This is a genomic window from Acidobacteriota bacterium (assembly GCA_018001935.1).
Taxonomy (GTDB): domain Bacteria; phylum Acidobacteriota; class JAAYUB01; order JAAYUB01; family JAAYUB01; genus JAGNHB01.
Genome location: JAGNHB010000012.1, coordinates 1 through 57,671 on the forward strand (window position 1 = coordinate 1; position 57,671 = coordinate 57,671).

Here is a 57,671-nt window from a genome sequence, read left to right on the forward strand (position 1 = left end):
CACCCGACTTCTGTCAAAGGCTGCGGGGGCACAGGTCCAAAGAGAGTTCTTTGCGAAACGGGAGTGCGGTGGTGCTCCCCGCAGCCACTTGCTTCCTCGTCCTGATTACAATGTACAGGAGTGCGGCGCGCAGGCCGCCGGAGCGCCGCTTTTCAACAAGCCCCAGGAGCAAGGCGCGCAGGCCGCCGGAGCGCCGTCGGGGGGGCGCGTCACAATCCCGGGGAGCAATGTCGCCAGACGGATGCACCGCTCCCGGAGCGCCGGGTCTTCGCCGACCGGCCATAGCCCCGCGCCGCTCCGACGGCCTGCGCGGCGCATGCTCCCCCGAGCCCGTCGCGGGCGTCCAGGACAGGAGATCAGCCGGGCACTGTCTCAGACCGTCTTCATTCGAACCGGACCGAAACCTCCACCGGCCTGTCGTCGAGACCGGTGTACCGCACGGTGGCGGTCAGTCCCGGGGCCGGCGTCAGGAGGGGGGAGTAGGAGCCCAGCGACAGGATCTCCCCCGCCCGGAGTTTCCGCCCCTCCGCCCGGAGCGACGCCGCCAGCCACAGGACGGCGTTGAGGGGGTTGCCCAGGATGTCGGACCCGGTGCCGAGCGCCAGCCGCTTCCCCGTTCCGTCCAGGGCCTCGACCCGCATCGCCGCCAGGCGGTCCGCCGACGCCTGCGTCGGGGGAAGACGGACGGGCGGGCCCAGGACGCCCAGCCGCGCCGCCGCGTTGATGGCGCACAGCGACGGCCCGTCCAGTTTCACCTGCGGCTCGAACACCAGGTCGGGCAGCTCGATGAAGGGCCGGAACGCCTGGATCCCCGCCAGGGCCTCCAGCGGCGTCCGGGCGGCCATGAGCTTTTCCGCGTCCCCGACCACCGCCACGAGGTCGGCCTCCCAGACCGGATGCGAACCGAAGGCCGCCGGGACCTTCGCCCCGCCGGACAGGATCATCCGTGCGTAGAGCGTGCCGCGCACGGGCTGGTCCCAGCCGAAGCGCCGCTGGATCGCCGGGTTGGTCAGAGCCGCCTTGTAGCCTGCAACGGGGCCCAGGTCACGGTCGATGAGGGCCGTGTACGCCTCCCGGACCCTCACCGCCTCGTCCATGCTCATCCCCGCGGCGAAGCCCGGCGCGGGGCGCTGCGCCAGCCAGGCCGCCGCCAGCGCCTCGACGGCACTTTTCGGGGGCCCCTCGGCCAGCACCGCCGCGGAAACACACAGGCACAGTCCGAGGAAGACCCGTCGTCGCATCTCGCTCCTCCCTTCATCGAAACCGGATGGGCCGGCGACCCCGGGCCGGGAAATGTCCCCGCAGGGGGACCGGCCCGCACCGGCCGGGATCTCGGCGGCTCGCCGCCGCGCCAGGGCTCACATCCCCCCGGCGAAGATGACGTGGTTCAGCGTCAGCCAGGACGGGTCCACCGAGCCCGGGGACATGTTCCCCGCGTAGCCCCGCTCGTTCACGAACCACACGGACATGTCGCCGGTGGACAGGCGGCGCCAGAAGACGTCGCTCCGGCCGTCGCGGTCGAAGTCGCCGATCCCGGCCACCTGCCAGTCGGGGTCGGAGATCCCGCCGACGAACGCCGCCCCCTTGACCCCCGACGCGTTCATGAACCAGAGGGAGAGCATGCCGCTGGCGTCGTTGCGCCAGAAGATGTCGGCCCTGTGGTCGCCGTCCGCGTCCCCCAGGCCCACGATCTCCCAGGCGGGGTCCACCGTCCCGGGGGACATGTCGCCCGCGAACCCGTACTGGTTGACGAACCAGATGGACATCGTCCCCGTGGAGGACTGCCGCCAGAGGATGTCATTCTTCGCGTCGCCGTCGAAGTCCGCCACGCCCATCACCTTCCAGTCGATGCTGCCGATCCCGCCGACGAAGCCGGTGCCCCGGAGGCCCGACTCGTTCATGAACCACAGGGACATCATCCCGCTGGTGTCGTTGCGCCAGAAGACATCCGCCTTGCGGTCGCCGTCCGCGTCGGCCAGGCCCACGATCTTCCAGGACGGGTCCACGACCCCGGGGGACATGTCGTTCACGTAGCCAAACTCGTCCACGAACCACACGGACAGGGTCCCGGTGGGAACGTGCTTCCAGAGGAGGTCGGCGCGCCGGTCGCCGTTGATGTCCCCGACGCCGGCCACCTGCCAGTCGGGGTCCGAGATCCCGCCCAGGAAAAGCATGTCCGTCAGGCCCAGCGCCGACATGGTCCAGGCGGAGAGCGTGCCCGAGGCGTCGTTGCGCCAGAGGATGTCCGTGACCCCGTCGTAGTTGAAGTCCACCGCCGCGGCCTCGAGGGTCCGCACCAGGCGGAAGCCGTGGCTGGGGGCCCGGACGGCGGGGTCGTTGCTGTGTCGGAAGGCGGAGCGGCAGGCGTAGGCGTGGGCGTCCCAGGCGCCCCCGCGAAGCACCCGGAAGGAGCCGGTCTCGGGGCCGTGATAATCCGTGGCGAAGTCCGTCGGGTAGTCCGCCGCGTAGCGGTCCCAGCACCACTCCCAGAGGTTCCCGTGGACGTCCTTGAGGCCCCACGGGTTCGGCGCCGCCGTCCCCGCGGCCCGGGCCGCCGTCGGCGCGTTGGCCAAAAACCATGCCGCCGTTTCCAGTTCGGGGTAGAGCCCCGGGGTCTCCGAGGGGCAGTTGTCGGCCGTGTAGGCCGGCTCGTCGATCCAGAAGGGCCCCGTGGTCCCCGCCCGGCAGGCGTGCTCCCACTCGCCTTCCGAGGGCAGGCGGTAGCCGTTGGCGTTCCAGTCGCAGCAGCAGGGCCCCGCCGCGTAGTTCGAGGCGTCCAGGGGCGTCGTGAAGGCGGCGTCGGCGTAGTAGCACCGCCGGTAGCCGTTCTGCACGGACAGCAGGTTCGCGAAGAGCAGGGACTCGTGGAAGGTGGCCCGGTTCACCGGGTGGCCCATCCCCGGGCTCACGGCGGTGCTGGAGGGGTCGGCGGGAAGGGTCGGCTGGACGGCCTTCAGGTCCGACCACATCCGGCGGGACACCTCCGTCTCCATGGCCGCGAACGCCAGGGTGAGGGTGTGGGTGAACGGCGTCTCGTTCGTCCCCCGGCAGACCTCTTCCGGCGGGGAGCCCTGGACGACGAAACCCGCCGGGACGAAACACATCTGCCCGACCACGGGGTCCGGGCCCACCTGCGGCGGGTCGATGGTGCGCACCAGGCGGAAACCGTGGCTGGGGGCCTGGCTGGCGGGGTCGTTGCTGTGCCGGAAAGCGGAGCGGCAGGCGAAGGCGTGGGCGTCCCAGGCGCCGCCCCGCAGCACCCGGAACGTGCCTTCCACCGGCCCGTAGTAGTCCGACGCGGACCCCTCGGGGTACGCGTCGGTGTACCGGTCCCAGCACCATTCCCAGACGTTGCCGTGCACGTCCCGCAGGTTCCAGGGGTTCTCCCCGGCGGTCCCCACCGCCCGGGTTGCGGTCGGCGCGTTGGCCAGGAACCACGCCGCGGTCTCCAGGGCGGCGTACAGGCCCGGCGTTTCCGAGGGGCAGTTGGCGGCGGTGTAGTTGGCTTCGGCGACCCAGAAGGGCGTGGACGTCCCCGCGCGGCAGGCGTACTCCCACTCCCCCTCCGTCGGCAGCCGGTACCCGTTCGCCCACCAGTTGCAGTAGACGGTCTCCGCCGTGTAGTTGGCGGCGTCGATGGGCGTCGTGCAGGACTCGTCCGCGTAGTAGCACGGCGTCAGCCCGTGGTTCACCGACAGGAGGTTCGCGAAGAGGATGGCCTCCCAGTACGTGACCCGGTTCACCGGGTTGGACATCCCGGGGCTGACGGTGGTGTTCGACGGGTCGTCCGGCAAGGTCGCCCGGGCGGCCTTCAGCTCCGCCCACATCTGCCGCGAGACCTCGGTTTCCATGACGGCGATGTCCTTCGTCAGGCTGTGCGCGAAGGGGGTCTCGTTCGACACCCGGCAGGGTTCGTCCCCGGGAGAGCCCTGGGTGAAGATCCCGGCCGGGACGTAGTACAGGGCCCCCACGATGGGGTCCACGCCCCAGACCGTCCCCGGGACGATCCCCAGGGGGGTCCAGCCGGCCCCATCGTACCGGTACAGCCGGCCCTTTTCCGTATTGAAGACCAGGGTGCCTTCCGCCGGGCTCTTCAGGGCGGCCATCCCGGCAAGGGACAACCGTGGGGGGCGCACCCCGGGAAGCCCGGGGCGCACCGCGGCCACGGAAGCCGCCGCGCCGGGGTCGCACCCGACGGACCCCCGGTTCCCGGACGGCCCGGCCGGAGCCGGGACCCCCAGGGCCAGCGTCGCGACCAGCACCTTCAACAACGGTTTCACGCTCATGCGACACCTCCTTTCCACCGGGAAAATGCGGGTCGGGGCGACTCGCCCTGAAGGGCCCCGTCTGCCGGGATGCCCCGACGCCGTCTCCGCCGGAACGCGTTGCCGGCCTCCCCCCACCTTTCCCAAAATCGTCAGGCGAAGGGATTTTCCCCCCTCGCGCGGGGGATGTCAACCGCAATCACGGCGGACGCAGGTCGGGACGGGGGTGAGCGGAATCTCTGGCGACGGGGCCGCGATGGTGGTACAATGGCCGCAGAATATCCCGGGGGATGGGCGTTGAGAACCGAGCACGACCGAAGGCCACCGACTTCCGCCGTTGCATGCCGGCCGCCGGCCCGAAACCCGGACCCCCGGAAGACGATCCCCTAAACCCGGCCGGAGACACACCGTGAAACCATCGACCCTTCGACTGATCGGCTTCAACACCGCCAGCGCCACCGCCATCTTCATGGTGAACCTGGACACCACCGTGGTGAACATCATCCTGCCCACGCTGGCCGACCACTTCGACGTGGACATGACGCGGATCTCCCTGGTGAACGTGGCCTACCTGCTCTCCCTGACCGCCTTCCTGCTGGTGTTCGGCCGCCTGTCCGACCGCTGGGGGCCGGAGAAGATCTTCATCCCCGGCTACGTCCTCTTCACGGTGGGGTCCGCGCTGTGCGCCCTGTCCCGGGGGATCTGGGACCTCTCCGCCTACCGCTTCGTCCAGGGGGTCGGCGGCTCCATGATCTTCGCCACATCCGCCGTCATCATCGTCAAGTACATCCCCGCGGAGATGCGGGGTCGGGCGTACGGCGTCAACGGCCTCTTCGCCGGGATCGGGTTCGCCCTGGGGTCGCCCGTCGGGGGCTACCTCTGCTCCTTCGGCTGGCAGTGGGTTTTCCTGGTGAACATCCCCATCGGCCTGGTCGGCATCTTCCTGTGCCTCCGTTTCCTCGACGACCGGACCCACGTCCGCAGCCGGGAGACGTTCGACACGGGCGGCGCCGTTCTCAGTTTCTTCGCGCTGATCCTGCTGATCGCCGCCTTCCAGGCCGGGGGAAAGTTCTCCTGGACCTCGCCCGGGGTCCTGGGCTGCTTCGCCGTTTCCGGTCTCCTGTGGGTCGCCTTTCTCGTCGTGGAATCGCGGGTTTCAAACCCTCTGGTCCCTCTTTCCCTTTTTCGGAACCTCCCGCTGTCCGCCGCCCTGATCGCCAATTTCGTCTACCTCCTCCTCCTCTATGGCATCAGCTTCATCTTCCCCTTTTACTTCAAGTACATCCAGAAGCTCACCGACGCACAGACCGGCCACTGCATGGCCCTGTTCCCCCTCGTCTCCATCGTGATCAGCCCCGTCACGGGGTTCCTCTGCGACAAGATCGGCCCCCGGGTCCTGTGCATCTTCTCCATGGCCGTCTTCGTGGCCTCCACCGTGCTCTTCCTCCGGTACGACGCCGCGACGCCGACGACCTACCTGGTGGTGACCCTGCTCCTGTTCGGCCTGGCCATGGCGCTTTTCTGCACGGCCATCCTGACCCTCATCATGACCCACGCGGCGCCGGGCCGGGCGGGGGTCCTCTCGTCGGTCAAGGCCGTCATCCCCAACCTGGGCGGCCTGCTGGGCGTTTCAATGTTTTCCATCGTCTTCACCCACCACCTTCTGTCGGAGGGCGAAGGTCTGGTGGAGACGGCGTCCCTGACGACGCTGATGACGGGTTTCCGGCAGACCATGGTCCTGGCGCTGGCGGTGGCCGTGGCCGGCTTGCTGGCTTCCCTGGTCGCCCGTCCCCGGGAGAACGCGCCGGCGCCGCCCGACGAGGCGCGGTCCCTGCAGTTGTGACGATCCCGGGGAGAGCGGGGGGAGCGGGAATGCGAGGAGTTCCCGCGCTAGAGGGGGGGGTGCTGCGGCTCAATGGGGTTTTCCCGCGCAAGCTGAAGCTTGCGCCACGACTTGATGGGTTTTAGCGCGCAAGCTGAAGCTTGCGCCACGGCTTGAGGGGATTTTCGCGCGCAAGCTGAAGCTTGCGCCACCAATTATGGCGTGACCAACGCGGAGATTTCGGGAGGCGACATGACGACACCGGCGACACGGTTTTCACTCAGCCACGCGGAGAAGCGGATCTACCTGACGGAGCGCCTTCACCCCGGTTCCACCATGTGGAACCTGCCCTACCTGGTCCGTTTCCACGAGAACGTGGAGGAAGACCTCCTGGTGGAAGCCATCCGCCGGGTCGTCCGGGCCAACCCGGGGCTGCGCCTCCGTTTCACCGAGGTGGACGGCGAGATCCGGCAGTACGTGTCGGACGACGGGGAGATCGCCGTGGAGCGGCTGAACCTCGGCGCCGGGGGGGAGACGGACCTGCAGGCCTGGGTCGACCGGGCGATCCGGACGCCCTTCGCCTTCTTCGACCGGCCGTTGTACCGCTTCGCCCTCCTTCGCCTGGCGAACGGCCAGCACGCCTTCTATTACTGCCTCCACCACATCGTCGCCGACGGGGGCTCCTGCGCCCTCGTCGTGGAGCAGGTAATGGCCGCTTACCGCGCCCTCCGGGCGGGACAGCCCGACCCGGCCGAACCCCGCCCTTCCTTCCTGGACGTCCTCGACGCCGAGCGGGCGTACCTGGCCTCGCCGCAGTGCGCGGAGGACGGGGCTTACTGGCACGGCCTCTTCCCGGACCTTCCCGACCCCATCGACCTGACGGGGCGCCCCGAGACCGACAACCTGGAGATCCGGCGCGTCCGGCACGAGTTCTCCGGTCGGCTGACGGAGAAGATCCACGCCTTCTGCGCCGACCGGCAGACCTCCCCCTTCCGCCTGGTCCTGGCCGCCCTGGCGGCCGTCCTGGGCCGGGAGACCCAGCACGACGACCTGGCCGTCGGCACGGCCACCCTGAACCGCTACCCGGAGGCGATGGAAAAAGCCGTCGGCATGTTCGTCAGTTCCGTCCCCATCCGCCTTCGCCCCGCCCCGGAAGCCGGCATCGACGACCTGCTGGGCCAGGTGCGGGAGGCCTTCCACGGGATCCGCCGGCACGACCGGTACCCCTACGACCGTTTCATCTCCGAAATCCGGGACCGGCTCGGCGAGTCGCCCAACCTGATGGACGTCACGCTGGTGCAGTACATGCGCGCGGACCTGGGCGAGCACACCCAGATCGAGTTCCTGTGCCCGTCCAACTCGCTCAACACCCTGACGATCTACCTGGACTACGGCGTCCGCGGCGTCCGGAACCAGCCCGTCCGGATCATGGCCGACTTCCGGGCCGACCGGCTCACCCGGGAACGCACCCTCGCCCTGCTGGAACACCTGGAAACCCTGCTGTCCGACGCCATGGACCGCCCGGGGGAGAAACTCCACCGCCTGCAGCTGCTCTCCGGGATGGAACGGCACCGGGTCCTCGCGGAGTTCAACAGCGCCCGGCAGGCCTACCCGGAAAACGCCACCGTCCACGAGCTGATCGAGCGGCAGGTGCTCCGGACGCCGAACCAGACCGCCCTGGTCTACCGGAACCAGCGCATGACCTACGCGGAACTCAACCGCTCCGCCAACCGCCTGGCCCGGGCCCTCCAGGCCCGGGGGGCCTGTCAAGGCGGTTTCGTGGGGATCCTGGCCGAACGCTCCATCGAGATCATCGTGGCCCAGCTGGCGACGCTGAAATCCGGGGCGGCCGTCATGCCCATCGACGCCAAGTACCCCGCCGACCGGGTCCGCTTCATGCTGGAGGACAGCCAGGCCCCGGTCCTTCTCACCCAGCAGGCCTTCCTGGGCCGGCTGGACATCCCCCCGGGGACGGCGGCCCTGGACCTCGACGACCCCGCCCTCTTCCAGGGCGACGACACCGACCTGCCGGTCGCGGCGGCCGCCGACGACCTTTTCGCCCTGATCTACACCTCGGGTTCCACCGGGACGCCGAAGGGCGTCATGCTGGAACACCGCTCCATGGTCAACTTCATCACCTGGTTTGCCGAGGTCGCCGGGATCACGGAAACCGACCAGGTCTCCAAGCACACCAGCTTCAGCTTCGACGTGTCCAACGCGGAGATCTACCCCGCCCTGATCCGCGGCGCCACCCTGCACATCATCCCCGACGACATCCGCCTCTCCCTGAACCACCTGAACGACTACTTCGAGAAGAACCGGATCGGCATCGCCTTCTTCACCACCCAGCTCGGCGAGCAGTTCATGGACCTCATCGACAACCGGTCGCTGCGGCTCCTCCACGTGGCGGGCGAGAAACTCCGCATCTACCGGAAGCGGGGCTACCAGCTCCTCAACGGCTACGGCCCCACCGAGTGCTCCGTCTACACCACCTTCTTCCCGGTCGACCGGGACTACGAGAACATCCCCATCGGCAAGCCGCTCCCCAACTACCGCGTCTTCATCCTGGACCGGCACGGGAACCCCCAGCCCGTGGGGGCGCCGGGCGAACTCTGCGTGGGCGGCGTGGCCCTGGCCCGGGGCTACCTGAACCGGCCGGAGAAGACGGCGGAGGTCTTCGTCGACAACCCGGTCCTGCCCGGACAAAGGATGTACCGGACCGGCGACCTGGCCTGCTGGCTCCCCGACGGCAACATCCAGTACCTGGGCCGCATGGACCGACAGGTGAAGCTGCGCGGCTTCCGCATCGAGCTGGGGGAGGTCGAGCAGGCCTTCCTGGCCCAGCCGGGGATCCGGGAAGCCGCCGTGGTGGACCGGAAGGACGCCAACGGGCGCATCTTCCTCTGCGCCTATGTCACCGCCCCGACCCGGCTGGACCTGGAGGCGCTGCGCCGCGAACTGGGCAAGACCCTCCCGGAGTTCATGATCCCGGCCCGCTTCATGCAGCTCGACGCCATGCCCATCAACCCGAACGGCAAGATCGACCGGAAACGGCTGCCCGAGCCGGAGCCGGAGGACCGGGGCCGCTCGGAGTTCAAGCCGCCCCGGACGCCGATGGAGAAGGCCCTCGCCCGGCTCTGGCAGGAGGTCCTCCACCTGGAGTCGGTGGGCGTCCACGACGAGTTCTTCCACATCGGCGGGGACTCGCTCAAGGCGGTCCTGCTCCAGGTCCGGGTCGAGAAGGAACTGGAGGCCGACCTGTCGCTCCAGGACCTGTTCCGGCGCCCGGTGCTCGGCGACCTGGCGGCGTTCCTGGAGGGGTGTGCCCGGAAGGCCCAGGCGGCCGTCACCCCGGCGCCCGCCCAGCCCTTCTACCCCGCCACCCCCGCCCAGAAGCAGCTGTACATCCTCAGCCGGCTGAACGGGATCGACATCACCTACAACATCCCCCTCGTGGTCAGGCTGGAGGGCCGGCTCGACCGGAAACGCCTGGCCGACGCCTTCGAGGCCCTGGTGGACCGCCACGAGCCCCTCCGGACCTCCTTCGACCTCGTCGACGGGCACCCCGTCCAGATCGTCCACCCCAAGGCCCGCCTGAAACTGCTTTTCCAGGAAGCCGCCGAAAGCGAACTCGAATCCGTCATCCGGGGCTTCGTCCGGCCGTTCCAGCTGGAGAAGGCGCCCCTGCTGCGGGTCCTGCTGGTCTGCACCGGGCCGGAGCGCCACGTCCTGCTCTGCGACGTCCACCACATCGTCTTCGACGGCATCTCCATCGGGCCCTTCCTGAACGACCTGGCCGGGCTTTACGGGGGCCGTGCGTTGGCGGAGCCCCCGTTCCAGTTCAAGGATTACGTGGTCTGGCGGGAGTCGGCGGCCCAGGCGGAGCGCCTCCGCGGGAAGGAGGCTTACTGGCTGGAGACCTTCCGCAACCCGCCGGTCCTGGAGTTCCCTACCGACCGGCCGCGGAAGCAGGGCGCCGATTTCGCGGGCGGCGCCTGCGATTTCGTCATGGACCCGCTCCTGGCCGGACGGGTCAAGACGCTGGCCCGGAAGAACCAGGCGACCCTGCACCATGTCCTCCTCGCCGCCCTCCAGGTCCTGGTCTCCCGGTACACGGGCGAAGACGACGTCGTGGTCGGGACCAGCATGGGCGGGCGGACCGTCCCCGGCACGGAGGACCTCGTCGGCATGTTCGTGAACACCCTGCCGGTCCGGACCCAGCCCCGGGACGAGGTTTCCTTCCGGGCCCTCCTGGGGGAGGTCCGGGAGACCATGCTCTCCATCTACGCCAACCAGGACGTGTCCATCGACCGCGTCTACGAGCAACTGAACATCAACCGGGGGCCGGGGCGCCACCCCCTCTTCGACATCAACCTGGTGCTGCAGAACATGGAACAGCCCCGTTTCGAGGCGGGCGGCCTGCGATGCGACGTCGCCCTGCACGAGACGGGCACCGCCAAGTTCGACATCAGCCTGACGGCCACGGAGTGCGCCAAAACCATCCGCTTCCACATGGAGTATCGGCGGAACCTCTTCGATCCCGACACCATGGACCGCCTGGCCAAGCACTTTCTCCGCATCCTGGAGGAGGCGGCCGACGACCCGGACCGGCGGGTCCGGGACATCGAGATGCTCTACCCGGAGGAGAAGCGGTTCCTCCTGGAAGACCTCAACGACACCGCCGCCCCGCCGCCGCCGTTCGGGACCGTCTGCGAGGCCATCGCGGGGCACGCCCGGCGCGACCCGGACCACGTGGCCGTCGTGGACGGGCGGTCCCGGATGAGCTACGGGGAGCTGAACCGCCGGGCCGACCGGCTGGCCGTCCGCCTCCAGGCGGACGGCGTCGGCCGGGACGTCATCTGCGCCGTGGCCACCGACCGCTCCGCCGAGGCCGTCGTGGGCATGCTCGCCATTCTGAAGGCCGGCGGCGCCTACGTGGGCGTCGACCCCGCCTACCCGGCCGACCGGATCCAGTTCATCCTGGAGGACACGGGCGCCCCCGTCGTGCTGGGCCGCCGGGAGACCCTCGAGCGCATCCCCGGCCCCTGCCGGCGGCTCGCCGTGGACGACGAGACGCTCCTCGAGGGGCCCGACGTCGCCCCCGAAGCGAAAACGGAGCCGTCCGACCTGGCCTACGTCATCTTCACCTCGGGGTCCACCGGGATGCCCAAGGGCGTCATGATCGAGCACCGCTCCATGTGCAACTTCATCCACTGGTACGCGAGCGAGCACCGCATCGACCCCGCCGGGCGCTGCGCCGAGTTCGCCGCCTTCAGCTTCGACGTCTCGGTGGTCCAGGTCTTCGCCCCGCTGGTGTCCGGCGCCGAGCTGCACATCATCCCGGAGGAGCTGCGCCTCTCCCCGCCCGAGCTGAACCGCTACTTCGAGGCCCAGGGCATCACCCACGCCCACTTCCCCACCCAGTTCGCGGAGCAGTTCATGCACATGGTGGACAACCACTCCCTGAGGCGCCTGGTGGTGGGCGGCGACGCCCTCAAGAACTACAAGCTGGGGCGCTTCACCCTGGTCAACGAGTACGGCCCGTCGGAGACCACCATGGCCTCCACCAGCACGGTGGTGGACCGCCTGCTGGAACGCGTGTCCATCGGCAAGCCGGTGGCCAACACCCGGGTCTACATCCTGAGCCGCAACGGGAGGCTCCAGCCCGTCGGCGTCCCCGGCGAGCTGTGCATCGCCGGGGCGGGGGTCTCCCGCGGGTACCTGCACCGGCCCGAGCTGACGGCCGAAAAATTCGTTGCCGACCCCTTCGTCCCGGGGGAGCGGATGTACCGGACCGGGGACCTCGCCCGGGTGATGCCCGACGGCAACCTGGACTTCATCGGGCGCCTGGACTTCCAGGTCAAGATCCGGGGCTACCGCGTCGAGCTGGGGGAGATCGAGAAGCGCCTCGCCGCCGGTGCGGGGATCCGGGAGTGCGTCGTGGCCGCGAAGCAGGACCCCGGCGGCGGGAAGTTCCTCTGCGCCTACTACACGGCCGACGAGACGATCCCGCCCGAGAGCCTCAAGGCCCTCCTGTCGAAGGAGCTGCCGGAATACATGGTGCCCGCGTACTTCGTCCGCCTGGAGAAGCTGCCGCTGAACCGCAACGGGAAGGTGGAGCGCAAGGCCCTCCCGGACGTGGAGCTGACCGCGGTGGGCGACCACCAGGGCCCCGGCCCCCGGACCCCCGCGGAGCGCCTGGTCTTCGCCGCCTGGGAAAAGGTCTTCGGCTTCTCCGGCATCGGCGTCTTCGACAATTTCTTCCAGATCGGCGGCGACTCCCTCAAGGTCATCGCCCTCATGGCCGAGCTGCAGAGCCGCTTCGACGTCAACGCCGGCGACCTCTTCACCCACCAGACCATCGCGGAACAGGCGCAGAACCTGAAAGAGCTGACCGGGAGCGTGGGGGCGCGGCTGGCCCGGCTCCGGGAGGTGCTGGCCGCCCCGGACCTGTCCGCCGACCCCGCCATCCAGGCGGGGCTGGCCCTCTACCGGGAACGGATCCGGGAACTCGCGTCACTGGACCTGCAGACGCGTCGGGAGTACGCGCACGTCCTGCTGACCGGCGCCACCGGGACCCTGGGCGTCTACCTGCTCCGGGACCTCCTGCTGACGACCGCCGCGCGGGTGACCGCCCTCGTTCGCGGCCCCTCCGACCCCGAGGCGAGGGAGCGCCTGGCAGCCAGGATGGTGCGCGCCTTCGGCCCGGCCATCCGGGAAGCGCTGGACACCCGGCTGACCGTCCTGGCCGGGGACCTCCCCGCGGAGCGCCTGGGCCTGGCCGGGAACGTCTATCAGCGCCTGGCCGGCGAGGCGGACGCCGTCCTCCACGCCGCCGCCGACACCCGTCACCTCGGCGAGTACGCCGAGTTCCAGCGGGCCAACGTCCTCTCCACCCGGAACCTGATCCGGTTCGCCCGGGACGGCCGGCCCAAGGACCTCCACCACGTCTCCACCACCTCGGTCAGCATGGGGACTTACGCGGACCGGGACGCCGTCCTCTTCACCGAGTTCGACGCCGACCTCGGCCAGCGGACCGACCACGTCTACATCCGCTCCAAGCAGGAAGCGGAGAAAGCCGTCCTGGCGGCCCGTTCGGAGGGCCTCAGCGCCAGCATCTACCGGGCCGGCAACATCACCTTCGACTCCGGGACCGGGGCCCTCCAGGAGAACGTCGACGAGAACGCCTTCTTCCAGCAGGTGAAGGCCTACCTCATGCTCGGCGCCGTGCCGGACCGCTTCGACGAGCGCAACCTCTCCTTCGTCGACCAGACCAGCCGGGCGATCCTGGCCCTGTTCGACCGGCCGGCCCTCGCCAACCGGACGTTCCACATCGAGAACCCCCACCACGCGAAGCTGTCGGAGGTGCTGACCGCGGAAGCCCTGGGGCTCAACCTGCGGCGGCTCCCCCTGGAAACCTTCATCGACCTCGTGGTGGAACACTGCGAGCACAAGGGGTTCAGGGAACCGATCGAGCGGCTGCTGCTTCACCTCGGTTGGCTGGACCTGCTGTCGAAGGGCCCGGCCACGCCGGTCCTGCGCCCCACGGAGCTGACCGAGGCCGTCCTGGCCCGGGTTGGGTTCCATTGGCCGCGGGTGGAACCGGGCGGGATGGCCCGCATGATCCGGCACGCCTTACGGGAGCGGATCGGGTTCCTGGGCGGCGTGCCGGCCTTCACCACGCTGGACGGGGAGATCCTGGCGAAGCTGGCGGCCCGCCTTCGGCCGGAGCACGGGGCCGACGACACGGAGATCCTCTGGGAGGGCGAACCCAACACGCGGGTCTTCATCCTCGCCGACGGAAACGTGGAAATCAGCAAGCGGTCGCACGACGGCTGGATCGGGACGATGTACGTCGCCGGTCCCGGGGCGCTGCTGGGCCTGGAAAACCTGCCCGGGAACGGGAGCGCCCGCCGGACGGCGGAACCCGTGGGCGAGGCCTTCCTGCTGAGCCTGGAGGTGGACGACCTGCGCCGCCTGATCCGGGAGCACCCGGAGATCACCCTGGGACTGTTGCGGGAACTGAGCGGCACCATCGACCGCCTGGAGACGCTCAACCTCGCCATGGCGTGACGGCCGCCGCCGCGGGGGGGCGCTCTCCCCCCGCGGACAGCGGGTTTTTTCCTGTTGCCTTCCCGGGTGACGATTGGTTGACGGGTTCGCAAAAAGTCGGAAAACGAGCGGGAACGGGTGTGCAAGACGCTTGTTTGAGCCATCACCCGGAGGGTGAGGGTACTCGTTGCGGGACCGTCATCGGTTGACTTTCGGCGCGGTAAGGGGATACCTTCCGGCTATGAACACGGACCCGATGGAAAACGATGGCCTTCCCACCTCCGTGATCGAGGCGATCCGGTTGATGCTGCGGGCCGGGCGGCCGGTGACGGTCCGGATCGCCGGGACCAGCATGGCGCCGCTCATCCGCGAGGGCGACCGGGCCGTGGTGGTCCCGCTGGAAGGGCGCGCCCCGCGGCGGGGCGACCCCGTCCTGTTCTTTTCGGGGGCGATCCTGGTGGTTCACCGGGCCCTGCGGGTGAGGCGGCGGGCCGGGGAGTGGGTCGTGCTCCAGAAGGGGGACGCGGTGTCCACCGGCGGGTGGGTCCCCCTGTCCCGGGTTCTGGGCCGGGTGGCGGCGGTCCTGCGGCCCGACGGGTCGTGCCTCGACCTGGAACGCCGGGCGTCCCGATGGCGCGCCCGGGTGGCGGCGCTGGCGGACCGGGCCTGGCTCCGCCTCACCCGGCGCCCCGACGGCAGGCTCCGCGCGGGCCTCGGCCGTGTCCCGGGCCCCGTGCGCCACAAGGTCCAGCGCGGCGTGGGCTGGGGCCTCCGTACCCTCTACGGTCACCCCCCCCGCCCGAAACGCTAGTTCGTACGCGTCGTCCCGACGCGGCCCCCCCCGGTTCGTACGCGTCGTCCCGACGCGGATCCCCCCGGTTCGTACGCGTCGTCCCGACGCGGCCCCCCCCGGTTCGTACGCGTCGTCCCGACGCGGATCCCCCCGCCCCTTCTCTCCCCCCCGAAGCCGGTCAACCCGTCCCGTTCCCCCGCTTCCCCACCATTTTGCTTGAAAAGCCCCGCCCGTTTGGGTAATCTCGGTGCTCACCCGCGGAATCCCCCGCGGGCCGTGACGGGCGCCGCAACGGGGCCCCGGAGGGGGCGCCGGATCCCAACCGGAGGAGAGAGAACACCATGACCGACATCCGCATCCACGAGGTCGGCCTGCGGGACGGCCTGCAGATCGAGAAGCAGACGGTGCCCCTGGAGCGCAAGATCGCCTGGGCGGACGGCCTGGCCCGGGCCGGGATCGACATCGTCCAGCTCGGGTCCTTCGTCAACCCCGAGAAGGTGCCCACCATGGCCGACACCGACGCCTTCTTCCGGCACTACCTGCAGCCGGGGAACCGGCCGGCCGGCGTGGTCCTCTCCGGCCTGGTGCTCAACGAGCGCGGACTCGACCGGGGCATGGAGTGCGGCGTCGACCTGTTCTGCATGGGCGTCTCCGCCAGCGAGACCCACTCCCGCAAGAACACCGGCAAGGGCACCGACGAGGCCCTGGACGCCATCCTCGCCATGGCCCGCAAGGCCCTGGACGCCGGGAAGCGGGTCCAGGCCTCCGTCCAGTCCGCCTTTGGCTGCGGCTTCGAGGGCCCCGTCCCCGCCGGGCGGGTGCTGGGCCTCGTGAAGCGCTACCTCGAGGCGGGCGTGCGCAACATCAGCCTGGCGGACACCGCCGGCCACGCCAACCCGAAGCAGGTGGAGGAGCTGTACGGCGCCGTCCGGGAACTCGACCCCGGCGTCGAGATGGCCTGCCACTTCCACAACACCTTCGGCCTCGGCCTGGCCAACTGCTGGGCGGCGTACAAGGGCGGCGTGACGTACTTCGAGTCGGCCTTCGGCGGCCTGGGCGGCTGCCCCTTCACCAAGGTGGCGGCGGGGAACGTCTGCACCGAGGACCTGGTCCACTCGCTGCAGCGGATGGGGATGCGCACGGACCTCGACCTGGACGGCCTCGTCGCCGTGGCCCGGGACGTGGCCGCCTTCTTCGAGCGGGAGCTGCCGGGGTTCATCCTCAAGGCCGGCTCGCTGGTCCGCAAATCCTGACGGTCCCGCGAAGCGCCGCGAGAAGGCAATGGCCCGCGAATGACGGGAATCGGGAAATGACAATCGATGACCCCGCAAAAAGTCTTTTACAGCCCGCGAATCACGCGAACGCACGCGAATCGGAGTCCAGCAAACAAAAGAGATTATTCGTGTAATATTCGCGTACATTCGCGTCATTCGCGGGAAGCTTCCCTTCGCGGCTTCTCGCGGGGCCGCAAGACATAATTCGTTACAAGGAGTTGTCCGATGAAACTGCTGGAAAACGTCCGCGTGCTGGACCTGACCAACGTGCTGTCCGGCCCCTTCTCCACCCTTCACCTGGCGCTCCTGGGCGCCGAGGTCATCAAGATCGAGAACCCCGACGGCGGCGACCTGGCCCGCAAGCTGGGCAACGTCCCCGCGCTCAACAAGAAGCTGATGGGGACGAGCTTCCTGGCCCAGAACGCCAACAAGAAGTCCCTGACGCTCAACCTCAAGTTCGACGAGGGGAAGGAGATCTTCCGGAAGCTGCTGGCGGAGTCCGACGTGGTGGTGGAGAACTTCCGCCCCGGCGTCATGGACCGCCTGGGCTTCTCCTACGCGAAGATGTGCGAGATCAACCCGAAGATCGTCTACTGCGCCATCTCCGGTTTCGGCGCCACCGGCCCCGACGCCTTCAAGCCCGCCTACGACCAGATTGTCCAGGGCCTGAGCGGCGTCATGGCCATCAACGGCGACGAGCGCCTCAACCCCCTGCGCTGCGGCTTCCCCGTCTGCGACACGGTGGGGGGCTTGAACGCCGCCTTCGCCATCATGGCGGCCCTCTACTACCGCGAGCACACCGGCCAGGGCCAGTACATCGACATCGCCCTGCTGGACTCCATCATGCCCCTGGCGGGCTGGGTGGCGGCCAACCTGCTCATCGGCGGGCAGCAGCCGGTCCTGCTGGGCAACGACAACTTCACGGCGGCGCCGTCGGGCACCTTCGTCACGAAGGACGGCTACATCAACATCGCCGCCAACCAGCAGAAGCAGTGGGAGGACCTGGCGGACGCGCTGGGCGTCCCCGAGCTCAAGACGGACCCGCGCTTCCAGGAGCGTGACACCCGCAAGGCCAACCGCCGCCTCCTGACCCCGCTGCTGGAGGAGAAACTCAAGGAGAACACCACCGAACACTGGGTGGAGGTGCTCAACGCCAAGGGGATCCCCTCCGGCGACATCCTCGGCCTCGAGGACGCCCTCAAGCAGCCCCAGGCCGTCCACCGCAAGGTCATCGCGGACGTGGAGACGCCCGGGATCGGCCCCGTCAAGCTTTTCAACCTGACGGCCAAGTTCTCGAAAACCCCCGGCAGCATCGACGCGCCGCCGCCGTCCCTGGCCGAGCACAACGGGGAGATCCTCGGCCGGCTCGGCTACACCGCCGAACAGCAGGCCGCCCTGAAGGAGAAAGGCGTGATCTGACCGCCCGATTGACAAAAAACGAGTCAAGGCCCCGCCCCCCGGGGCCTTTTTTTTTGGAAGTCAAGGGATACCCGGCTTTGGGCCATTGAGCGTCTCGGGGGTTCATCGCGCCGCTTTGATCACCCGGCGTCCCGGTCAATGTCGTCAGGCGCTTCAGCGGATGCGTTTTTACCCACAGGTTGGCGATTTCGGTTGCCTTCCGAGGCCACTTTTGCTGGGCGACGCCCCTGAAAAAGCGTAGTCCCTTCAACGAAGAATCGTTGCCAAATTGCGCAAGATCGTGGGGTCGATCTCATGAAACGTCGGCCGGGAACACGATTTGCGGCCCATGCCGTCTTCCTTTGCGAGCTTGGCGCCTTGGCGAGAGAAGATCCGGATCCGGGTCTCGCAAAGGCGCGAAGATCGCAAAGAGAAACGGATCGCCGGGGGTGCGGCCAAGGGGTGAGAAAGCTCGCCTTCACCGGGTCGTCGTGCTCCGGGAGCGACCATCCGGAATGTCTCTCACAGGCAAGGAGAAGAGCCGCCTCCGATTCCGGTCAACAGGCCCTCCTCCGGTCTCCTGAATTCCGGATTCTTCTTTCGCGTATTCCGTGTATTTCGTGGTTCCTTTTCGGCTTGCGCGGGGGCAGGGGAGGGGATTATGATCCGTGCATGGAAGCGCGGCAGAACACCCCGGTGACGGAAGAGGAAGGGCGGATCCTGGCCCTCGACGTGGTCCGCGGGTTTGCGCTCTTCGGCATCTTCCTGATGAACGCGGAGTGGTTCAACCGGGCCATGGCGGAGATGCGGCTCGGCGTCCCCCCCGGGCTCACGGGAGCCGACTGGTGGGCCAGCCGCCTCGTCTACCTCCTGGTGCAGGGCAAGTTCTGGACCATCTTCTCCCTGCTGTTCGGGATGGGTTTCGCCGTGATGCTGGGGCGGGCGGAGCAGGCGGGGCGTCCCTTCCTTCCCCTCTACCTCCGCCGGATCGCCGGCCTGGCGGTCTTCGGCGCGGCGCACTTCATCCTCCTGTGGAACGGCGACATCCTCTTCAGCTACGCCCTGGCGGCCCTGGCCCTGCTCATCCTGCTCTACGGGAAGTGGAAACCCATCCTCCTCTCGTTGGCGGCCCTGGCCGGCCTCGGCTTCGTCCCCGGCCTGGACCCCCTGTGGCGCGTGGCGGGGAGCCTGGCCTACGTGAGCGTCGCGGCCCTGTTCCTGCGCGGGGAGAAGCGCATGGGCGAGCGGTGGCGCCGCGTGCCCGTCTTCGCCTTCTTCTTCCTGGTCCTGGGCGTCGTCGCGGTCGGGGTCGCCGCGCTGATGTGGGCCCTCTCCGCCGGTCCCCTCGAGGCCCGGTTCGGAATGAGCCTGGGGGCGGTCTTCACCCTGGCCGTCGGCATCCTGGCGGCCCGCTGCCACCAACCCGCGGAACTCCGGAAGCGCCGGCTGGCGGTGGGCCTGTACGTTCTCCCCTTCCTGGGGATGACCCTTTTCGGCGTGGTGCAACTCGTCGTGCAGACCCCTCCGCCAGGGGCCCGGGCCCCCGGGCCGGCCGCCGGGCAGGCCCCCGCCGGCGCCGAGGCCGTCCGGCAGGCGGAGAAGGAGGCGCAACGCAAGAAGGAGGCGGAAAAGCTGCGCGAGCGGATCCGGGCCGAGACCCAGGCCCACGCCCGGGGGAGCTACCGCGAGGCCGTGGCGTTCCGGGCCGTTGAATTTCCCCGGCGGGCCGGGGAAGAGGCCGGTTTCGCCATGATGGTCATCAGCCTGTTCCTCCTGGGGGCCTGGTTCGTGCAGTCCGGCGTGATGGTCCGTCCCCGGGATCACCTTCCCCTGTTCCGGAGGCTGGCCCTGTACGCCCTCCCCGTGGGCGTGGGCCTGGGGGTGCTGGGGAGCGCCGTCGCCACGTCCATGCAGCCCGGCGACCCGCCGGGACGCTTCATGGTGGCCCAGGGACTTCTGTACCTCGGAAACCTCCCGGCCTGCCTGGGCTACGTGAGCGTCGTCGTCCTGCTGCTCCAGCGGGAACGGGCCGCACGGTGGCTGGCCCCGCTGGCCCCCGCCGGGCGGATGGCGCTGACCAACTACGTCGCCCAGTCCGCGGTCTCCGTGGTGATCTTCTTCGGGCACGGCTTCGGGTGCTGGGGCCTGAGCCGGTCGTGGCAGATGCTTTACGTGGTCGGGGTCTTCGCGGTGCAGGTGCTGGTGTCCGGGTGGTGGTTGAAGCGGTTTCGCTACGGCCCCCTGGAGTGGCTCTGGCGGGCCTTCACCTACTGGCGCCTCCCGCCCATGCGCCGCCGCCCCCCGACGCCCGCCCCGACCGACGAACGCACCGGGGCGTGAGGCGCCCGAGACAAACACGACACACACGAAGGAAGAATTCGGAGTTCGGTACCCTCCGCCTTGTGACTGCGCGCCTGCGTTTCGTATTCCGTAAGGCGCATGGGTCGCGTTGGGGCCGCGCCGCTCCGGCGGCCTGCGCGGCGCGATCAAAGCGGCGCTCCGGCAGCCTTCGCGCCGCACTCCGCAAGGAAGGGGGAAATCGAGGGTTGCGGGCCGTCGTCGCCAAGGGGGCCGCCGCTCCCGGCTGCGACCGCGTTCCCCGTTGCGACGGCGACGGCGATTGCTGCGGCGATTGCGATTGCGATACCGATTGCGATTGCGATACCGATACCGATACCGATGGGAACCCCTCCGGACCTACAGCCTACAGCCCAACCCGGATAAACCGGAGAGAAACCACGGATGAACACGGATGGACACGGATCATCCGGACGCTCCAGAAAAAAACAGGCGGTCTTTACCTCTCGCAAAGGCGCAAAGACGCAAAGCCTCGCAAAGCCGGAAGCGGAAAAGGGGGATTCCTTTGCGAGGCTTTGCGTCCGGACGTCTTTGCGAGAGACCGGATACGTCGATTCCGGAAACGGATCAGCACCAGTGGGGCATTTTAGCCCCGGGGCATGCCGGACGACGCTGCCGGGATTCCCTCCTCCGTCCCCGCATCGGTTTTCCCCGCTCTGAAAGCGGTGGGAGCCCACCGATGATCTCAAATCTTGCTCATTTTGCCTAAGATCTTACTTCGTAGGGACTACAGCCTACAGCCTATCCCCTACTCGCCAGGGCGCTTCGTCGCCCAGGAGCGGAAGTAACCGCACTCGCGGAGGACCTCCTGGTAGTACTTCGTGTCGGAGAAGGTATCCTTGAGGACCTTGTACCACTTCCCCGCGATGAAGTCCCCGGACTTCTTGTCGGGGTCGCGGTTGTAGTAGGCGTTCTGTTCGCACTTGGCGGCCATGAAGCAGGCTTTCGCCTTGAACTCCCGGTCGGGCGAGAGGTCCATGGCCTTCCGGTAGAGCGCCTCGGCCCGGCTGCAGTCGTCGAAGCCGGGGCGGTGCTTGACGTGCTCCCGGGGCGTCACGTACATCTCCCGGCCGTTGCCGTACCAGGAGAAGTTGTAGAGGGCGTTGGCGGCCTCGAAGTAGAGTTCCGGGGCCTTCGCCTTGTCCGTGGCCGCCTGTCGCAACAGGCCGGCGAGTTTTTTCACCGCCTGCGTCTTGGTGTAGGTTTCGTGACCCTTCCGGTTGGCATCCCGGTCATGGTTGTCGCGGAGGTGGATCTCGAAGGGGTCGGCGTAGAGCTCCCCCGTATCCACGGAGGCGAAGAGCGTCTCCGCCTCGTCGTACTTCCCGGCATAGAGGGCGTTCAGGGCCTTGACCTGGACCAGGTCGCTCCGGGCGCCCGGGTCCTCGCTGCAGGTCGGCCCGATGCCGTACTCGCCCGCGGTGAACGCCTCGAAGTCGCTCTTCCCCGGTTTTTCCAGGAAGGCGAGGAGGCGGTCCACGTTGGCGGAATCCAGGTAGAAGGGGTCGTCGGGGACGTCGTTCAGGCAGAGGGCGGTGACCCGGTCCCCTTTCGCCCGGTAGATGGACGACAGGTAACTTTTCGCCCACGCGAAAAACGCCCCCGTCCGGCTGGGCTCCGTCCCGAGGCTGCGCTCGGCCTTGGCCCAGGTCAGCTCCCGGGCCAGCAGGGGCTCGGCGGCGGGGTCGACGGCCTTCAGGGCCCGGACGGCGGCGAAGGCCCGGCAGAGCCGCAGCTGGCGGCGCAGGAGCGGCGTGTCCGGGGCCCCCTTCGCGGCGCGGTCCAGGAAGCGGCCGGCGGATTCGGGCTTGCCCGCCAGGGTCTGCAGGTGGCCGGCGGCCAGGTCCCACAGCCAGGGCTTGAGGGCGTCGCCCTTCTCCGCGGTGCCGACCACGAAGGCCAGGAGGTCGGACAGCGGGGCGGGCACGGCGACCTCGGGCGGTTCGAGGCTTTCCGTGAGGTTCGCGGCCAGCTCCGCCCGGTTGACCTCGCGGACCAGGAGCAGCGGGAGCAGGTCCGACGTCGGGTCGAGGGCGTAGATCTCCTTCATGGCCCGCAAACCGTCGTGGGATATCCCCAGGAGCTGCCAGAGCACGGCCTTCTCCCGGCCGTTCTTCGCCAGGGCCAGGCACCCTCGCCAGTCGGCCTCCTCCTGGGGCCGGAAGCTCCAGGCGGCGGACAACCGGAGGGGCTTGCACTGGTCGAAGAGGCGGGAGAAGCGGTAGTTGGCCTCCGCGTAGCGCTTCGCCCGGTAGTGGGCGCCGGCGCAGTAGCCCAGGGCACGCCAGGAGACCGTGCTCGTGTCGCTGAAGTCCGTGGCGCGGCGCTCCTCGTAAAAAGCCGTGCAACGGTCGTACGCGTCGTGGTAGAAGTGGAGCCGCAGGAGCTGGAACGCGTAACGCCGGCGGAGGAAGGGGTCCGTCGCGGCGTTGAGCGCCTTCGTGCCCCCCTCGGCGAGGGCGGCCACGGCGGCCTCGCGGGCGGCGCGGTCGATCTTGCCCTTCTTCTCCTCCCAGTCCCAGTAGTCGGAGCGCTCGGTGGCGTAGGGCTCCACCCGCTTGGCGAAACCGACGTAGTAGAGGGCGGCGACGAGCGCCTTCCGGTCGGGGTAGGCCAGGAAGACGTCGTCCCCGGGGGTCTCGGCGGCGTCCTTCTTCCCCTTGAGGCGGAAGATCAGGGCGTCGAGGCGGGCGAGGGGCGCCTTGTACAGCAGCTGCGACCAGGCCTCCCGCGGGATCTTCTTCTGGAAGAAGGCGTCCCACTCGTCCAGGTTCGCCGCGCCGAAGTCGGGCTGCGCCCCCTGGCCGAGTTCGCGGGTGTAGAACGGGCTGAAGGGCGTGGCGAAGAAGGGCAGGGCGTCCGGCTCGCCGATGATCTCGGGGGAGAAGAACGAGAGTTCGTCCACGGACTCGGGGCCCATCCACCCGCAACCGGGGACGGCCGGCGCGAAGATCGTGGCCAGGAGGGCGGAAAGGAAAAACCTCGGACACCGGGACAAGATGGGAGACATGGGGCACCCCGCGGGAAAAAGATCAGGGAGAGCATACAGGAGTCGGGGGAGGGAATCCAGAGGAAAGACGCGGTCGGGATCGGGGGTTGTGCATGTGCGGAAGGGACGAAAGGACCTAAAGGACCAAAGGGACCCAAGGGACGGCACAGACGTGCCGGTTGAAGGGATCGCCTGGCGGGTGGGAGAAGGGATCGTCAGGGGTGCGGCCAGGGGGCACGAAAGCGCGCCTTCACCGGGTCGCCCCGCCGCCGGGAGGAAGCTTCCGGAACGTCTCTCACGAAGGCCAGGCGGCACAGAGAAGCGGTGTTTCCGATCACCGTGAACCGACCAAACGCCGTCTCTGCAGCCACCGGCTCCGCGGCCACCGGCTCCGCGGCCACCGGCTCCGCGGCCACCGGCTCCACGGCCACCGGCTCCGCGGCCACCGGCTCCACGGCCACCGGCTCCGCGGCCACCGGCTCCACGGCCACCGGCTCCACGGCCACCGGCTCCACGGCCACGGGCGTTGCGGTCGCGGGCGTTGCGGCCACGGGCGTTGCGGTCGCGGGCTTTGCGGTCACGGGCTTTGCGGTCACCGGCGTTGAGGTCTCGGGCTTCGCGGTCACGGGCTCCGCGGTCTCGGGCTCCGCGGTCTCGGGCATTGCGGCATCCCCGGAAACCGCCGTCCTTTATGTCCTTTTGGTCCTTTGTCCTTTTCCCTTCTTGCCCTTTCCCCCGGGCGCCCGGCTCACTCCCCGCCCCGCACCGCCGTGAACACCGCCTCCAGGTCCTCCGGCGTCCAGGCGGCCAGGTTCTTCCCGTCCAGATCGAAGAGGGCGAGGGTGAACGCCCCGCGGGGCCGGAAGTGCTTCGACAGCAGCTCGGCGGCCTCCCGGGCGAGGGCCGGCGTGGAGGCCTCCAGGGCCAGGGTGTCGCCCTGCATGAGGTAGGCGCCGCGGAAGAAGGCCGGCTCCGCCGCCGTGTAGCGCCCCGGGGCCGTGCGGCGGAGGAAGGGGGAGGCGTCCAGGTCCGGGACACTCACTTTCTCGATCAGGCCGACGACCCGCCCCGCCCGGCCGTGGACGGCCCAGGAGAAGACGGCGAGGGCCGCGTCCAGCGGGAGGGGGTACCCCTCGAGGAAGGGCGTGTAGCGTGCCGCGTCCTCGGGGTTGAAGATGGAGGGGCGGCGGGGGTCGGCCTCGATCCGGCCGACGTTGTAGAACATGAGGAGCGCGCGGTCGGCGGGCGGGACCCCCGTGCGGTCGCGGTACTTGACCTGGTGGAGGCGTACCGTGACGCTCAGGCGGGTCCCCGACGCGGCCCCCAGGGCCTTCAGCGCCCGGCAGAAGGCGAAGAAGGCCGTGCGGGTGCCGTCGGTCCAGTCACAGTCCACCTGGAGTTCCCGGAAGACGACCCCCGCGCCGGCCGCCAGCGACCCCGCCAGCTTCCACACCCTTCCCGCCAGTTCCGCCGGGTCGGGCGCGTGCCCGAAGACCTCGTTCCGGAGAAAAACCACGGGGACGATCTCGATCCCGGGGGGCGGCGCGTCCCGCCAGACCAGGCGCCCGGCGGGGAGCGCGCGGCCCGAGGCGGCGTCCCAGGTGACGTCGAAGAACCGGAGGTAGAGGCGGCTGACGCCACGGTCCTGCAGGACGGCTCTCTCCCCTTCGGACAAGACGAAGACCGTCCGCCAGTAGAAGAAAGCGCGGCGGGCGGCGGGGGCCGGGGCGCACCCGGCGGCGGCCGGCAGCAGGGCGGCTGCGAGGAGGAGGGCGGCGGGAAAGGCGGACCGTTTCATGCGGGTCGCGGCTCCGGGCGCGGCAGGGTCAGATCCGGCGGGAACACCCGTCCACGCCGACGTAGAGATCGTCCGGGGAAAGGTTGTAGGCCGCGCGGAGGGCCTCCAGGCCGGTCTCGAGGTCCTGCCGCGCCAGGAGGAAGGCGACGGCGGAAAAGGAGGTGGAAATGGCCAGGACCTCCACTCCCGCGGCGGTGACGGCCGTGTAGGCCAGGCTGGCGGCCCCCGGTTTTTCGCGGAAGTGCGGTCCGTAGACGGCCAGCACCACGACGTTGGGCCGGCTGTGGACCTCCTCCAGGGCGAGGCCCGGCCGCTCCGACCCGGTGAGGGCGAGGGCCCGGTCCAGGTCGGCGGTCCCGACGCAGACCGCCAGGTGGTGCCGACCGTCGGAGGAAACCGTCTCCACCACGAATTGGACGTTGACCCCCTCCCGGTGGAAGCGCTCGAGGATTCGCCCGGTGAAGGGCCCGGGGTCGGGGCCTGACCGGAACGCGATCATCCCCAGGTTCGGGAACTGCATGATCCCGCTGGCTCTCAGTTGACGGTCGATCATCGGATGCTCCTGTCCCGGGCCCTTCGGCGTGACGGGGCCCGGCGCTTCGGGGGTGCCGCCGGGGGGCGGGCCCGGCCCGAAGCCCGGCAGAAAAGTAGACGGATCGGGGCCGAAAATCAAGCTCAAAATCAGGGGGCGATGCGCCCGAGCCAACCCGCAAGCCAGGCGTGGCCCTGGACGGCCCACTCCACGAGCTTGACCACGCCCAGGCCCGCGAGGATCGCCAGGGCCAGCCGGACCAGGCGAAGCAGCCACACCCGGAGCGGCCTGCCCCGGCACCGCATGAAGCGCCCCAGCAGGAAGGCGGCGAAATGGGCGGCGGCGGTGGCCCCGAGGCAGGCCAGGCCGACCCGGGATGCGCCGGGGACGCCGAGGAGGAGCCCGGCGGCGTACACCAGGAAAGCCGAGAGGTAGAGGACCTTCAGCCAGTGGCGGAAGATCAGGCGGGGGAGGGTCCCGGGAGCGGAGACCTCGACGAAGCCCCAGAAGAAACGCGCCGCCCGGGTGAACCCCTCCGCCGCCCGGTTGCCGGTCTCGTACTTCCGGGCCAGCCCCGAGAGCATCTTCCCCGTGACGAGGGCGGCCCGTGCGGCGCTTCGCAGCGTTTTCTCCGGGTCGGGGCGGATGGTTTCCGTCGGTCCCGGTGGAGGGGGCCCCGGCAAGGCGCGACCGAAGAGCGCCTCCACCGCGGCCAGGCGGTCGGGGCCGGCCACGGCGGCGGCCCCGAGGCAGAACTGCCGGAACTCGGCCTGTTCCCCGGGGTCGAACGCCGCCAGTTCCTCCCGCAGGATCGCCGCCTGGGCTTCCCGGACCAGGGCCTCCCGTTCCCCCGACGGTGGAACCAGCGCCGTGACCAGGCGTTCCGCCCCGTCCAGCCGTCCCCAGAGCAGGTCGCTCTTCCGCCAGTACGGGTCCAGGAAGGCGCCGAAGTGCATCAACCCCAGGCCTTTCAGCTTGGCGACCCGGGAGAGGCGCTCGTCCACCACGCCCGTTGCATCCACCGGGCTGACCCGCAGCGTGTCCACGGGGGCCGTTTCCCCCAGGTCCGTCCCGAAGAGGTAGGGGAGGGTGATCATGTCGTAACTGTCGAAGTGGTTGTAGTAGTGACGGAGGGCGTCGACCAGCCCGGCGCCCGGGCCCTCGGGGCCTCGGGGGCCCAGGAGGTCCCGCATCGCGGCCGAAGCCTCCCGGAACGCCGTGGCCAGGCGGTCCCGGACCATCCCCGCGAAGGTTTCGAGGGCCAGCCGGCCGGCCTCGCCGGGAGCGGGGCCCGACGGGACGGGCCCGGGGTCCTCCATGGACAGGGCCAGTGCGCGGGCCGGCCGGAGGAGGTCGTTGTCCGCGCCCCGGGCCCGGAGCCGGCGGCCCGCCGCCCGCAGGCCGTCGTGCACGCGGTTGACCCGCGCCTTGAGCGCCCGCAGTTCCCCGCGGAAGGCCTCCTTTTCCGCTTCCGAGGGCCAGGCGTCCACGCCCGCGCACGTCAGGATCTCCCGCTCCGGCCCTTCCAGGGGGAAGAGAGCGTCGAGCTTGCCCCGGAGAAAGTCCAGGCGTCGGAGCCGGAAGCCCAGGTCGAAGTCCAGGAGGAAGCGGTTCTGGGTGGGGCGACTCCGGGGATCCCCGGTGCGGTCGGCGTAGCGCGTGTCCCGCCAGGAGCGGATCCGTTCACGGACGGCCTCCCACCGCGCGGTTTCGGCCTCGATCCCCGAGAGCCGGCAGACCAGGGTGGCGAACTCGTCCGTCAGCCGCGACACCCGGAACCAGTGATAGGCGCCGTAGGAGACCCCCCGGCGGGCGATCATGTCGTCCAGGTCCCGATCAACCCAGGCGTCCGCCGAGCCGGGGTCCAGGGCGTCCATGCCCTCATGGGCGGGGCCGTCGTCCCGGATGTCGCGCCGGACGTCCTTCTGGATCCGGCCCAGGATTTTCCGGGTCCGCCCGATCAGCCGGTTGCGCCGCCCGATGGCCTCGATGTCCTCCCGGATGGTCTCCGTCCGGGGCAGGGTGAGGAGCGCCGCCACCAGGTTCTCGGCGGCGTCGGGACGCTCCGCGCTCTCCGGACCTTCCGGGGCGGGGTCGGGGGAGGGCTCGACAAAGACCAGCTTCCGGCGGACCGGGACGTCCGCGTGGCGTCGGGCCAGGGTTTCGACGACGGGGCCGAAAGGCTTGTTGTCCAGGCACCCGCCGTCCCCGAAGGCCCGGCGGGCGAAGGGGGCCCCGTCCATGGCGCCGGAGCAGAGGTAGTCCCGGGTGAAAGGCTCCCAGCGGGGGTCGGCCGAGACGCTCTCCGCGGAGAGCCCGCTCCCCCTCGCCGGCACGACGTCGTCGGCGTCGGCGAGGGTCGCCGGCTCGAAGGCGACGGGGAAGGCGGAGGTGCACCGGGCGGCGAAAGCGAGGAACGGGTCGAACGCCGCGGTGAAGTCGTTGCGCTCGTCGCCGGTGGTGCGGGCGCCCGCGTAGATGAACCGGAAAACCGCCCGGTGGCGCCGCTCGAGGACGTCCCCGTCCGACAGGCGGAGGGGCAGGGGGAGTCCCCGGAGGTCCGTGGCGGTGACGTAGAGGTCGAGTTCGTCGAGGTAGGGGGAGCGGGGGTCGCCCGGGGTCGTTCCGGGGCCCGGCGGCATCTCCCGGAGGGCTTTCAGGAGGAAGTGGTACATCCGACGGCCGTCCAGGAGGGAGGCGGGGCGACGACGCGGGCGAAGCCGGCGGGGCAGGCCGCGGGCCCCCTCCCGGTCGTTGAGGAGACCGGCGAGGTCCCCCAGTTCCAGCCAGCGGCGGGCGACGGTCGTGTAGTCGAGACCGCCGGCCAGGGCCTTCGCCAGGAGGACGGCGTTGATCCCCCCCGCAGAGGTCCCGGAGAGGACGTCCACGACGAAGCGGGTGCGGATGGGCGCCCCCGGGCCCGGGTCCGCCGCGGCGGCGGGGATGCCCGTTCCCGGCCCGAGGAGGCGGCCGATCCGGCGGTAGACCACCTCGGACCCTCTCAGGTCGCCGTCCCCCAGGAGGGCGGGGCCGGGAACGGCCCCGGGGTCCGCGGGGGCCGTGGCCCGGACCAGGTGGTACAGTTCCCGGGTGACCCCGTGGATGTAAACCGCCAGTGAGACCCCGCCGTAGAGGACCACGGCGAGGCGAAGCTCCTGGTCGGCCTCCACGTCCGGCGGGGACGCGGGGCCCACCGGCCCGGGTGTGTCATCGCCCCTCAACGGCGTCGCGGTGCGATCCATCGAACCCGCCATGACGGAAACCTCCCGGGGGAAAGGTCGGAACAGCCTTGTTGGCGCGAATTCCCCTCCATGGTACCACGGGGGGGAGGGAAACGCAAAGGGCGGGGAAGCGCGGGCCCGGGAAGTCCGCCGAAGGGGCGTCCCCGGTTCGCTCCCGGGGTTCGCCGCCGAAGCCGCCGCCGACCCGCGGTTTTCCCTTGCGTTCGAGGCGGGTTTGCGCCACACTTCCATCGGTAACCCCAAATCCCGGATCCGGAGGTGTCGGATGAGAAGAGTGCTCCTGATGGCGGGCCTGGTGCTGTGCGTCCTGGCGCTGGGCGGGTGCAAGAAGGCCGAGGAGACCCCGGCCGCGACAACGGCGGCGACGGGGACCGCGGCTCCCGCGCCGGACGTCCCGCCGGCGGCGCCGGCGGTGGAAGTCAGCGCCGAGATGAAGGACTTCCTGTCCATGCTCAAGGGGAAGAGTGCCGACGTGACCGCGGCCCTCGACAAGTACGGCGCCGAGGGCCTGGCCCGGCAGGACATGGACATGTACGACCTGGTGTCCCCCACCGTGATCAAGACCGAGACCCAGGGTGACAAGACCACCTACACCCTGGAGGCCAAGGCGGGGATCACGGTCCGGACGTACGCGCTCACCTGGAGCGGCGGCAAGATCACCGCCGTCGAGGACAAGGGAATGCGCTGAGGCGGGCCGGTATCCCTCGCGAGATCACGCTTCGAACACGTCACGGGGCCCCTCCGCCGAGGGGCCTCCGTGCGTTTGTGGACGTTTTTGTACACGGGGGTTGCTTTTCCCCCGGAAGGGGTGTATAGTTCCCCGTTTGCCGTTCGCAAGGGGGAAAACATGCCGCACATCCCGATGAAATACGCACCCAGGCTGATCTGGAACGGGACCCGGAACTTCTTTTCCGGTCGTCCCCTGGTGGTGTCCTTCGAGACGACGCTCGCGTGCAATGCCAACTGCAAGCACTGCGACCTCGGCGGCGGGATCCCGAACGAAAAGCGGATGAAGCCCGAGGAGTTCCGACGCCAGGTGGAGCACTTCCGGCCGCCGGTGATCCAGCTCTCCGGGGGGGAGCCGCTCCTGCGCTCCGACCTCCTGGACATTGTCAAGGCCGTCAAGATCAATCCCTACTTCCCCTACACCATCCTGGTCTCCAACGCCTGGATGCTGACCAAGCAGAAGTACCTGGCCCTCCGCCAGGCGGGGGTCAACCAGTTCTCCATCTCCCTCGACTTCCCCGACGAGCGTCACGACGACTTCCGGGCCATCCCGGGCCTTTACAGGAAGATGAACGAGGTGATCCCCGACATCGCCGCCCTCGGCTTCGGAGACGTGGTCATGAACACCGCCATCACCTCGGCCAACGTCCGCGAGCTTCCCGCCATCATCGAGAACTGCCGCCGGTGGGGCGTCTGCGTCAGCTTCAGCGTCTACACGCCCCTCCGGACCGAGGACCACAGCCTCGTGACCCGGGATCCGGAGGACCTGAAGTTCGTCCGGGACGTCTTCGACAAGGCCGTCCAACGGGAAGGGATCTACGCCTCCGTGGTGAATTCCCGCTTCAACCTGGACGGCCTCTACGAGTTCCTCAAGAACGGCGCCGTTCCCAACTGCAGCGCAGGCAGGCGTTTCCTGGTCATCCGGCCCGACGGGCTCCTCAACCCCTGTTCCCTCCAGCGCGTCAACTTTCAGAACCAAAAGGACATGGTCAAGGGGTTTTCGAACGACAACCCCTGCGGCGGGTGCTTCGTCTCCATCCGGTCCTACGTGGAGGTCTCCTTCGCCAAGCTCTTCTGGGAGAACGTCTCCATGCGGGTCATGGGCGGGAAAAAGGGCAACGGGAAAGGGAAAGCCGCCGGGGCGTGACCGTCACCGGGGCGGAGACCGACCCGGGGCCCGCTCCACCCCGCCGCTGACGATGGGCCATCTTCCCCTTGCGTAAAATTGACGATCTCGCCAGTGAATCCGGCGAGTCGACCGGATCGTTCCGGCCGGCTCCCTCTACCTGGCGTTGGGTGGATCGGTTTCGGAGGGCGGTGGTCCCGCCGCCGGCACCTCGTCGGGAAGGACGCCGAGGGCGCGCAGGGCGCAGCCGGCGGCGTCGCGCACCCGCGCATCCGCGTCGAGGAGGCCCGCCTTCAGCGCATCCACGGACTTGGGTGTCCCCAGTCGACCGAGCGCCCGCAGGGCGGATTCGCGCACGGAGGAATCGGGGTCCTTCGAGAGCGTGTCCAGCAGATCTCCCGCGCGGGGATCGGTCGCGCCGCCGAGGGCCGTGGCCAACCGCTCCCGGACCCGGGATTCCGGGTCGCCGGCGGCCTTCGCCAGCGCTTCCAGGCAGGGGGCCGGGTCCATGCCGGAGAGGGCCGCGGCCACGGCTTCCCGAACGTAGGGGTCGGGGTCCGCCAGCATCGCGGACAGGCGCGCCAGCACGCGTTCCCCCGCCAGGGCGGCGCAGGCCTGAACCGCCGCCTCCCGCACGTTCCAGTCCGGGTCCGCCAGGGCGGCCTCTGCCCGGGGGAAAGCTTCGGCAACCCCTCGTCTCCCGAGGAAGCGAAGGGCCACTTCCCGGACGTGCCGGTCCCGGTCGTCCAGGGCGGTGAGCATGGCGTCCGGGACCCTCGGGTCCTCGCTGCCCGCGAGGGCCCGGGCAGCCTCCTCCCGCTCGGCCGGGCCTTCCCGCCCCGCAAGGGCCTGGAGGACGATCGCCAGGGCGTCACCCCCGAGCTTCACCAGGTGCTCGGCGGCTTCCCGGAACGACTCCCGATGCCCTTCCCGGACCACGCGGATCATTTCCTGGATGTCGGGTTCCACAGTTCCCCTCCTCGGGTCTCGATAGGATCATCCGGATGTCCGCTCCTCCGCCGTGACGGGGGAACCGGGTCTACTGTCCCGTGTCGTCAGAGTTCGTGGGGGAACTTGATGTCCCTCAGGTTGAGCTGGAGGTTGCTCACCCCGTTGAACTCGTTGAGGAGCAGGCTGTAGGCGATGGAGATCTGCTTCTGGTAGATCAGGCGGTCGAAGAGGTTGCCCCGCTTCCACCACACCGCGTCGAAGTTCTGCAGGACGTTGCCCACCTTGAACTTGAGGTGTTTGTCCTTCAGGAGCCAGGGGCCCGAGTAGATCTTCACGTTCCGGCTGGCGAAGACGGGGATGGGGTTTCCCTCGCCGAAGGGGGCCAGCTCGTTGATCTCGTCCAGCAGCTTGAAGCTGATCTGGTTCAGGTCCAGGAGGCTGTCGATGGAGAGTTCCGGCATGAGGTCCGCGGGCTGGATCTCGCCGGTGGCATACTCGTTGATGTTCCTCCGGAGTTGGTCGATGTTCTCCGAGAGGAGGGAGAGGCCGGCGGCCAGGGCGTGCCCCCCGTAGCGCGCCAGGAGCGGGTCGCAGTGCTGCAGGGCCCGGAGCAGGTGGAACTTGGACGTGGAGCGCCCGGACCCGTGGGCCTCACCGTTCTCGATGGAGAGGACGATGGTGGGCCGGTGGAAGGTTTCCACCATGCGGGACGCCACGATCCCGATGACCCCGCGGTGCCAGTTCTTGCCGGCGATCACCAGGACCTTGTCGTCGAAGATGTCCCGGCGGACCTTCATCATCTCGTCGATCTCGGCGAGGATGATGTTCTCCTCCTGCTGCCGGAGCACGTTCTTGCGGTTCATGTCCCGGACGACGCTGTGGACGAACTCGGGGTCGTCGGAGTCGAAGAGGTCGACCGCCGCGGTGGTCCCGCCCATGCGCCCGACGGCGTTGATCCGCGGCGCGATCTTGAAGGCCACATCGATGCAGGAGATCTCCTTCCCGCGGATGCCCGACATCTCGATCAGGGTCTTCAGTCCGACGTTCTCGGGGTTCCGGAGGTTTTCCAGGCCGTGCTTGACGATGATCCGGTTCTCGTCGGTGAGGGAGACCAGGTCCGCCACGGTGCCGATGGCCACCAGGTTGAGGAACTGGGCCGCCTCCCGCTCGCGGCGCATGGCCCGGAACAGGGCCTGGACCAGCTTGTAGACGACGCCGACCCCCGCCAGGTTCTTCTCGGGGTAGGGGCAGTCCTTCTGCTTCGGGTTGAGGATGGAGTGGCAGCGGGGCAGGGTGTCGCCCGGAAGGTGATGGTCGGTGACGATGAGGTCGAGCCCGATCGTTTCGGCGTGCTCCGCCACCTCCACGGCCCGGATCCCGCAGTCCACGCTGACCACCAGGGTGTAGCCCTTGCGCTTGAACTCGTCCATGGCCTCCTTCCGGAGACCGTACCCCTCCGTCAGCCGCTGGGGGACGTAAAAGTCGCACAGGCCCCCCAGGATGTCCACGGCTTTCTTCAGGACCACGATGGCGGTGACGCCGTCCACGTCGAAATCCCCGTAGATCATCATCCGCTCCCGGTTGCGGACGGCCTTGATGATCCTCGCCACGGTCTTGCGCATGTCCTTCATCAGGAAGGGGTCGTAAAGGTCGGCCGCGGTGGAGTGGAGGTAGCGGTGGGCGTCTTCGGGCGTCCGGATTCCGCGGTTGATGAGCAGGGTGGCCTGGAGGGTGGAGATCTTGTTTTCGCGCACCAAGAGGTCGGGGAGTTCCTTGGTGACTTCAGGAATGACCCACTTTTTGCCGGGCTGAATGGTGACTGTACTTTCCCTATTCTGACTCAAAGTTCAGTCTATCATGCCCTCCCGTTCCATTTCAACTGGTTGGATGCACGGAAATGAAAAAAGTCTTGGGGCGGGGGCTGGTTCTGCGGGGGATGCTCAGGGGGAGGTTGAGCGGAGGGGCTCCCGCACGAGGCGGTCGACGACGGCGTCGAAATCGAGGCCGGCCCGCTTCGCCGCCACGGCGAACCCCGCGTCGGGGGAGATGCAGGGGTTGACGTTGACCTCGAGCACCCAGGGGCGGCCGCCCTCCTCCACCCGGAAATCCACGCGGGCGTAACCGCTCAGGCCGAACACCGTCCAGCAGCGGCGGGCGATTCCCTCGAGCGTTTCCAGGAGGCCCCGGTCTTCCGGGGGGAAGTCGAAGCTCCGGACGGTGTTGGCGTACTCGAAGGAGCCGGCGTCCCACTTCGCGGCGTAGTCCACGATCCGGGGTTTGCCGGGGGGGAAGTCCCGAAAGGTCATCTCGGCCGGGGGCAGGACCCGGGGCGTGCCGCGGTCACCGAGGACCGAGAGGTTGAACTCCCGCCCCTCGATGTAGCGCTCGGCGAACCACTCGTCCGCCCCGCCTTTCCTCGCCGCCCGGAAGGCCTTCAGCTCCCGCTCCTCGTGGAGGATGGATTCGGGCCCCAGGCCGATGGACGCATGTTCCCACACCGACTTCACGATGTAGGGGGGGTAGCACCACGCGCTTTCCGCGTCGAGGGCCGTGACCCAGGCGGGCGTGGGGACACCGAAGGCCGCCATGAAGCGCTTGGCCAGGACCTTGTCCCCGGTCAGCAGGAGCGACTCCGCGGACCCGCCCGTGAAGGGGACCCGCAAGTACTCCAGGAGGCCGGGCGCCAGGTGGGCGAGACGGCCGGACCCTTCCACGGACTCCACCAGGTTGAAGACCACGTCGGGGTGTGCCTGTCGGAGCGCGTCCGCCGCCCGCCGCAGGTCCAGGGTGAACTCCAGGCGGGAGGTCTCGTGGCCGAGGCGACGGAGGGCGGCTTCCACCGCGGCCGCCTCCTCCAGGGTGTCCAGTTCGTCCGCGGCGGCGTCGGGCGGGATGTGCCCGTGGAGGATGACGACCTTCATGTCCCCTCAGCAGGCGTCGCTCACGTCGGGGTAGGTGAACCGGTCACCCCGGTAGTTGCGCAGGACCAGTTCCCCGTCCCCGTGGTGTTCGACGTAGTCGGGGAGGAGGGGGATCTTGCCGCCCCCGCCCGGCGCGTCCACCACGTAGGTGGGCACGGCGTAGCCGCTGGTGTGCCCGCGGAGCCCCCGGATGATCTCGAGCCCCCGGGCGGTCGGGGTCCGGAAGTGCGCGGAGCCGGGGATCGGGTCGCACTGGTAGAGGTAGTACGGCCGGACCCGGAACCGGAGCAGGCCCTGCATCAGGCGCCGCATGGTGCCGAGGTCGTCGTTGACGCCGGCCAGGAGGACCGTCTGGCTGCCCAGGGGGATGCCCGCGTTCGCGAGCCTCCGGCAGGCCCGGGCGGTTTCCGGGGTCAGTTCGTCGGGGTGGGTGAAGTGCACGCTCAGATAGAGCGGGTGGTAACGGCGAAGGACGCGGACCAGGTCCCGGGTGACGCGCTGCGGGAGAACCGCGGGGACCTTCGTGCCCAGGCGGATGATCTCCACGTGGGGGATCCGGCGGAGACGCCGGAGCAGGTCGTTCAGCCGGTCGTCCGGCAGGGTCAGGGGGTCTCCGCCGGAAAGCAGGACGTCCCGGATCTCGGGGTGGCCGGCGATGTAGCGGAGCGCCGCTTCCCAGCGGTCCGGCCCGGACTCGCAGGGAGCGTGGCGGCCCACGATCCGGGACCGGGTGCAGTACCGGCAATAGGTGGAGCAGAACTCCGTCACCAGGAAGAGCACCCGGTCGGGGTAGCGGTGGACCAGGCCGGGGACGGGACTGTCCGCGTCCTCCGCGAGCGGGTCCGGCATCTCCCCGGGGGAGAGGGAGAACTCCTCCCGCGTGGGGACCACGCTCTTCCGGAGGGGCTGTCCCGGGTCGTCCGGGTCCAGCAGCGAGGCGTAATAGGGCGTGATGCCGAAGGGGAGCCGGTCCCCCCGGCAATCGATCGCCGCCTGCTCGCCCGGGGAGAGGCGGAGGACCCGGCCGATCGCCTCGGGGCCGCGGAAGCGGTTGGCCACCTGCCAGCGCCAGTCGTTCCAGCGTTCGGGGGTGACCCCGGGAAAGTGGCGGCGAAGAAACGTGCCCGCCCGGCGGGTAAGCCGAATTGTCGTGTCGGGGGAGGGGGTTGAAACGAAAGGGGTGTTACGGCAGGTTGAGGGGTATGTCGAACTCCCCGGAGGCTCTTCGTCTGCCGGGTCGGAACTTTCCCGGCACTCCGGAGGTTCGGCTTCGACGAGTGCGATCTCTTGCTCCATCACGTGCTCCTGTCTCTGCGATAGTGGCCACAATCCGTTGTGTCCGTGTTGTCCTCTTACCGCACATATTGTGGGTTGTCAACAGAAAATTTCCATTGTCCGCTGAATTCCGCGGCGGGCGGGCGGGGGGGGCCGTTCTCAGGCGCCGGTCCGGGTGGTTTCGGCCTGTTCCCGCCCCGTGACGAGGATCCAGAGGCCGACGATGATGATGCAGCCCCCGACGAGCTGCATGGGGAGGGGGACCATGTGCAGGAAGACCATGGCGTTGACGAGGACGAAGACTGGCAGCACCGACCGGATCAGGGAGGTTTTCGAGGCGTCCAGGTGCTTGAGGGCCCCGAAATAGAAGAGGATGTTGAGGAAGGGGCCGAAGAGGGCGCCGGCGGCGATGGGGGCGAGGAGGCCGGCCTCCGCGGGCATGCGCATCCCGCCCACGCCGCAGACGACGCCGAAGCAGGCGGTGATGGTCAGGGCCCGGTAGAAGGCCAGGGCCAGGGGGGAGACCGCCTCCAGCTTCTTCTTCACCAGGATCACGGTGCACGAGAAGAGCAGGGCCGACGTGACGGTGAGCAGCATCCCGATCTTGACGGGGGCGCCGGACTTGTAGGAGATCATGACCACCCCGGAGAGGGCGACGAGGGTGCCCAGGGACTCCGTGGCATTGAAGCGCTCCCCGAGGATCAGGGCCCCGAGGAGGATGATGAAAAGGGTCTGGGAGTTGTTGAAGAAGGAGACCAGGGTGGGGTCCATGATTCTCATGGCGGAGAACAGCGACCAGACGCTGAGGAACTCCAGCCCGCCCATGAGGAGGATGCCGGGCCTGAGGGCGCGGGGCACCTTCAGGTCGTGAAACTGCCGGCGGGCCGACAGGTAGCCGAGGAGGTAGACGGCCGCGAAGAGGTGGTAGGCGAGGCAGAAGAACGCGGTGGTCATCGCGTTGTTCTCCAGGGCCACGTGGAAGAAGATGTAGGGGTAGGCGCCGAAAAGGGCCGAAAGGACCCCGTACGTCAACCCCTTGACCAGGTTTTTTCCCATCGCAGCAACCTGTCGCCGACCGGGTTCCGCGTGTCGGACGGACCGCCGCCGGTCCTTGCCCGTTTCGCCCGGTGAAGTCCCACTATAGCGCATTCCCCGGGCCATGAAAAGAGGGGAATCCGCGAGGGGCGGGCGGATAGATAGAGTGCGGGGCGCGGCGTTGCGTTCACCGGGGCCCCCGTTTTCCCGCGAGCGCTGCTCAGGGCCTGACGATCACCACCCGGGGGACGCCGGCGAGGTCGGGCCGGCACTCGACCCCGCACCCGAGGGCGGCGGCGAGGGACTGCAAAGCCGCCCACTGGCCGGCGCCGATCTCCAGGGCGAGGGCGCCCCCCGGCGTCAGGAAGGGCAGGCCGGCGGGGAGCCACCGCCGGTAGTACGCGAGGCCGTCCTCGCCGCCCGCCAAGGCGGACCGCGGTTCCCAGTGGGCCACCTCGGGCGGAAGGCTCCCCCACTCGGCCTCGGGGATATACGGCGGGTTGGAGGCGATGTAGTCCCACCGGGCCGCGTCGCGCCAGGGCGAGAGGCCGTCCGCCGCGACGGGGTGCCAGCGGTCGCGGAAGCCCAGGCGCCGGGCGTTTTCGTCGGCCACCCGGAGGGCTGCCGGCGAGAGGTCCGAGGCGAACACCACGGCCCCGGGGAGGCTGCGGGCGAGGCTGAGCCCCACGCACCCGCTCCCGGCCGCCAGGTCGAGGACCCGGGGGGTGGTGCGGCCCCGAAGGCACTCGAGGCCGATTTCCACCAGGAGTTCCGTCTCGGGGCGGGGGATCAGCACGTCGGGCGTGACCCGGAAGACATCCCTCCAGAAGTGACAACGTCCGAGGATGTACTGGACCGGCTCCCGTGCGGCCCGGCGCCGGACCGCGCCGAGAAAGGCCTCCCGGGCGGCGGCCGGGCAAGGGCGGCCGGGGTCCGCCGCCAGGACGGCCCGATCGACCCCGAGGGTCTGCACCAGGAGGTACTCGGCGTCGAAACGAGGGTGGTCGACCCCGGCCAGGTCCAGTTGCCGCTCACCTTCCCTCAGGCAATCCCGGAGCGTCCAGGCGGGCGGGGTCATCGTTTTCCGCCGTGCTTCTTTCCGCCCTCGCCCCGGCCTCGGGGGGGAGGTTTGAGCCCGGGCGGGGAGATGACGACCCGGAACGGGCCCTTAGAAATCACCTCCGGCTCCGTTCCCTGAGCGGGTCCATCGTCTTCGGGGCGGCTGGAGCCTCGGGCCGTGGAAGACGGCGCACTTCGCCGGGTTTTTGCGGGGGTGCTCCGGGTGGCCGGTTGGGCCGGGGTGTCGGAAGGGGCCGCGGCGGCGGACATCAGGGCGGAGCCCGGACTGCTCACGGGGCCCGTGGGCGGGGGGGTGGTCTCCCCCTTCCCCGAAGGGGAGGATATCAGCAGGGCGATCCCGATGACCGACCCCAGGGTGGCGACGGCGATCAGGGTCACCGGCAGTGCCCGGCTTCCCGGTTTTCCGGGCGGGCGGGCCGGGGAAGGGAAGAACGGGACGCCGGGGGAGGGCGGGGGCGGGGGGGGCATCGGGAGTGGAGGGGGCATCGGGAGCGTGACGCCGGAGGAGGCGTCCACGAGGCTTTTCGTCGTGAACCCCGACGGGACCGGGGCCAAGGCGGGGGGCGCTGCCGGCATCGCCCCGGGGCCGGTGCCTGACCCTGCGGGATAAGGGCTCCCGACCACCGTGGTGGCCGCACCCGGGCCGGCCGGTGAACCGGGGGGCGCCAGGGTCGTGCCCTCAACCGGCGCCCGCCCGTCGAACCGGCGGGTCTGACCGTCATGGACGCCAGGGGCCGGGGCCGGCATCCCCGGCAGGAGTCTCGCCCCCGAACCGGAGAGGAAGACCCCCACGGCGCTGCCGAGGGCCTCCCGCATGGCGACGGCCGACGGGTAGCGTCCGGCGGGGTCCCGGGACAGTGCCGTCGCCAGCACGGCTCTCAAAGCCGGCGGAAAGGTGTCGGGCAGCGGTTGGGGCGGCTCGCTCACGATGGCGGCGAAGAGCCGCGTCAGGTCGGCGTAGGGGAAGGGCAGGGACCCCGTGAGAAGCTGGTGCAGCATCACGGCCACCGACCACAGGTCCGTCCGCTCCGTGCGCTCGCCTTTGAAGGCCTCGGGGGCCATGTACGCGAGGGTCCCGCTCAGGCGGTTGGTCCGTGCCGAACCGGCCAGCACCCGCGCCAGCCCGAAGTCGGCAATGCGGGGGGAATCCCCCTGCGTCATGATGTTCTGGGGTTTCAGGTCGCGGTGCAGGATTCCCCGCCCGTGGAGGTGGGCGAGACCGCTCAGGATGCCCAGGGCCAGGTCCACGGCGGTGGCGGTGTCAGGCGCCCGGCCGCCCCAGGCATCCAGTCGGTCCTGCAAAGTCCCTTCCTCGGCGAATTCACTGACGATCACCACTTGGCCGTCGTAGATGTTGGCCTCGATGATGGGCAGCACGTTGGGGTGCCCCTTGGCCCGTTCCCAGAGGGTCGCCTCCTTTCGGATCTCGTCCAGGTCGGGCCGGTCCACCAGGGGCAGCTTCAGCGCGCAGCGGCTGACGGCGAGCGGGGTCCGGTTCTCGGCGAGCCACACTTCGCCGAAGCCTCCCTGTCCAAGGCGTCTGACCAGGACGTAGGGTCCGATCTTGTCGTCAGGGCGGGGCACCGTTCCTCCGGGTTTCGACCGTTCGTTCCAGGGCCCACTATACACCCAAACCCTCCCGGGTTTCACGCCGATTGTCGCCGGGCGCCGGCGCCTCGCCCCGGCGGTGAAAAAGGGGTTCCCCGCACCGGGAAATCTGCTATGATGGGGGCGAAACGTCGCGCCGAGCAACTGGAGCGGTGACCCGGTGGAAAGCCTTTCAGGGGCGGTCCCGGGAAGACGGGGTGAGGAAGGGTTGACGCCGATGAGGGAAAAAGGATACCGCCAGACCCGCATGCAGGAGTTGATCTTCGAGGAGGTGGCCTCCATCGTCCCCCTGGAGATGCAGGACCCCCGGGTGATGAACTGCCGCGTCACCCGGGTCGAGCTGTCCGGCGACTTCAAGTCGTGCCGGGTGCTCTTCGTGGACCCCGGCGCCCCCGACGGGGGGAAGGGGTCGGAGGCGGCCCTCAACCACGCCGCGGCCTTCGTGGCGGCTCGGGTCCTCGAGTACCTGCCCATGAAGGGCACGCCGAAGTTCCACTTCGTCTACGACCACGCCACCGAGGAGGCGGAGCGGCTCGAGGCCCTCTTCGAGAAGATCGCCCACCCGCACCCCGACGAGGGCCCCGAACCGGACCATTCTGGATCCTGACTTCTGAATTCTGAATTCTTGGAGGCATACATGTTCGAGATCGAAGCCTACCTGGACCAGCAGATTACGGCGTTGCAGAAGGGCCGCCCCACGGCGCTCTTCGTGGACGCCACCGACCCGAGGGTCCTGGAAGCCGCCCTGCACCTGACCCGGTTCATCCGCCCCGTCTTCTGCGCCCCGGAAACGGTGGTCCGGGAGACGATCCAGCGGGAACTCGGCCACGTCGACCCCGACCGTGTCGCCTACGGCCTCTCCGAGAGCACCTTCATCGACCCGGAGCACCCGGCGGGCCTCCCCGTGGAAACCCCGGACGACCACGGCAGGGTCGACCCGACGGCGGTACCCGCCGCGGCGGCCCTCGGGATCCGGGCCGTCCGGCTCGGTCACGCCGACATGCTGGTGGGCGGGGCCTCCCTGACCCCGCGGGAGTTTCTGCGCCCGGCCCTCGCCGAACTGGCCGCCCGGGACGTGACCGCGGAAATCGCCCTTTTTGTCCTGCCCGACGAACACCCCATGGACATCTACCCCGGCAACGTGGTCGTCCTCGGGGACGTGGGTGTCAACGACCAGCCCACCCCAGAGGAACTGGCGGCGCTGGCGGTGGAGATCTGCGCCGAGGCGAGGGAACTCCTGCCGGAGGACCCCTGGCCCTTCATCCGGGGGGCCATCATCTCCTATTCCCACAAGGGTTCCGACGACGGCCCCTCCCCCGAGACCGTCCGGAGGGCCATGGAGATCGTCCCGGAGATCCTGCGGGACCGGGCGAAGGAGGACCCGCGGCTGGCCTCCATCCGCATCGAGTGGGAGGCGAAGATCAACGTGGTGCTCTCGCCCCGTTCGGCTGCCTGCTACGGCCGCGACGCGGAGTGGCGCGGCGGGGTCAACGCCCTGATCCTGCCCAACCTCGACATGGGCAACGTGCTGGCCAACCTCTACTCCATCCGCTTCCCCACGGCCCACAAGTTATCCGTGGTGGTGGGGACCGACCAGCGGCTCGTGAACCTCTGCATGGACTGCACCACCGAGGACGTCCGCCTCTCCGTCAAGGCGGCGGTGCTGAGGCTGTTCCAGTCGGGGGAATGGGAGATCACCCCCAAGGACACCTTCTTCCCCCGCCACCGGATCCTGGCCATCAACCCCGGCTCCACCTCCACCAAGATCAGCGTGTACGAGGGCGAGACCGAGGCGTTCACCGTGGAACTTCAGCACTCCGCCGAGGAGTTGGCGCCCTTCGAGGGGCAGAGCATCACCGCCCAGTACGCCTTCCGCAAGGAGGTTATCCTCAAAGCCTTGCAGGAAAACGGCTTCACCCTGGACGACATCGCGGCCGTCTCGGCCCGCGGCGGGTTGATCCGGCCGGTCCCCCACGGGACCCTGCGCGTCAATCCGGCCATGCTGGAGGACCTGGCGTCCGGGATCGGGGGAGAGCACGCCTCCAACCTCGGGGCGCCCATCGCCGCCGAACTGGTGGGGCAGACCGGAAAGCCGGCCTTCATCGTGGACCCGGTGGTGGTGGACGAGGTCCCGGAACGGTACCGGATCACGGGGTTCAAGTGCATCCGCCGCAAGGTGGTCAGCCACGCCCTGAACCAGATCGCGTCCGCACGGCGCTACGCCGAGGAAAACGAGACCTTCTACGAGCGGCTGAACCTCATCGTGGCCCACATGGGCGGCGGGATCACCGTCGGCGCCCACAAGAAGGGGCACTACATCGACGTCAACAACGGCCTGGACGGCGAGGGGCCCTTCACGCCCCAGCGTTCCGGCTCGCTGCCCGTGGGCCAGCTCATCGACCTCTGCTTCTCGGGGACCTACTCCAAGGCCGACCTGAAGAAACTCAACAAGGGGCGCGGCGGGCTCATCGACCTCCTCGGCACCGCCGACCTCCGCGAGGTGGAACGTCGGGTGGCGGAAGGCGACGCCGAGGCCGGCGCGGTCTTCGAGGCCATGGCCTACCAGATCGCGAAGTGGGCCACCTGCCTGCTGCCCGCCTTCGACGGCGAGCCCGTGGACCGCATCATCCTCACCGGCGGCATGGCCCGCTGCAAGCCCCTGGTGGCCAAGATCACGAAGTACGTCGCCGCGGTGGGCTGCGGGGTCACCGTCTACCCCGGCGAGAACGAGATGCACGCCCTGGCCAAGGGCGCCCTCCGCGTCCTCACCGGCAAGGAGGACGCGAGGGTCTACGGCGCCTGACCCCTGGGGAGCGGCAGCGGGTCACCGAGCTGCCGCTTTCCCCGGCCCCCCTCCCGCCCCAACACGGCGCGTGCGAACCCCCACAAAAGACATGGTTTCTGCCGCAGCACCCCCGGCCGCAGGAGCAGCCCAGACCACGTTGCTCGCGGATCATCACATTGAGAACCCACAGAGTTGGAATCTGTTTTCTTATTGCTTGAATCGTCCAATCATTGCAGTTGACAAGAATGGTCGCGCGACCTATCTGTATACTTGGTGACCTGTCCACTGCCTCCAGGCGACGCCGGGGGCGGGGCCGCTGCTTTGCGCGTGCAACGAACGACTCCCAAGGCACCTTGCTTGGCCAACGCGAAATGTCATTGTGTTTTAGTTCGGGGAAGGGATTGTTTTGCAAAGTGTATTCATTCGTGGAGGATAAAGCATGATTAGATATGGTGTTACTTTGCTCATGCTGTTGTTTTGTTGCAATCCGGTAGCTTCGCAATGCAGCGGTAAAAACTACCTATCTTCTATTCTGGAAAGCTCTGGTGACCAAAGGCAGAAAGCAATTTCAGAACTGTACTCCAAGGGCAAAGAGTCCATCCCTGTGTTAATGGAGTGCATTGATAATAGCGAAGCAGTTGAGATGGGGTTGGACAATCCCTTTTCTTCAAATGTATTTCCGAACTCTCCTGTTTACAAGGGTTTGATTGCAGCTTATTTGATAGAGTTAATTCTTGGCTGCTCGGAAATCAAATTAATGCCATTTTCGGAACCCAGTAATTCTTTGATTTGCGGAGGTCCGATGAGCTATCCGTACGAAAATGGTCGAATCTTCGATACGGTAAAAAGGAGACCGATTGTGGTGCGGGATTTAGCTATTATTAAGAATATTTACAAAAAATGGTGGTTCAATAACGAGACAAAATCGCTTGATGAACTCAGGACAGAATGGGGACAAGGACAGCGGCCATTGACAAAATCCAGGTATACATGGAAATAGATGGATATTGGATCGTGACCATCCAGCTTGTTGGAACCGGTCCCGAGCGCGGGACGCAACCCTCACGGCAAAGTGACCACGGCCCGGCCGCGGCGGTCCGGGGCGAAGCGGGCGGTGACGGCGGCGCGGAACTTCGCTTCGTCGAGGGCGTCCAGGGCCGCGTTGAGGCGGCCGGGGTCCAGGCCCAGCTTCCTCCCCATGGCGAGGCCGAAGGCGACCCCGTAGAGGTTCTGCGCCAGCGCGCCGTCCGGCAGCGGCATCAACCCCAGCAGGAAACCGAAGAAGTTCCTCACCCGCACCCGGTCGGCCTCGGCGAAGGGCGGACCCAGCGCGGCCGCGAGGAAGGCGTCGATGCCCGCGTACGCCTTCTCCGGGCGCTCGCCCGGCGCCAGGTCCTTCTGGACCACCAGGACGTCCGGGTCGTCGAGTATTGCGCAGATGACCCGGACCGGGGTGCTTCCCCCCGGCGGGTTCGCGCGCTCGAAGAGCCGGGCGGCGGCGGCCAGGAACGCGGCGTAGTCCGGCTCGGAAGGCCGAGGCGCCCGGACGGCAACCGCTGCGCATCCAACGGCGGCGCCCGGGCCGGCGGGGGCTGCTGCCCCACCCGCGGGGAGCGGGCGCTCGATGTCCACGCTCACCCCGTTCCCGACGGCTGGAGCGGCCACCGTGACAACCGGGGCCTTCTCCCCGGCGGCGATCCCGCCGAAGCGCTCCGTGACGAGCTTGCGGGCCTCGTCGGGGCGGAGGGCGCCCGCGAGGACGAGGTGCGCGTTGACGGGCTTGTAGAAACGGTCGAGGTGCCCCTGCACGTCCGCGGGGGCCAGGGAGGACACCTGGGCTTCGATGCCGCCCTTGCGGCCCCCGGACGGCGAAGGGCAGACCAGCGCCCGGGCCAGGTTCAGGGCGCCGAGGGGGGGCATGTTCCCGTACATGTTCCCCAGTTCCTCGCACAGGCGGGGGACTTCCCGGGTCAAATCCGCCGGGGTGACGGCGACGGACGCCATCCGGGCCGCGGCGTCGTCGAGTTCCGCCGTGAGCCGGGCAGCGGGGAAGACCGTGGCGAACACCGTGTAGTCCACCCCCGTCTGGGCGTTGAAACCGGCCGGGTAACGGGCCATGATCGCCTCGAAGCCGCGCGCTTTCCCGCCAGCCGGCGCCGCGGTGACATAGCAGTGCTCCGCCAGGTGGGACAGCCCGGACTTCCCTGCGGGGTCATGACCCTCCCCCACGTCGTAGACGACGACGAGAGCCGCCTGGTCCGCCCCGGCAACGGGGCGGAGGGTGACCTCGAGACCGTTGGGCAGGGTGAAGGTCACCGGGCCGGCGGAAGGGGCCGGCGCCGTGGCCGCGCTCGGCGCGGTCCCGGGCGCCTTCGAACACCCCGAGGCCGTCAGGGTGACGGTCAGGATGGCGGTCCAAACAAACAGGAAATTCCGGACGGGTTTCATGTCGCCTCCCAGTGTCTGATCAGCGAATGCCGGCCGTTGGCACAGACCGGGATCCGGTCCGCGCGGCGGCACGGGCCTTCAAACGCTTGAGAATCGTAAGGGAAAGTGGCTGGAAAACCTTTGTTGGGACCATCGCCCGGAGGGAGACGGCACGGTCCTTGAGCCATCGCCCGGAAGGCGACGGTCCTTTTGCGGGGATGTCCGTCCTCATTGATGCCGTGCCGTTCGTCGCTCTCTCCCTTTTCGCGGAGGTCGGAGGCAGCGGATGGCCAAGAGCCCCTTTCCCCTTCATTATGGCCGAAAAATGGCGGGCTTGCAATACAACCGTCCGGGCCGGCCCCTCTCCTCATCGGCAGGCGCGGCAGGGGCCGCAGTGGCCGGCGCCTGGGCAGGGACCCGTGACGATGCCCTGGCCGGACTTCGCGTGTTCGGCCTCGAGGAAGCCGGGCCGCAGACCCGGGTCCAGGACTTCCCAGGGGGGTGCGGAACCGGACCCGGGGCCGTGGGGGAGCCAGCCGTGGTCGCCCTCGATGAACCGCCGCAAGGGGAGGCGACCCTCCGCCAGGGCGAGCAACTCCCGGGCCGTCTCGAGGTCGCCGTTTCCCAGGCGCCACTGCAGGCGGGCCTCGTCCACCGAGCCCAGCCGCACCTCGGTGTTGGCCAGCCGCCCCAGGCGCGCGCGGAACAGGGCCAGTTTCCGCCGCAGCGCCGCCGGGTCGTCCATGGCCTCGCGGGCGAAGGGGGTGTGGGGGCGGGGGACGAAGGGGGAGACGTTGACGGAGAAGGCGCCGGGCCGGTCCCACGACCGCTGCACGAGGGTGAAATCGCGGTGGATCGACTCGGCGAGGTCCAGGGAGGCCTCCACGTCCTCCCGGGTCTCGCCGGGCAAGCCCACCATGAAATACACCCGGAGTTTCCGGATACCCGCGGCGAAGACCCGGGCGCAGGCCTCCCGGATCACGGCCGGGTCGCACGGCTTGTTGAGGGCGTTCCCCAGTTGCCGGCTTCCCGTCTCGGGGGCCAGGGTGACGCTGTCCTCCCCCCCGGCGGCCAGCTTCCCCAGGAGGTCCGGGGTCAGGTCCGCCAGGCGCAGGGAGGAGACCCCGATGCCGTAACCCAGGCCGAGCAGCCCGTCGAGGAGGCGGCCGATCTCCGGGTGCCGGCAGACGGAGGTGGCCACGAGGCCGACCTTCGAGACCGCCGGCCGGGCCTGTCGCGCCAGGTCGAGGACGGCGTCCGCGGGGAAGGACCGGGGCGGCCGGTGTCGGTACCCGGCCCAGCAGAAGCGGCACCCGCCGGGGCAGCCGCGGGAGATCTCCACCAGGAGGGTGTCGGCGAACTCCGCCCCCGGCGACAGGATGTTGGAGAACGGCGGCCCGGACGCCGCCAGCACGTCCCCGGCCACCGGGGGCGCGGCCACGGCGCCGGGCCGGGCCGGCGACAGGGAGGGGACCCACACCCCGCCCAGGCGGGCCGCCCTCTCCAGGAATTCCGCCCGGCCGGGGGCCTCGCGGTAGGCTTTCAGCAACGCCGGGAGGACCTCCTCGCCGTCCCCGGCGACGATGACGTCCACGAAGGGCGAGAGGGGGACGGGGTTGACCTGGAAGGCGGACCCGCCCCCCAGCACCAGGGGGTGACGCCGGTCGCGCCGGCACCGCTCCGCGGGGATGCCGGCGGCCCGGAGAAACTGCAGGAAAGCGACCGCGTCGGGCTCGTAGGCCATGGAGACGGCCAGGAAGTGGCACTCCACGGGGGTCCGGCCCGCCTCGAGGGACCGCGGGACCGTGCCGCCGCCCTTCCCCGGGGGGCCCGCGAAAAAGCGCTCGGCGCAGAAACCCTCGGTCGTCTCGATCCGCCGCAGGGCCCACTGGAAGCCGAGGCTGCTCATTCCCACGGCGTAGGGGCCGGGGTAGACGACCCCCGCCAGGTAGTCGTCGTGCCCCTTCCGGGGGAAGACCTCCCGCTCGGCGGGCGGGGTATCGGGCCCCCGGGGCTTGACGCGGAAGCGGGCCACGGGCTCAGCCCCGCGCCGCCGGCGGGTTGCCCGGCCGGCCGGCGAACCACGGGTCGTCGCCGGGGAACCCGGGGGGGCGGGTGCCGTGGAGGCGGCCTTGGGCAGACGCCATAACCCAGCCGATCAGGCGTTCGAAGCCGACGCCCTGCAGGCGGCAGAGGATGGGCAGGTCCGAATGGACGGGGTTCAGGCCCGCCAACGGGTTCGCCTCGATGAAATTCGGGGTCCCGGCCGCGTCCATCCGGAAGTCGAGGCGGCCGCCGTCCCGGCACCCCAGCACTCGCCAGGCCTGCAGGGCGGACCGGGCGCAGGCCTCGGCCACGTCTCCCCCGGCGAGGTGGTAGTCCACCAGGTCCTCGTAATGGCTCTTGGTGTGGTAGGAGTAAATGTCGCCGGCGTGTTCCCGGCAGCGGACCTCCATGACGCCGACCACGCGGGCGTCCGCCCCCGTCCCCACGATGCCCACGGTGAATTCGCGCCCCGGCAGGAAGGCCTCCACCAGGACCGGTTGGTCGTGTTCCCGGAGCAGGCGGCGGCAGGTCGTGTCCAGGGCCTCCCGGCCTTCGAGGCGGGAGGCCGGCGTGACCCCTTTCCCCGTCCCCTCGGCCACGGGCTTGGCAAAGAGGGGGAAAGGCAGGCCGACGGCGGCGATGTCCGCCTCGGCGTTCACCTCCGCCCAGTCGGCCGTGGGGACCCCGTGTGCGCGGACCACCCGCTTGGTGAGACCCTTGTGGAGGCAGAGGGCCAGCACGAAGGGGTCCGAGAAGGTGTAGGGGATGTCCCAGGCGTCCAGCAGGCAGGGGACCTGCGATTCCCGGCCGATGCCGCGGAGCCCCTCGGCGATGTTGAAGACCAGGTCCCAGCGCCGCCCCGCCGCCAGGGCCCCCGTCAGCTTCCGGACGTTCCCCACCCGCTCGGTCCCGTACCCCAGGGTGCGCAGGGCGCCCTCGATCCCCTCGAGGGTGTCCGCGCGGTCGAACTCGGCGGTCTCCTCGAGGGTGTACCCTTCCGCCAGGTAGTCGTCCCTCAGGTCGTAGGTCAATCCGACGTTCATCGGTCCTCCCTTTCCCATCCCGCCGGGATCATCGGGCGCAGCGTTCACCGCGGCCGGCGGGTGCGATCAGTTTACCCCAAGACCGTCCGCCTGGCGACGGCTTCTTGAGAACCACAGAATACACGGAATACACGAAAAAGAAAAAGGGCGGAACACGAGAAGCAACCAAGGCAAGCCCGGCTTCAGCCCGGGAGCTTCGACGATGGCCGCCGAAAAGGGTTGATTACCGGAGAGGGGCCGGTATAATGGGCCGGATACAGGGGGACAAACGATGAACCGATATGCTGTAATCATGGCGGGGGGAGTGGGATCGAGGTTCTGGCCGCTGAGCCGGAGCCGGAGCCCGAAACAGCTGCTTCGTCTGATGTCGGACCAGACGCTCCTGGAGGAGACGATCCGGCGGCTGACGCCGCTGATCCCCCTCGAGCGGGTCCTGGTAGTCTGCAACCGGGTCCAGGCCGCCGACGTGGCGGAAGCGATGCCGGACCTTCCGGCGGAGAACATCGTCGGGGAGCCCGTGGGGCGGAACACCGCCGCGTGCCTGGCCCTCGCCGCCACCCTCCTTCACCGGCGGGACCCGGACAGCGTCTTCTGCGCCCTCCCCGCCGACCACTTCATCCGGGACGAGAAACGGTTCCGTTTCCTCCTGGACATTGCCCTGAAGGCTGCGGAGGGTCTGAAGACGCTGGTTACCTTCGGGATCGTCCCGGCCCTGCCGCACACGGGGTACGGGTACATCCGCGCCTCGGACCTGCACGCCACCATCGAGGGGACCCCCATCCTCCGGGCGGAGCAGTTCGTCGAGAAACCGAACCGTCACACGGCGGAAGAGTACCTCGCCAAGGGGAACTACTACTGGAACAGCGGGATGTTCGCCTGGACCACCGAGGTGCTCCTCGGGGAGCTGCGACGGCACCAGCCGGAGGTGATCGAGCCCCTCTCGGCGTACTTCGACCAGCCGGGCGCCGACCCCTCGGACGAGGCCTTCACGGACGTCTTCGCACGGCTGCCCTCCATTTCCATCGACTACGGGGTGATGGAAAAGGCGCGGAGCGTCTCCCTCATCCGCTCCGACTTCGGTTGGGACGACATGGGGAGCTGGGACGCCCTGGAGATCCTTCCCCACGGCGAATCGGGGAACGTGATCCTGGGCGACCGGGTCATGGCCCTGGATTCCCGGCGGTGCATCCTCTACGGGCGGGATATCCTGACGGTCTGCCTGGGGGTGGAGGACCTCATCGTGGTGACCACCCCCGACGCCGTCCTGGTGACCCGCAAGAACCGCGCCCAGGACGTGAAGACGGTGGTGGAGAAGCTCAAGGAGAGCGGCCGGGAAGAGTACCTCTAGCGGCCCGGCGGCGGGACGGGCTGTAACGGGCCATGTCCAGGAGCACCGCCAGCGTGACCTTGACCATGTAGTACAGGGAGCGGAGGTAGGTGATGGACGAGGTCCCTCCCTTCCGGGGTTTCATCGTCACGGGGACTTCGTCCACGGTCATACCCCACTTGTACAGCATGATAATGGACTCGGGTTCCGGGTAGTCGTCGGGAAAGAAGCGGCTCAGCCGGGCCATGGCGCGCCGGCTGAAGGCGGTGAAACCCGAGGTGGCGTCGGTGATGCGGAAACCGGAAAGGAAAGCGATGATACCGTTGAAGAACCTGATACCGACGCGGCGGAACCAGGACGTCCGGAACCCCTCGGCGGAGCAGAACCGCGACCCGATGAGCAGGTCGACGGGCCGATCCCCGAGCCGCTCCAGGAACCGGTGGACGTCCTCCGGCCGGTGCTGGCCGTCGGCATCGAGCCGGACGACCCACTCGAACCCCAGTTCCAGCGCCCGGCAGAACCCCGTCTGCACCGCCGACCCGATCCCCAGGTTGAAGGGGAGCCGGATCACGTCCGCGCCCGCTTCCCGGGACACCCGGGCCGTCTCGTCGGCGGAGCCGTCGTCCACCACGAGGACGCGGGCCCCGGGGATTTCCCGGCGCAGCCCCGCGATGACGCCGGGGAGGTTCTCCTCCTCGTTGAGGGCGGGGATGACGAACAGCACCGTTTCAGGCGGGACTGACGGCATGGCGAGGTGTGCCTCCGGGGGCCATTGTAACCGAATTCCCCCCGAACGCCACCGGATTTTCGCGGTGCTCCTCGGGGTCGCCTGGTGGGCGGGCCTGCTGGCGGGCAACGCCCAGGGGCAGGTCCCCACGGGCTTCCGGGCCCCGGTGACCTACCGGATCGAGGCCCGGTTGGTCCCCAAGGAAGGCCTGATCCGCGGCACGACCCACATCCGGTGGACGAACTACTCCCCCGACCCCGTGGAACGTATTCCCATCCATCTGTACATGAACGCCTTCGAAGGGCCCGACACCACCTTTTTCCGCGAGGAGCGCCTGGCTTCCGGGGAGTCCTCCTTCGACCCCGCGGCGACCGGGGGGATCCAGATCCGGAAGCTGGACTCGGAAGAGATGGGCGACCTCCTGCCGGCCCTGCGCTTCATCCAGCCGGACGACGGGAACCCCTCCGACCGCACCCTGGCCGAGGTCCGCCTCCCGAAGCCGGTGGCCCCGGGGAGTTCCGTGCAGCTCCACGCCGTCTTCGAAACCCGCCTGCCCTCAAAGGTCTACGCACGCAGCGGGCGGCGGGGCAACTTCTTCATGGCCGGCCAGTGGTTCCCCAAGGTCGCCGTCCTCGAGCCCCCGGGGTGGCGCCACGCGGCCGCGACCCGGTGGAACTGCCACCAGTACCACCGCAACAGCGAGTTCTACTCGAATTTCGCCAACTACGAGGTCTGGCTTTCCCTCCCCAACGAGTACAAGGTAGGGGCCACCGGCCGTGAAGTGGCCCGGAAACCGGCGACCTCCGGGCGCCGGGAGACGGTCTGCCTCTTCCGCCAGGAAGCCGTCGTGGACTTCGCCTGGGCCGCCGCCCCGGATTTCATCGAGGTGACGGAGAAGTTCACGGCAAGCACCGAGGTTGGACCGGAGGAGTACGCTCACTGGTCACGGGTCCTGGGCGTGAGCCCCGAGTCCCTCCGCCTCCCCGACGTCTCGATCCGTCTTCTCGTGCAGCCGGACCACGAGGCGTCCATCCCCCTCTTCCTCCGGACCCTCAAGCATGCCATCAAGCTGTACGGCCTGATGTTCGGGCCCTACCCCTACGCTGCCGTCACCCTGGTGGACCCCCCCGTCGGTGCGATCGAGGCCGGGGGCATGGAGTACCCCACCCTCTTCACCGGCGCGTTTCACCGCATCCTGCAGTGGTGGCCGCTGAACGGCCTCGGGGCGGAGACGGTCATCACCCACGAGTTCGGGCACAACTACTGGATGGGAGTCGTGGCCAGCAACGAGTTCGAGGAACCCTGGATCGACGAGGGGATCAACTCCTACGCCGAGGCGCGGATCAACGCCATCCTGGCGGGCCGGGAGGACGCCCCGATGGAAAGGGTGAGCCTGGGCTCCTTCGCCGAACACCGCTGGATCACCCTTCGCGATCGCCCCCTCCCCGACGCCCTCGACACGGCGTCCTGGTGCTTCGCTCCCGGGGGGTACTCCGCGAACGCCTACGGCCGGGCCGCGACGATGTTCCTGACCCTCGAGCACCTCATGGGACGGGCGCCCTTCGCCCGGACGCTCCGGGGGTTCTACCAGGCGTTCCGTTTCCGTCACCCCGACACCCGGGATTTCACCGCCCACTTCGCCGCCGCGGGAGGCGAGACGGTCCGGCGCTTTCTCGCCGAGGCCTTTGCCCCGGCGGCCTGGGTCGACTACGCCGTCAGCGGCCTGACCACCCGGGAGGACCGGTCCGCGAAGCAGTGGGAGTCGGTGGTGACGCTGGAGCGTCACGGCACGATCGTGCTGCCCGTGGACGTCGAGATCCGCTTCGAGGACGGGCGGGTCCGGACGGAGCGGTGGGACGGGGAGTCCCGGTGGACGCGCTACGCCTTCCGGGAGAGTTCCCCCGTCGTCGCGGCGTCGGTGGACCCCGGCCTGAAGGTCCCGCTGGACCGGTGCTTCGCCAACAACAGCCGGACGACCCGGCCCCGGGCCGAGAACATCTCCCGGCTGCAGGCGATCTTCCAGTTCCTGGTGCAGGTCCTCCTGCACCTCGTCGCACTCCTGGCCTAGGGAGGCCGAGATGACCATCGACCCGCCGCTCAGGAAGATCTTCGGGGCCGCCGTGATCCTCTGGGCATTCTCCCTGCTGGTTTCGTGGCCGGTGTCGTCCCTGCTGGGGAACGCCCTGCGGGGTTACGCGGGCGAGTCGCTCTGGCTGGAGCGGCTGTCCGGCGGCATCGACCCCCTCTTCCTCTCCGATTTCATCCCCAACGCCGGCCCCGCCCTCTCCGCCATCCCGGTCGCCTTCCTTCCCGTGGCGGTGTTCTTCTTCCTGGTGCAGATCCTTTTCAGCGGCGGGTTGATGAAACTGTTCTGCCACGAGGGGGAGAAGGTTTTCGAGCCCTTCGCCCGGGGAGTGGTCACGCTGGGTTTTCGGTATTGCCTCCTCTGGGTCCTCTTCCTGCCGGTGTTCGCCCTCGGCGTGGCCCTGGTCCTGCTGCCCTTCGTCCTGGCGGGGGACCTGCTCCCGGAGAACCCCTCCGAGCTCTTCACCCTCCGGCTCTACTCCCTGCAGATCGTCCTGGTCCTCCTGGCCGTCTCCTTCCTGCACTCGGTGCAGTACCTGGTCCGGGCGGTCATGGCGAATCACACGGGCCGGATCGGCTGGTCCGTGAAACGGACCCTGCGGGTCGGTTTCCCGCTGGTCCTCAAGGGGTGGGGCCTGGTCGTCCTGGCCACCGCGCTGGGCGGGGTCGGCGCCCTGTTCTTCTCCTGGCTCGGGATGCTCTGTTACGGGAGCCGGTTCTTCCTGTGGGCTTTTCTCCAGGCGGCCGCCTTCTGCCTGGTCCTGGCCCGGGTCTGGCTGCACCGCTTCCTCGCGGACCTGGTCAAGCGAAACGTCTTCTAGGCCGGCGCCCTTGCGGCGGAAAGCGGTGTTCTGATAGAATGCTTCCATCCTGATTCCTCGCTGGAGGCCCACCATGATCATCAAGGAACCCGATTTCCAGAACCGCCTGCACGCCGTGATCGAGAACCGGATCCAGATCCTCCGGGCCGAGTTCCCCCGGGAGTCCTACGAAGAACTGCGGCTCCTGGAGGATTTCTACCGCCTGGTCTGGCGCCTGGCCTTCGACCTCGAACTGAGGCCCTCCCTGCGGCACTACGCGGCCAGCCTGGCCCTCTACATCGTGTCGGCCGTCGACTTCGTCCCCGACAACTCGGACTCCGCCTGCGCCTACGTGGACGACCTCGCCGTGGCGGTCCGGGGCACCGGGACACTCCTGGAGGCGCTCGGGCGGGAGGAGATGGACCGGCACTGGCGGAGTGCCGTCTCCCTGGATGAGGCCCTCGGAAAGGGGGAGCAGTTCCTCACCGACAAGCTGCCCTGCGGCATCGAGGACAAGATCCGGGCCTACCTGAGGCCGTGACGGACACCCGTGACCGCTGCGGGGCGTAATAGGGGGTGCAGCCGCGCGCGGAAAAGGGTATAATTCGCGCTCGGATTCTGGGAGCGTGACCATGAAACATGAGCCCTTCAAATCGTCAACCCGCGGCCTCGTTCTCGCCGCGGTCCTCATCCTGTGCGGGACGGCGCTCTGGGCGAAGAAACCGGCCCACCCGCTGAGCCCGACCCACAAGAAGTGGCTGGAGGAGGACGTTGTCTACATCATCTCCAAGGTGGAGCGGAACGTCTTCCTCCACGACCTGAAATCGGACCTCGACCGCGACCGGTTCATCGACTCGTTCTGGGCCGCGCGGGACCCTTCCCCGGGCACCCCCGAGAACGAGTTCAAGGTGGAGCACTTCCGGCGCATCAACTACGCCAACAGCAAGTTCATCATGGAGGGCGCACCGGGGTGGCGCACGGACCGCGGGAAGATCTACATCCTCCTCGGTCAGCCGGCACAGATCCTGGACTGGACCGCCGACTACCACATCTACCCCGTCGAACTCTGGTTCTACACCAACCGCAACCACCCGAGCCTCTACAGCGCGTTCTACGTCATGTTCTGGGAGCGGGAGGGCTTCGGGGGCTACCGGCTCTACAGCCCCTACAACGACGGGATCCAGCGGCTCACCCACGGGACGAACATCAACAGCAAGCGGATGTCCTATGAGTACATGCGCAGCATCAATGCCGAGCTGGCCCGTGCCGCCCTGTGCCTGATCCCCTCGGAGCCGGTCGACCTGCAGGAGTTCAGCCCGAGCCTGACGTCCGACATGCTGATCAACAAGATCATCACCCTGCCCGAGGAAGAGGCCCCCACGGGCTACCTGCAGATGTACATCGCCGACCCGTCGAAGCTCCGGGGGAAGGTGGACACCCGCCTGATCTACAGTGCCACCCCCACCACCCTTCACCTGACGGCCTTCCCTACCCTGGACGCCGAGGGGAATGCCCTGATCCACTGGGCGTTCAAGGTTTACCCGAAGGAGTTGAGCGTCGCCCGCTACCAGGACCGCTACTACTTCTCCCTCGAGGTGGGGATCAACCTCTCCGACGCGGAGGACAAGGTCATCCTCCGACGGTCCCAGGAGGTGGTGCGCTACTTCAACGAGGAGGAGTTCGAGCGGGTCAAGGGGATGTGCCTGCAGTTCCAGGACAAGCTGGGGGTGGTCCCCGGGAAGTACCGGCTGGACCTCCTCATCTTCAACCGCGTGAACTCCCAGACCTACACCCAGAGCCGCACGATCGAGGTGCCCCAGGTCCCGGCGGAGGCGCCGGCCGTGGGGCCGCTCCTGCTCACCGATTCCTTCGGGGCGGCCGCGGACCGGGATTCCGTCGAAAGCCGCTGCTTCTCCTTCTTCAACTACCGCTTCTCCCCCCTGACCGAGCGAAAGGCGAGCATGACCGAGCGCCTCGGGGTCCTCTTCCACCTCTACTGGCCCCCCGCAGACGTGAAGGCGCAGCCCGGAAAGCAGTTGAGCTTCGAGTACCGCCTGCTCCCGGAGCGGAGCGAGACCCCCTCCAAGGTCATCATGGACAACATCGTGCTCGGCAAGCTGGACGCGAGGGGGACCCTGCTGACCTTCAAACAGATCCCCCTCACGGAGATCATGTCCGGCCGCTTTTCCCTGGTGATCGCGGTCAAGGACGCGGAAGGGGCCGTGCTGGCCTCCGGCAGCATCCCCTTCTTCCTGGACCCCACCCGGAAGACGCCGATCCAGACCGTCTTCTCGGACAAGCTCGCTCCCGACGAAGCCGGGATCTACGACTACCAGCGCAGCCTGATCCTCGAGAAGGCCGGGGACGGCGCCGGGGCGCTCCGCTTCCTGGAACGCGCGGTGCTGAAGAACCCCGACGCCACGGAGCCCGTGGTGGCGATGGTCCGCCGGAAACTGGAGACGGGCGAGCCGGCGGCGCTGGCCGAACTCCTGGCCCGGGTTCGAGAGAACGCGGATTTCCCGCCGGAGGGGCACCTGTACTACGCCCGGGTCCTCACCGCCCAGGGCAAGGCTGCGGACGCCGAGGCCGCGCTGGACGCCTTCGTGAAAACCGGGCGGGGCACCCGAAGCGAGTACCTCGAGGCCGCGGCCCTCTACGAAAAGAACGGGAACACCCGGCGGGGCGAGGACGTCCGAAAGCAGGTGGAGGGGATGGGCGGTTCCAAGTGACGCCGGCCCCGTTCCGCCCCGGTGCGGGACCATTTCACCGTCTGCCGAGAGAGGGACACGAATGAAAGGGCTTCTGCTGATCCTGGGTGTCGCGATCCTGACGGGCGTGGCCGCCGGCATGTTCGGGGTGGGCGGCGGGATCATCATGGTACCCATGCTCATGTATGTCTTCAAGTTTCCCCCGCACCTGGCGGTGGGGACCTCCCTGGCCGCCATGATCCTCCCGGTCGGCATCCTCGGGGTGATCGAGTACTACCGGAAGGGGAACGTCGACGTTCGGGCCGCCTTGATGCTGTCCATCGGGATCTTCATCGGGGCCTGGGTCGGCGCGAGGTTCTCGCTGTCCCTCCCGAAGGAGGTGCTGCGGCGCCTCTTCGGCCTTTTCCTGGTGGTCGTGGGTTTGTTTATTGCCCTTGACAAGTAGCCGCCTCGCGGGGCATATCGGTATCGGTATCGGTATCGGTATCGCAGTCGCCGTCGCAATCGCAGTCGCTATCGCCCTTGCCGTTGAGCTCGGACGCGGGAGGGAGGCGAGAGGGGGGGAGGGAGCGATAGCGATGACGATAGCGATGACGATAGCGATACCGATGGCGATACCGATACCGATACCGATAGCGATAGCGATAGCGATACCGATGCAGGTGATGAGGGCATTCATACAGAGGAGGACGCATGTATAAAGTTGTCTTGATTCGGCATGGGGAGAGCGTCTGGAACATGGAGAACCGCTTCACGGGGTGGACCGACGTGGACCTCACCGCGAAGGGGGTGGAGGAGGCTCACCAGGGCGGAAAGGCCCTGCGCGGGGAGGGGTACGTGTTCGACGTGGCCTACACCTCGGTGCTCAAGCGGGCCATCCACACGCTCTGGATCGTCATGGACGAGCTGGACCTGGCCTGGATCCCGGTCCACCGGTGCTGGCGGCTCAACGAGCGCCATTACGGCGCCCTCCAGGGGCTGAACAAGGCCGAGACCGCGGCCAAGTTCGGGGAGGAGCAGGTGCACCTGTGGCGCCGGAGCTGCGACGTGCCCCCGCCGGCGCTCCAGCCCGAGGACCCCCGTTACCCGGGACACGACCCTCGCTACCGTGGTTTGACGCCGCGGGAACTCCCGCTCACCGAGTGCCTCAAGGACACCGTCGATCGCTTCCTTCCCCTCTGGAAGGAGACCATCGCCCCGGACATCCTGACCGGCCGGAAGGTGCTCGTCGTGGCCCACGGCAACAGCCTCCGGGCCCTGGTCAAGTACCTCGACGGCATCTCCGACGAGGAGATCGTGGGCCTGAACATCCCCACGGGCGTCCCCCTCGTCTACGAGCTGGACGCCGGGCTGAAACCGATCCGGCACTACTACCTCGGCGATCCCGAGGCCATCGCCCAGGCCGCCGCGGCCGTCGCAGCGCAGGGGAAGGCCAAGTAAGCCCCCGGTCGCGCCTGCGTCCGGGGGAAGTGGCCGCGGCGCGACGAGCCGTCCCGCTTCACGGGCAAAACAGGATTGACAGCACCGTATAAAGTCAATTCAGCCACAAAGAACGCATAGAACGCAAAGAAAGACAGATCTTATAGATGCTTTGAATTCAAAGGGTTCTGGCCTTCTTTGCGTGTCTTTGTGTTCTTTGCGGTTTGATGGGGCCGGTCTTTTGATGCGAGGTCATCAGGATTGACGGGTTCGTAAAAAGCCGGAAATCGAACGGGAACGTGTTTGTCGTGCCTTTGTTCGAGCCATTGCTCTGAGGCTGAGGGTACGTTTGGCGGTGAAGTCAGGCTTCTGTGGGAGCGAGGAAGCGAACTTCTCCGAGGGCGCGGTCGAAGTCCCGGGCGACGTCGGCCGGGGCGTGGGCGTCGGAGGACAGGACCCAGGGGATGCCCAGTTCCAGGGCCCGGCGGAGGATGGGCGGGGAGGGGAACAGCCGGCCGCAGTGCACGTAGCCGCCGGTGTTGACTTCCAGGCAGGCGCCGGTTTCCTTCACGACGCCGAGGGTGTGCTCGATGCGGCGGGCGATGTCCGGGTCGTCGGCCACTGAGGGAAGGTTGCGCTCGACGACGTCGAAGTGGCACACCATGAAGGGGCGCAAGCGGGCGACCCCTTCCGCCAGGGTTTCGTAGTAGTGCCGCGTCACCTCCCGGACCCCCCGGGCCAGGAGCCCGGCGACGTTGACCGGGTCGTTCCGTGAGCAGATGTTGAGGTGGCGTCCGAGCCCCGGGTCCCGGACGAAGTGGAAGGAGACGGCGACCCGGTCCCAGGGGTGGCGTCCAACGAGGGCCTCGACCGCTTCCGGGGCGTCGGGGTTGTACCCCACCTCCACGCCCAGGGAAACGGTGATCCGGCCGCGGTACCGTTCCTTCAGCGTTTCCCCCTCGGCGGCGTAGGCGTCCAGCAGTTCCGGGGTCAGCCAGGTGCGGCGGGGGTAGACGACCCCCGTCTCGAGGTGCTCGAGGAAACCGATCTCCTCGAGAC

At 68.9% G+C, this 57,671-nt stretch carries 37 protein-coding genes (1 of these 37 running past the window's edge); 18 read left to right on the forward strand and 19 right to left on the reverse strand.

What is annotated here, in order from left to right; genetic code table 11:
- Nucleotides 1-383 precede the first annotated feature (383 nt).
- Complete coding sequence (locus tag KA419_06810; protein ID MBP7865644.1) at nt 384-1,241, reverse strand: hypothetical protein; 858 nt, start codon at nt 1,239-1,241, stop codon at nt 384-386.
- Between the two features lie 117 nt (nt 1,242-1,358).
- Complete coding sequence (locus tag KA419_06815; protein ID MBP7865645.1) at nt 1,359-4,286, reverse strand: SUMF1/EgtB/PvdO family nonheme iron enzyme; 2,928 nt, start codon at nt 4,284-4,286, stop codon at nt 1,359-1,361.
- Nucleotides 4,287-4,674: 388 nt separating this feature from the next.
- Between KA419_06815 and KA419_06820 the strand changes: the two genes are divergently transcribed.
- The 6 genes from KA419_06820 to KA419_06845 all read left to right on the forward strand — a co-directional run bounded on the left by KA419_06820 (nt 4,675) and on the right by KA419_06845 (nt 19,944).
- Nucleotides 4,675-6,108: an MFS transporter gene (locus tag KA419_06820; protein MBP7865646.1), complete on the forward strand. Its 1,434-nt coding sequence runs from the start codon at nt 4,675-4,677 to the stop codon at nt 6,106-6,108.
- 231 nt (nt 6,109-6,339) lie between these two features.
- Nucleotides 6,340-14,160 carry an amino acid adenylation domain-containing protein gene (locus KA419_06825; protein MBP7865647.1) on the forward strand — a complete coding sequence of 2,607 codons (7,821 nt, stop codon included), beginning with the start codon at nt 6,340-6,342 and terminating at the stop codon, nt 14,158-14,160.
- Between the two features lie 220 nt (nt 14,161-14,380).
- Nucleotides 14,381-14,950 carry a S26 family signal peptidase gene (locus KA419_06830; GenBank protein ID MBP7865648.1) on the forward strand — a complete coding sequence of 190 codons (570 nt, stop codon included), beginning with the start codon at nt 14,381-14,383 and terminating at the stop codon, nt 14,948-14,950.
- A 323-nt stretch (nt 14,951-15,273) separates the two neighbouring features.
- Complete coding sequence (locus KA419_06835; GenBank protein ID MBP7865649.1) at nt 15,274-16,185, forward strand: hydroxymethylglutaryl-CoA lyase; 912 nt, start codon at nt 15,274-15,276, stop codon at nt 16,183-16,185.
- Between the two features lie 246 nt (nt 16,186-16,431).
- A complete protein-coding gene (locus KA419_06840) occupies nt 16,432-17,625 on the forward strand; it encodes a CoA transferase (GenBank protein ID MBP7865650.1) in 1,194 nt (397 codons plus the stop codon).
- 651 nt (nt 17,626-18,276) lie between these two features.
- A complete protein-coding gene (locus KA419_06845) occupies nt 18,277-19,944 on the forward strand; it encodes a DUF418 domain-containing protein (protein MBP7865651.1) in 1,668 nt (555 codons plus the stop codon).
- 766 nt (nt 19,945-20,710) lie between these two features.
- On the opposite strand, the gene KA419_06850 is transcribed toward KA419_06845, so the two are convergent.
- The 5 genes from KA419_06850 to KA419_06870 all read right to left on the reverse strand — a co-directional run bounded on the left by KA419_06850 (nt 20,711) and on the right by KA419_06870 (nt 28,535).
- Nucleotides 20,711-22,972, reverse strand: a complete 2,262-nt coding sequence (locus tag KA419_06850) for a hypothetical protein (GenBank protein MBP7865652.1) — start codon at nt 22,970-22,972, stop codon at nt 20,711-20,713.
- A 194-nt stretch (nt 22,973-23,166) separates the two neighbouring features.
- Nucleotides 23,167-23,613, reverse strand: coding sequence for a hypothetical protein (locus KA419_06855; GenBank protein MBP7865653.1), 447 nt, complete (start codon nt 23,611-23,613; stop codon nt 23,167-23,169).
- Nucleotides 23,614-23,699: 86 nt separating this feature from the next.
- The gene (locus KA419_06860) at nt 23,700-24,749 is read right to left on the reverse strand and encodes a hypothetical protein (protein MBP7865654.1); all 1,050 of its coding nucleotides are present in this window, start codon (nt 24,747-24,749) and stop codon (nt 23,700-23,702) included.
- A 28-nt stretch (nt 24,750-24,777) separates the two neighbouring features.
- The gene (locus KA419_06865) at nt 24,778-25,302 is read right to left on the reverse strand and encodes a hypothetical protein (protein MBP7865655.1); all 525 of its coding nucleotides are present in this window, start codon (nt 25,300-25,302) and stop codon (nt 24,778-24,780) included.
- 128 nt (nt 25,303-25,430) lie between these two features.
- Complete coding sequence (locus tag KA419_06870; GenBank protein MBP7865656.1) at nt 25,431-28,535, reverse strand: patatin-like protein; 3,105 nt, start codon at nt 28,533-28,535, stop codon at nt 25,431-25,433.
- 253 nt (nt 28,536-28,788) lie between these two features.
- Between KA419_06870 and KA419_06875 the strand changes: the two genes are divergently transcribed.
- Nucleotides 28,789-29,211, forward strand: coding sequence for a hypothetical protein (locus KA419_06875; protein ID MBP7865657.1), 423 nt, complete (start codon nt 28,789-28,791; stop codon nt 29,209-29,211).
- A 159-nt stretch (nt 29,212-29,370) separates the two neighbouring features.
- Nucleotides 29,371-30,396 (forward strand): radical SAM protein, encoded by a 1,026-nt coding sequence (locus KA419_06880; protein MBP7865658.1) that lies wholly within the window; start codon nt 29,371-29,373, stop codon nt 30,394-30,396.
- Between the two features lie 135 nt (nt 30,397-30,531).
- Here the strand turns inward: KA419_06880 and KA419_06885 are convergent, their stop codons facing one another.
- From KA419_06885 to KA419_06915, 7 genes are all read right to left on the reverse strand, one after another.
- On the reverse strand, nt 30,532-31,344 hold the full coding sequence (locus KA419_06885; GenBank protein ID MBP7865659.1) for a HEAT repeat domain-containing protein: 813 nt from the start codon (nt 31,342-31,344) through the stop codon (nt 30,532-30,534).
- A gap of 86 nt (nt 31,345-31,430) precedes the next feature.
- Complete coding sequence (recJ, locus tag KA419_06890; protein MBP7865660.1) at nt 31,431-33,083, reverse strand: single-stranded-DNA-specific exonuclease RecJ; 1,653 nt, start codon at nt 33,081-33,083, stop codon at nt 31,431-31,433.
- A gap of 183 nt (nt 33,084-33,266) precedes the next feature.
- A complete protein-coding gene (locus tag KA419_06895; GenBank protein ID MBP7865661.1) occupies nt 33,267-34,247 on the reverse strand; it encodes a D-alanine--D-alanine ligase in 981 nt (326 codons plus the stop codon).
- 6 nt (nt 34,248-34,253) lie between these two features.
- Nucleotides 34,254-35,543, reverse strand: coding sequence for a KamA family radical SAM protein (locus KA419_06900; GenBank protein MBP7865662.1), 1,290 nt, complete (start codon nt 35,541-35,543; stop codon nt 34,254-34,256).
- A gap of 138 nt (nt 35,544-35,681) precedes the next feature.
- On the reverse strand, nt 35,682-36,578 hold the full coding sequence (locus KA419_06905; protein ID MBP7865663.1) for a DMT family transporter: 897 nt from the start codon (nt 36,576-36,578) through the stop codon (nt 35,682-35,684).
- Between the two features lie 199 nt (nt 36,579-36,777).
- Nucleotides 36,778-37,635: a peptide chain release factor N(5)-glutamine methyltransferase gene (gene prmC, locus KA419_06910; GenBank protein MBP7865664.1), complete on the reverse strand. Its 858-nt coding sequence runs from the start codon at nt 37,633-37,635 to the stop codon at nt 36,778-36,780.
- Nucleotides 37,632-39,221: a protein kinase gene (locus KA419_06915; protein ID MBP7865665.1), complete on the reverse strand. Its 1,590-nt coding sequence runs from the start codon at nt 39,219-39,221 to the stop codon at nt 37,632-37,634. The genes prmC and KA419_06915 overlap by 4 nt, the downstream gene beginning before the upstream one ends.
- A 241-nt stretch (nt 39,222-39,462) precedes the next feature.
- On the opposite strand from KA419_06915, the gene rbfA reads away from it, so the two are divergent.
- From rbfA to KA419_06930, 3 genes are all read left to right on the forward strand, one after another.
- Nucleotides 39,463-39,852 carry a 30S ribosome-binding factor RbfA gene (gene rbfA / locus KA419_06920; GenBank protein ID MBP7865666.1) on the forward strand — a complete coding sequence of 130 codons (390 nt, stop codon included), beginning with the start codon at nt 39,463-39,465 and terminating at the stop codon, nt 39,850-39,852.
- Nucleotides 39,853-39,882: 30 nt separating this feature from the next.
- Nucleotides 39,883-42,048, forward strand: coding sequence for a butyrate kinase (buk, locus tag KA419_06925; GenBank protein ID MBP7865667.1), 2,166 nt, complete (start codon nt 39,883-39,885; stop codon nt 42,046-42,048).
- Between the two features lie 421 nt (nt 42,049-42,469).
- Nucleotides 42,470-43,030 (forward strand): hypothetical protein, encoded by a 561-nt coding sequence (locus KA419_06930; protein MBP7865668.1) that lies wholly within the window; start codon nt 42,470-42,472, stop codon nt 43,028-43,030.
- A gap of 62 nt (nt 43,031-43,092) precedes the next feature.
- Here the strand turns inward: KA419_06930 and KA419_06935 are convergent, their stop codons facing one another.
- From KA419_06935 to KA419_06945, 3 genes are all read right to left on the reverse strand, one after another.
- Entirely contained in the window at nt 43,093-44,478 is a 1,386-nt protein-coding gene (locus tag KA419_06935) for an insulinase family protein (protein MBP7865669.1), read from the reverse strand.
- A gap of 346 nt (nt 44,479-44,824) precedes the next feature.
- Nucleotides 44,825-46,492 carry a radical SAM protein gene (locus KA419_06940; protein MBP7865670.1) on the reverse strand — a complete coding sequence of 556 codons (1,668 nt, stop codon included), beginning with the start codon at nt 46,490-46,492 and terminating at the stop codon, nt 44,825-44,827.
- Between the two features lie 4 nt (nt 46,493-46,496).
- Nucleotides 46,497-47,546: a D-alanine--D-alanine ligase gene (locus KA419_06945; GenBank protein MBP7865671.1), complete on the reverse strand. Its 1,050-nt coding sequence runs from the start codon at nt 47,544-47,546 to the stop codon at nt 46,497-46,499.
- A 304-nt stretch (nt 47,547-47,850) separates the two neighbouring features.
- On the opposite strand from KA419_06945, the gene KA419_06950 reads away from it, so the two are divergent.
- A complete protein-coding gene (locus KA419_06950; protein ID MBP7865672.1) occupies nt 47,851-48,894 on the forward strand; it encodes a mannose-1-phosphate guanylyltransferase in 1,044 nt (347 codons plus the stop codon).
- Here the strand turns inward: KA419_06950 and KA419_06955 are convergent.
- Nucleotides 48,863-49,621, reverse strand: a complete 759-nt coding sequence (locus KA419_06955; GenBank protein ID MBP7865673.1) for a glycosyltransferase family 2 protein — start codon at nt 49,619-49,621, stop codon at nt 48,863-48,865. The genes KA419_06950 and KA419_06955 overlap by 32 nt on opposite strands.
- A gap of 64 nt (nt 49,622-49,685) precedes the next feature.
- Here KA419_06955 and KA419_06960 point away from each other — a divergent pair, with 64 nt between their 5' ends.
- The 6 genes from KA419_06960 (at nt 49,686) to gpmA (ending at nt 56,633) form a co-directional block, all read left to right on the forward strand.
- Nucleotides 49,686-51,668 (forward strand): M1 family metallopeptidase, encoded by a 1,983-nt coding sequence (locus KA419_06960; GenBank protein MBP7865674.1) that lies wholly within the window; start codon nt 49,686-49,688, stop codon nt 51,666-51,668.
- Nucleotides 51,669-51,678: 10 nt separating this feature from the next.
- Entirely contained in the window at nt 51,679-52,506 is an 828-nt protein-coding gene (locus KA419_06965; GenBank protein MBP7865675.1) for a hypothetical protein, read from the forward strand.
- Nucleotides 52,507-52,579: 73 nt separating this feature from the next.
- Nucleotides 52,580-53,026 carry a hypothetical protein gene (locus tag KA419_06970; GenBank protein MBP7865676.1) on the forward strand — a complete coding sequence of 149 codons (447 nt, stop codon included), beginning with the start codon at nt 52,580-52,582 and terminating at the stop codon, nt 53,024-53,026.
- Nucleotides 53,027-53,117: 91 nt separating this feature from the next.
- Nucleotides 53,118-55,214: a GWxTD domain-containing protein gene (locus KA419_06975; GenBank protein MBP7865677.1), complete on the forward strand. Its 2,097-nt coding sequence runs from the start codon at nt 53,118-53,120 to the stop codon at nt 55,212-55,214.
- Nucleotides 55,215-55,275: 61 nt separating this feature from the next.
- The gene (locus KA419_06980) at nt 55,276-55,638 is read left to right on the forward strand and encodes a sulfite exporter TauE/SafE family protein (GenBank protein ID MBP7865678.1); all 363 of its coding nucleotides are present in this window, start codon (nt 55,276-55,278) and stop codon (nt 55,636-55,638) included.
- Between the two features lie 248 nt (nt 55,639-55,886).
- Nucleotides 55,887-56,633: a 2,3-diphosphoglycerate-dependent phosphoglycerate mutase gene (gpmA, locus tag KA419_06985; GenBank protein ID MBP7865679.1), complete on the forward strand. Its 747-nt coding sequence runs from the start codon at nt 55,887-55,889 to the stop codon at nt 56,631-56,633.
- A gap of 340 nt (nt 56,634-56,973) precedes the next feature.
- On the opposite strand, the gene KA419_06990 is transcribed toward gpmA, so the two are convergent.
- Nucleotides 56,974-57,671 carry the 3' portion of a histidinol-phosphatase gene (locus tag KA419_06990; protein ID MBP7865680.1) on the reverse strand. 103 nt of this gene lie beyond the right edge of the window, so the window shows 698 of its 801 coding nt (coding positions 104-801); its start codon lies beyond the right edge, outside the window; it ends in the stop codon at nt 56,974-56,976.

Bases quoted from the DNA above. Each gene is read 5' to 3' on its own strand.
- KA419_06815 (MBP7865645.1), bottom strand. From the start codon at position 4,286: ATGAGCGTGAAACCGTTGTTGAAGGTGCTGGTCGCGACGCTGGCCCTG.
- prmC (MBP7865664.1), bottom strand. From the start codon at position 37,635: ATGACCCCGCCCGCCTGGACGCTCCGGGATTGCCTGAGGGAAGGTGAG.
- KA419_06975 (MBP7865677.1), top strand. From the start codon at position 53,118: ATGAAACATGAGCCCTTCAAATCGTCAACCCGCGGCCTCGTTCTCGCC.
- KA419_06980 (MBP7865678.1), top strand. From the start codon at position 55,276: ATGAAAGGGCTTCTGCTGATCCTGGGTGTCGCGATCCTGACGGGCGTG.
- KA419_06895 (MBP7865661.1), bottom strand. From the start codon at position 34,247: ATGAAGGTCGTCATCCTCCACGGGCACATCCCGCCCGACGCCGCCGCG.
- KA419_06900 (MBP7865662.1), bottom strand. From the start codon at position 35,543: ATGGAGCAAGAGATCGCACTCGTCGAAGCCGAACCTCCGGAGTGCCGG.
- rbfA (MBP7865666.1), top strand. From the start codon at position 39,463: ATGAGGGAAAAAGGATACCGCCAGACCCGCATGCAGGAGTTGATCTTC.
- KA419_06905 (MBP7865663.1), bottom strand. From the start codon at position 36,578: ATGGGAAAAAACCTGGTCAAGGGGTTGACGTACGGGGTCCTTTCGGCC.
- KA419_06825 (MBP7865647.1), top strand. From the start codon at position 6,340: ATGACGACACCGGCGACACGGTTTTCACTCAGCCACGCGGAGAAGCGG.
- gpmA (MBP7865679.1), top strand. From the start codon at position 55,887: ATGTATAAAGTTGTCTTGATTCGGCATGGGGAGAGCGTCTGGAACATG.
- KA419_06880 (MBP7865658.1), top strand. From the start codon at position 29,371: ATGCCGCACATCCCGATGAAATACGCACCCAGGCTGATCTGGAACGGG.
- KA419_06845 (MBP7865651.1), top strand. From the start codon at position 18,277: ATGGAAGCGCGGCAGAACACCCCGGTGACGGAAGAGGAAGGGCGGATC.
- KA419_06855 (MBP7865653.1), bottom strand. From the start codon at position 23,613: ATGCCCGAGACCGCGGAGCCCGAGACCGCGGAGCCCGTGACCGCGAAG.
- KA419_06945 (MBP7865671.1), bottom strand. From the start codon at position 47,546: ATGAACGTCGGATTGACCTACGACCTGAGGGACGACTACCTGGCGGAA.
- KA419_06810 (MBP7865644.1), bottom strand. From the start codon at position 1,241: ATGCGACGACGGGTCTTCCTCGGACTGTGCCTGTGTGTTTCCGCGGCG.
- KA419_06930 (MBP7865668.1), top strand. From the start codon at position 42,470: ATGATTAGATATGGTGTTACTTTGCTCATGCTGTTGTTTTGTTGCAAT.
- KA419_06865 (MBP7865655.1), bottom strand. From the start codon at position 25,302: ATGATCGACCGTCAACTGAGAGCCAGCGGGATCATGCAGTTCCCGAAC.
- KA419_06955 (MBP7865673.1), bottom strand. From the start codon at position 49,621: ATGCCGTCAGTCCCGCCTGAAACGGTGCTGTTCGTCATCCCCGCCCTC.
- KA419_06970 (MBP7865676.1), top strand. From the start codon at position 52,580: ATGATCATCAAGGAACCCGATTTCCAGAACCGCCTGCACGCCGTGATC.
- KA419_06965 (MBP7865675.1), top strand. From the start codon at position 51,679: ATGACCATCGACCCGCCGCTCAGGAAGATCTTCGGGGCCGCCGTGATC.
- KA419_06875 (MBP7865657.1), top strand. From the start codon at position 28,789: ATGAGAAGAGTGCTCCTGATGGCGGGCCTGGTGCTGTGCGTCCTGGCG.
- KA419_06935 (MBP7865669.1), bottom strand. From the start codon at position 44,478: ATGAAACCCGTCCGGAATTTCCTGTTTGTTTGGACCGCCATCCTGACC.
- KA419_06870 (MBP7865656.1), bottom strand. From the start codon at position 28,535: ATGGCGGGTTCGATGGATCGCACCGCGACGCCGTTGAGGGGCGATGAC.
- KA419_06835 (MBP7865649.1), top strand. From the start codon at position 15,274: ATGACCGACATCCGCATCCACGAGGTCGGCCTGCGGGACGGCCTGCAG.
- buk (MBP7865667.1), top strand. From the start codon at position 39,883: ATGTTCGAGATCGAAGCCTACCTGGACCAGCAGATTACGGCGTTGCAG.
- KA419_06840 (MBP7865650.1), top strand. From the start codon at position 16,432: ATGAAACTGCTGGAAAACGTCCGCGTGCTGGACCTGACCAACGTGCTG.
- KA419_06830 (MBP7865648.1), top strand. From the start codon at position 14,381: ATGAACACGGACCCGATGGAAAACGATGGCCTTCCCACCTCCGTGATC.
- KA419_06860 (MBP7865654.1), bottom strand. From the start codon at position 24,749: ATGAAACGGTCCGCCTTTCCCGCCGCCCTCCTCCTCGCAGCCGCCCTG.
- KA419_06850 (MBP7865652.1), bottom strand. From the start codon at position 22,972: ATGTCTCCCATCTTGTCCCGGTGTCCGAGGTTTTTCCTTTCCGCCCTC.